This is a genomic window from Nocardia sp. XZ_19_231 (assembly GCF_015355705.1).
Classification (GTDB): domain Bacteria; phylum Actinomycetota; class Actinomycetes; order Mycobacteriales; family Mycobacteriaceae; genus Nocardia; species Nocardia salmonicida.
Genome location: NZ_JACUZI010000001.1, coordinates 576,715 through 634,385, shown reverse-complemented (window position 1 = coordinate 634,385; position 57,671 = coordinate 576,715). Strand labels below are relative to the sequence as shown.

Here is a 57,671-nt window from a genome sequence, read left to right as displayed (position 1 = left end):
CTCGGTGTCACCGCGCATTCCTCGGACCGTTCGCTGATCGGCGAGCACCAGCGCTGGCCGGGCGAGTTGCAGGTGCCGGGTAGCGCGTCGTCGCTGCTCGAGTACCGGATGGCTCAGCACGGCCACGAATCGCTCGGGTTCTCGGTGCACGTGCCGCACTACCTGGCTCAGACCGACTACCCCGAGGCCGCGCAGACGCTGCTGGAGAACTTCGCCGACAACGCGGGCCTCGACCTGCCGCTGTCGGCGCTGGGCGAGGCGGCCGCGCGGGTGCGCGAGCAGGTCGCCGAGCACATCGAGGGCAACGAGGAGGTGGAGACGGTCGTCACCGCGCTGGAACGCCAATACGACAGCTTCGTCACCGCCCAGGAACGCCAGTCCAGCCTGCTGGCCGCCGACGGTGAACTGCCCAGCGGTGAGGAGATCGGGGCCGAGTTCGAGCGCTTCCTGGCCGAGCAGGGTGGTTATGACGACACCGCCGACGACGGTAAGGACTGACCCACCGGACCCACTAGGCGTAGCTGCGCCTTCGCTCCGGCCATGCGCGGCCGACGAGGGCTTCGCCCGCCGCGCAGACTAGGGTTGTCGGAGTGGATCTGACCGACCTACTCGAAATTCCCGGGACCGACGCCGACGCACTCTACGAGTCGTTCTCGGCGTGGGCCGCCGAGCAGGGCACACCACTGTATCCAGCGCAGGACGAGGCGCTGATGGAGTTGGCTTCGGGGTCCAATGTCATCCTGGCGACGCCGACCGGTTCCGGAAAGTCCCTGGTGGCGGTCGGCGCGCACCTGTTCGCCATGGCCAACGGGCAGCGCAGCTACTACACCGCGCCGATCAAGGCACTGGTCAGCGAAAAATTCTTCGCGCTGTGCGAGGTGTTCGGCGCGGAGAACGTCGGCATGGTGACCGGCGACGCGGCGGTCAACGCCGACGCCCCGATCATCTGCGCCACCGCGGAGATCCTGGCGAACCTGGCGCTACGCGAGGGCGCGGCGGCCGAGGTCGGCCAGATCGTGATGGACGAGTTCCACTTCTACGCCGACCCCGACCGCGGCTGGGCGTGGCAGGTGCCGATCATCGAACTCCCCCGCGCCCAATTCCTGCTGATGTCGGCGACGTTGGGCGAGGTGGACTTCTTCGCCACCGATCTCGAAGCGCGCACCGGCCGCTCGACCACGGTGGTCGCGGGCACCGAACGTCCTGTCCCCCTGACGTTCTCGTACGTGCGCACCCCCATCACCGAAACCCTCGAAGAGCTGGTGACCACCCACCAGGCGCCGGTCTACGTCGTGCACTTCACCCAGGCGGCCGCCCTCGAACGCGCGCAGGCACTGACGAGCGTGAACTTCGCCTCCCGCGCCGAGAAGGACGCGATCGCCGCCGCCATCGGCGAGTTCCGGTTCGCCTCGGGCTTCGGCAAGACGCTGTCGCGGCTGATCCGCCACGGCATCGGCGTGCACCACGCGGGCATGCTGCCCAAATATCGCCGCTTGGTGGAAAAGCTCGCCCAGGACGGCCTGCTGAAAGTGGTGTGCGGCACCGACACCCTCGGCGTCGGCATCAACGTCCCGATCCGCACGGTACTGCTCACCGGCCTCACCAAATACGACGGTGTGCGCACCCGCAGGCTCAAAGCCCGTGAGTTCCACCAGATCGCCGGACGCGCCGGACGCGCGGGCTACGACACCATGGGCACCGTGGTGGTGCAGGCACCCGAGCACGAGGTGGAGAACACCCGCCTGATCGCCAAGGCGGGCGACGACCCGAAGAAGCAGCGAAAAGTGGTGCGCCGCAAACCGCCCGAGGGTTTCGTCTCGTGGAGCGAGGAGACCTTCGACCGTCTCATCGCCGCCCCACCCGAGCCGATGGTGTCGCGCTTCGCGGTGACCAACTCGATGCTGCTCAACGTGATCGCCCGCCCGGGCAACTGCTTCTACGCGATGCGTCACCTGCTCGAGGACAACCACGAGCCGCGTCCCGCACAACGCAAGCACATCCTGCGAGCCCTGCGGCTCTACCGTTCGCTGCGCGATGCCGGTGTGGTGCAACAGCTTTCCGAACCCGATGCGAAGGGCCGGATGGCGCGGCTCACCGTCGACCTGCAACGCGATTTCGCGCTCGACCAACCACTGTCGCCGTTCGCGCTGGCCGCGTTCGACCTTCTCGATCGCGAAAGTCCCACCTACACACTCGATGTCGTCTCCCTGATCGAGGCCACCCTCGAAGACCCGCGCCAGCTGCTGATGGCCCAGCAGCACAAGGCCCGTGGTGTCGCCGTCAACGAGATGAAAGCCGACGGTATCGAATACGAGGAGCGGATGGAGCTCCTGGAGGAAGTCACCTGGCCCAAGCCCCTGGCCGAGCTGATCGATCCGATGTTCGAGACCTACCGGGCCGGACACCCCTGGGTCTCGGAATTCGCGCCGTCACCGAAGTCGGTGGTGCGCGACATGATCGAACGCGCGATGACCTTCGCCGAACTGATCTCGCACTACGAACTGACCCGCTCCGAAGGCGTGGTGCTGCGCTACCTCGCCGACGCCTACCGTGCCCTGCGCCGCACCGTGCCCGACGCCGCGCGCACCGAGGATCTCGACGATCTCACCGAATGGCTCGGCGAACTGATCCGTCAGGTCGATTCGAGCCTGCTCGACGAGTGGGAACAGCTCACCAACCCGGGCGCGGAGAACGACGCCCAGCAGGTCGCGTTCGGCGCCGAAACGGTGCGCCCGATCACCGCCAACGAACGCGCCTTCCGAATCATGGTCCGCAACGCGATGTTCCGCCGCGTGGAGCTGGCTTCGCGACGCCGCTGGTACGAACTCGACCAGCTCGGCACCGGCCCCGACTGGGCCGAGGACTTCGCCCCCTATTTCGACGAGTACGCCACGATCGGCACCGGCCCCGACGCACGCGGCCCACAGCTGTTCCAGGTGGAGCAGCGGCCCGGTTTCTGGCACGTTCGCCAGGTGCTCGACGACCCGGCCGGCGATCACGGCTGGGCACTGACGGCGATCGTGGATCTCGAGGAGTCCGACGCCGCGGGCGAGGTCGTGTTCGACGAGGTCACAGTCACGGCAGGCTGAGTAATACCGACTGACTATGACTAATATGACGAATGTTTGACGGATTCGTTGTTGGGTAGGCGCCGCTGATAGTCTCTCCCGGCCGCCGAGGAGAAAGTTCACCGTGCCCGAATCCCCGTACCTTGTCATCGACCCTGAGCGGGTACGTGCCAACTACCGAACCCTCGATGCCGCCGTCTGCGCGGGCACCCGGATCCGGTACGCGGTCAAAGCGGCCCCGGTGGCCGAACTGATCACGCTGCTCGACGACGAGGGCGCCGAATTCGATGTCGCCAGCATCGGCGAGATCGACCAGTGCCTCGAGCTCGGCGTCGCGCCCGAGCGGCTCTGCTACGGCAACCCGATCAAGAAGAGCGCCCATATCGCGCGTGCCTTCGCCCTCGGCGTGCGCCGCTACGCCTTCGACACCGAAGACGACCTCGGCCGCATCGCCGAGCACGCGCCGGGCTCGGAGGTCGAGTGCCGATTCCTGTCCTCGGCGCCCGAATCACGGACCCCGTTCGGCACCAAGTTCGGGTGCGCGCCCGCCGAAGCCCTGCGACTGCTGGTGCGCGCCCGCGATCTGGGCCTGACGGTCGGCGGTCCCTATTTCCACGTCGGCTCCCAGCAACTCGACCCCGCCGCCTGGCGGATCGGTGTCGAGCAGGCCGGTGAGATCGTCAAAGCCTTGGCGGACAAGGACATTCATGTCTCGGCGGTGAATGTGGGTGGCGGTCTGCCGATCTCCTACGCCGACGAGGCCCCCGAACTCGACGCTATCGCGGGCGCCATCACCGGTGCCGCCGCCGAGTTCCTGCCCGCGGCCACCGGCCTGATCGTGGAACCCGGCCGTGCGCTGGTGGGTAACGCGGGCACCGTGCACGCCGAGGTCGTCGGCGTGCGTTTCGCGCCGGACGGTCGGCGCTGGGTGTATCTCGACATCGGCCGATACAACGGTATGGCCGAGACCGAGAACGAGTACATCGCTTACCGTTTCGTCACCGATCGCGACGGCGATCCGGTCGACGAGGCGGTGGTCGCGGGTCCGACCTGCGACGGCGACGATGTACTGTATCAACGCACGAAGGTCCTTCTGCCGACCACGTTGCGAGCCGGTGACCGGATTCAGATCCTGCACACCGGCGCCTATACCGCGAGTTATTCGTCGGTGTCCTTCAATGGTTTTCCGCCCTTGACCGTTCATGTCTCGGGCGCTGAGCGAGAGTGAGTTTGCCCATGACGGCGGAATTCACCGGTTGGCACGTGCTGGCCGAGTTCGGTGGCGTCGACACGGCCCTGTGTGACGATCTCGAACGACTCGAATCGGCGTTGCGTGAGTCTTTGATCGCGGCGGGCGTCACCATCTGCGAAGTCGTACATAAAAAGTTCGATCCGCAGGGGGTGACCGTCCTCGCGCTGTTGTCGGAGTCTCACGCCTCGATTCACACTTATCCGGAGTCCGGCGACATCTTCGTCGACGTCTTCACCTGCGGCAGCATCGGTGCGGGCGCGACGAAAGCAGTCGAACTGCTCCGAGACAAGTTGTCCCCCACCACAGTTCGGATGCAGACGGTCCAGCGTGGCCACGGCGCCGAGAAGATCTACGAACCGGTGGGCGACGGCCTGACCCGGATCTGGGATCTGCACGAGGTGATCGTGGATACCAACACCCCGTTCCAGCACATGGTGATCGCGCGCACCGATCAGGGGATCTCCCTGTTCTCCGACGACGATCGTCAGTCCACCGAGTTCTCCCAGGTCACCTACCACGAGGCCATGATGGTCCCGGCGTTCGTGCTGGCGGAGAAACTCGATCGGGTGCTGATCATCGGTTCCGGTGAGGGTGTGGCCTCGCAGATGTCGGTGGCGGCCGGGGCGACCCTGGTCGACCACGTCGATATCGATCAGCGCGAAGTGGAGCTGTGCGCCGAGCACCTGCCCTACGGCTACACCACCGCCGAGCTCACCGCCGCGGTGAAGCACGAGGGTCGGGTCCACGTGCACTACGCCGACGGCTGGGATTTCCTGGCGAACGCGCAGGCGGCGGGTACCCGCTACGACGTGATCGTCATCGATCTGCCCGACGAGCGCGTCGAGGACGCCCAGCACAACCGCCTCTACGAGTCGGAGTTCCTGTCCCGATGTAAGGCACTGCTCGCCCCCGGCGGCGTGCTGTCGGCCCAGGCCGGTTGCGCCACGATGTGGCGCAACGAGACGCTGAAGCGTTCGTGGGGTCGTTTCCACGAGCAGTTCGCCACCGTGGTCCCCTACGGCAGCGACGAGCACGAGTGGACCTTCCTGTTCGGCCTGAACGAGAAGATCGACGACCCGGTCCGCGGCATGCGCGACCGCCTCGCCCTGCTCCCCTACCGCGCCGAGACCATCGACGCGCGGGCACTGGAGCGCGGCGCGATCGAGCCGTACGCGTTGCGCGACCAGTAGGAATCCGCACCGAGAGCGGGCCGGGACGCGTGCTGCGTCCCGGCCCGCTCTCATGGGTCCGGCGAAACCGGCACCGGCGTGCGCCGCTACTTGGCACCATGCGAAGACCGAGTTTCGACAGAATCGAGTCCGCCCATGAAGCCGACACCGTTGTCCGCGAACGGTCTGATGCCGGTCCGCTACCCGTCCGATCACCGACCCCGCCTCGACGCGCTGTCCGCGGCGGGACTCACCGAATTCCGCAGGTTGTTCGCCACGGCACCCGATGTGACGGTGGCCGACTTCGCGCGGCTCGACGGTGACGTGACGATGCGCTCGTTCCCCGGATCGGGCGAGCGACTGCTGGGGCCGATGATGGCTCGACCGTCGTACTTCTGGGTGGCCAAGTCGTTTCGTCACGTGGACGAGGTGGCCGTCGGCCACAATGTCTTTCGCCTCCTCGGCGGCATGCGGGCGTTGAATTTCGTCGCCACGGTGGGCGATTCCGTGATCGACGGGCGCGCGGCAGTGCTTTTCGACTATGACGATCCCCGCGTCGGCTCCCGGAGACCGGCGCGGCGGATCTACGACGAACTGCGCGAGATCGAACCGGATCTGTGGCTGGGCCCGAGCTACTTCTCGACGAAAAGCAAGCGAATCTCCATGGGCTGGTTCGCACTCGACGCCTCGGTCCCCCTCGACGGACCCGCCTGAGTCGGTGAGCCGGGCGGAATTCCGGCTCACCGATCAACTCAGCCCTTGGCCGCGCGCTTCGCCCGGTACTCGGCGACATTCAGCCCGCCCACACCCCAATCCGTCAGGGGCACTTCGTCGATCACCACGAAGGTGAGGTCGGGATCCTTCCCGAGCACATCGAAGAGCAGATCGGTGACGCCCTTGATGAGCTGCGCCTTCTGCTCGGTGGTGACCCCTTCATCGGTGACCTTGATGTTCACGTACGGCATGATCGTGTCCTTTCGATGGTGTTTCAGGCTGCTCGACCGGAAATGAAGCCGCCGTCGACGGGCAGGATGTGCCCGGTGACGAACTCGGCGTCGGCGAGATACAGCACGGCCGAGGTGGTTTCGGTGACGTCGCCGAGACGGTCGAGGAGGGCGAACCCGCCGAAGACATTCTCGTTACCACTCGCCAACAGCGGCGTGCGCACGAAGCCGGGGGCGACGGCGTTGACGCGAATGCGGTCGGCAGCCAGTTCGGCCGCCAAACTCGTGGTCAACGCGTGGATCGCGCCCTTGCTGGCCAATGGCGCGGAGGCGGGGATATCGGCGATCGCGTGCGTGACGAGCACCGTGCCGATATTGACGATGTTGCCGCCCGTGCCCTGCTCTCGGAGCCGTCGGACCACCGCCTGCGTGGTGAAGTAGGTGCCTTTCAGGTTGCCGTCGAGGTAGCCGGTCAGTTCGTCGGCGGTGACCTCGGTGAACGGCTTCGCCGCGAACGTGCCCGCGTTGTTGACCAGCACATCCACCCCACCGAATCGCTCGACCGCGGCCGCGACCAGCGCCGAACCCGTTGCGGGCGAGCCGATATCGCCGACGACGACCGCCGTGCGCTCGGGCGCGCCCAACTCCTGGGCCACCGCCGCGAGCTTCGCGGCATCGCGCCCGTTGAGCACGACATTGTCACCGCGCTCGACGAAGGCACGGGCGATGTCGCGCCCGATTCCGCTGGAGGATCCGGTCACGATGGCCGTCTTGATGGTGGACATGGTGTCTTCCCTTTCATTCGATACGACCGGTCGTCTTGGAATAAACAAGCGGCAACCAGCCGGTCCGCCCGACCCTGATCAGGGCCGGAAGTAGTCGTCCAGCAGACGTTTCAGGCACTTGTGCAGCGGCTCGACGGTGCGCTGCAGCTTCATCCGGATCACGGCGCCCTCCCACGATTCGAGGAGCAGGTCGGCGAGGTCGACCGCGTCGATATCGCCGCGCACCGAGCCGTCGGCCTGCGCGGCACGCAACGCGGCCGCGACGCTGTCACGCCAGGCCACCCAGGCACTCGACAGTTCTTCCCGCAGCACGTCGCTACCCTCGAGCTCGGCCGCGAGGTTCGCGAGCAGGCATCCGCCGGTGAAGTCGGTGCGCACGAACTCGGCGGTCTGCCGCGCGAAGAAGACGCGCACGCCACCGAGGGGATCAGCGGTGGAGCCGAAGGCGTCGGCGAGATTGCGCTGGATGCACAGTGAATGATGCCCGATCACCGCTCGGGCGAACGTCTCTTTGCTGTCGAAGTAGTTGTAGAACGAGCCTTTCGGCACCCCGACCTTGTCGAGCACCTGCTTGATGCCGGTGCCGTGATAGCCGTTGGCCAGCAGGTCGGCCGCGCCCTCCTCGATGAGGAGCGCTCTCGTGTCGTCGCTACGCCGTGGTCGTGCCATGCGAAGAACTATACGACCGGTCGTCTAGGAATGGCAAGCTGAACGTCCACCCCGCGAGCTCAGTCGTCGTCGACACCGCGTGCGGCCAGCGCTTCACCCATCGCGTCGGCGGTCCGCAATGCCCGCACCAGCACGGGCGTGACCAGTGCGGTCGCCGACCACGACACCCCTCGCGCCCGCCGGGCCTCGCCGACATCGTGGACGATCTGCGCCAGCAACGGAACGCACCGAATCGCCAGCGCGAGAAGCAGACTCACTCGCTCGGGGTTCACTCCGACGCGACGCAGCGGACCCAGCGCGCGAGTCAGCGCGTCGAGCATCGCGGTTACCCGCGTGGTCACCGTGACCAGTGCCGCGAGGGCCACCGACACGAGCAATACCCCACACACCACCACGGCTCGCTGCGGTGAGGTGGTGAGCAACTGGAACACCCCGATGATCGCGGTCATCCACAGCACCGGGCGCACCTGGGCGAAGGCCACCCGCCAGGAGACGCGGGCGAGCGCGAACAGGCAGGCCACCACAGCCACGGCGACCAGCACCCCGAGCGGGCCACGGACGAATACCGTCATCGCCAGGATCGAGACCAGCAACAGCGCCAGCTTCACCCCGGCGGGCATCCGGTGCAGCAGCGAGTCGCCGGGGCAGTACAGCCCGATCATTCGATCAGTTGCCGATACGCGTCGATCGCCGTCACCGGGGGGCCGTCGAAAACCACGGAACCGTTGTCCAGTACTACGACTCGATCGAACCCGTCGAGCAATCCGAGCTGGTGGGTTACCACGATCACCTGCTGGTCGAGGGAGTTCAGCGCCTGTGATACCCGCCGCGCGTTGCGCAGATCGAGCAGCGTGGTCGGTTCGTCGGCAACGATCACCTCGGGCTCGCGGATCAGCGCGGAACCGATGGCCAGCAGCTGTTTCTGCCCGCCGGAGAGCAGGTGTGCCGGATGGTCGGTGTGCGCGGCGAGGCCGAAGCGGTCGAGCATGCGCTGCACGCGGGCCGCGATCTCGGCCTTGCTCAGACCGCTGCGGCGCAGCGAGAACGCGAGGTCCTCGGCGACCGTGGGCATCACGATCTGGGTGTCGGGATCGGTGAACACGAAGCCGACCTTGCGTCGCACCTGCGCGCCCTTGCGGGCGACGTCGAGCCCGTCGACGGTCACCGTGCCGGTGGCCGGCTTCAGCAGTCCGTTGAGCATGCGGGCCAGCGTCGATTTGCCCGACCCGTTGGCGCCGATGAATCCGACCCGGCGTTCGGTGATCCGCAGATCGATATCGCGCAGCACGGTCCGATCACCGAAACGGTGACCCACCGCGTCGACGACGATCTCGCTCACGACGCCCGGCGATCAGGCACGGATCAGCCCGGGATAGGCGCGATGCACGCCCTTCGCGACGACCGTGGCGATCACGACCTTGGCCAGATCGCCGGGCACGAAGGCGAAGTTGGTCGACACCGCCGCCCACGGGCTGAGATCGGTGCGCACGAGCAGGCCCGCGGTGCCGAACAGATAGATGATCACGATGCCGCCGAGGGCGTTGATCAGCAGGCCGAGCACGATCGGATACTTCGGCAGGATCATCGCGGTGAGCAGCCCGATGACCAGCGTCGCCGGAATCCAGCCGATCAGATAGCCGGCCGTCGGCGAAGCCAGCGCGGTGAGGCCGGTGCGGCCACCGGAGAGCAGGGGCAGCCCGATCATGGTCAGCGCGATGAACACCGCCACCGCGGCCGTGCCCTTGCGGGCGCCGAGGATCGCACCGGTGAGGATCACTCCGAGCGTCTGCAGCGTGATCGGGACCCCGCTGAACCCGACGGTGATCGCACCGGGCAGGCCGAGGGCGGCGATCAGGGCCGCGAACACCGCGATCTGCGCCATGTCCCGTGCGGTGAATCCGGTTGCCCGCTTCGGGGATTGTTCGACTTCGGGCACGGCAGACATCCTTCGCTACATCATTGAACGACGTTCAAAATAGCAGGCGACCAGGTCGGTGTCGCACCCGCAGGCACCGAACCGGACCGCCAGGTGGGCCACCTGGTCGAGAGGAAACGCGGTCAGCTATCCCATCGCGCGTCGAGGATCCGGGCGATCTCGGCGATCGCACCCGGTTGGGTCATTTCGAGGTGGGCCGCATCGATGTCGAAATTCGACAGCTGCCCGCGGACCAGCCCCGCCCAGCCCTCGTGACCCGTGGCATCGGATCGCCGTTCGCGGGTCGCGGTGAAATAGAGCATGTCACTGTCCAAGACCGCGGGACGCCACGCGCCGGCTGCCCGGATCGCCAGGTTGTAGGCATCGGTCAGGCGCTGGATCCGCGCGGCGTCGATACCGAGGCTGGCCCCCAGGTGCCGTTCGATCAGGTCGGCGGCCTCCTCGGCAGTCGCGTCGGGGCTGACGAAATCGACGCCCATGACCGGGCCGAGATTGCTGATCAGCTCACCGGCCGTGACGGCGCGCAGCGTCGACTCGTCGACACCGCCCACCTCGGCGTCCAACACTGCCAGCAGCGCGACCTCTTCACCGGCGGCGCGCATCTGGACAGCAATGGTGTGGGCGATCGCACCACCCAGTGACCAGCCGAGGAGGTGATAGGGGCCGTGTGGCTGAACCGTGCGAATCTCGGCGAAGTAGCGTGCGGCCATTTCCTCGATCGATGTCGGACCGGGGATCTCGCCGCCGACCTGTGGCGCTTGGATGCCGTAGATCGGTCGATCGTCGGAGAGGTAGCGGTCGAGTGTGCGGTAACACCACGACAGGCCCAAGGCCGGGTGGATACAGAACAGTGGGGCTCGCTCGCCACCGGTCCGGATCGGCAGCAGCGTGTCGAAGCCGGCATCGGTCCCGTCGACGGCGGGATCGGAGTCGATTCTGGATTCGATCCGCTTTGCCAGGTCGGCGGGGCAGGGATCGGACAACATCCAGCTGATCGGAACCTCGTAGTCGAGTTCCTTGCGCAACTCGCTCACCACTTGCACCGACTTCAGCGAGTTGCCACCCAATGCGTAGAAGTCGTCATCCGCGCCCACCCGCTCCACACCGAGGACCGTTCCGAAGGCCCGTGCGACCTCGCCTTCCAGCCACGACGAGGGCTCCCTGAACTCCGCCGCCGCGAGCACCGGCTCCGGTAGCCGCAACGGGTCCAGCTTGCCCGACGTGTGCAGGGGCACCGTGTCGAGCACCATCATCGTGGCGGGCACCATGTAGTCGGGCAGTTTGGTCGCCGCGTGCGCCGACACCGCCACGGTATCGACCGTGGCGCCCGCGGCGGGCACGACGTAGGCGACGAGGTGTTCCATCACACCGATGGGGCGCACCACCGCGATCGCCCGCGCGATGCTGGGGTGCTCGGCGAGTACTGCCTCGATTTCGCCGAGTTCGATACGCAGGCCGCGCAGCTTCACCTGGAAATCGGTGCGGCCCAGGTACTCCAACTCGCCGGTCCGGCGCCAGCGCACCAAGTCGCCGGTGCGGTAGAGGCGCAGGCCGTCACCGTACGGGTCGGGCACGAACCGTTCCGCGGTGAGGCCAGGACGTGACTGGTAGCCGCGGGCGAGCTGGGTGCCCGCCAAGTACAGCTCCCCGGCGACGCCGGCCGGTACCGGATGTAACCGGTCGTCGAGTACGTATGCCCGCGTGTTCCATACCGGCGAGCCGATCGGCATGTTCCCGCTCTCGGCTTCGGTCACCCGATGCGCGGTCGAGCACACGGTGGCTTCGGTCGGCCCGTACAGATTGTGCAACTCGACCCCGGGCACTATTCGCCGTGCCGCGGCCACCGTCTCGGGGCCGAATGCCTCACCGCCCACCAGCAGCGTCCGCAACGACGCGAGTGATTCCGCGGGCGCCATGTCCGCGAGTACCGCCAGCATCGACGGCACGAGGGCGGCGAACGTGACCCGCTGGGCGGCGATGGTTTCGGCGAGGTAAGCCGGGTCGGTATGCCCGTAGGCTCGCGCGATCACCAGCCGCGCGCCCACCACCGGTGCCGCGAACAGCTCCCACACCGACATGTCGAACGTGGCCGGGGACTTCTGCAGCACGACGTCATTCGGCGTCAGTCCGTAGGTCTCGTTGACCCACCGCACCTGGTTGACCACCGAACAGTGCGATATCGCAACGCCTTTCGGTCGACCGGTCGACCCCGAAGTGAAGATCACGTAGGCGATATTGTGCGATCGCAGCGGTGCGAGCCGATCGGCGTCGGTGACCGGACCGTCTTCGAATCCGGACAGCTCCAGCCCATCGAGGGACGACAGCTCCAGCACCGGTGCGGCGATGGCCAGCATGTAGGCGATGCGATCCGCCGGCAGGTCCGGATCAACCGGCACGTACCCGCCGCCTGCGGCGTGCACCGCGTATATGGCGACGACCTGGTCCAGTGAACGTCGCATCCGCAACGCAACCAACGACTCCGGACCCACCCCGCAGGAGATCAACCACCGCGCCGTCCGATGTACGCGGGACGCGAATTCCGCGTAGGTCAACGTCTGTTCGCCGAATGTCACCGCGGGCCGGTCCGCGTGCGCCCGCACGGAGTGGGCGAAGACGGAGGCGAGCGTCTCGCCCGAATCCAGGCTGCGATCGGTCGAATTCCACTGCGTCAGAATGGTTTCGCGTTCATCGGAGCCGAGCAGATCCACCTCGTACACCAGCTGGGTCGCATCGGTCACCAGCGCGTCGAGCAATCGCAGCAGGCGATCGACGATCGTTGTCGCTGTCGTCGCCTCGAAGAGGTCGCTCGCGTAGATCACCGCGCCGCTGATGCCGGCCGGGTCACCGGCGGAGTCATAGGAATCCGACATCGTGATCAGCAGATCGAACAGTGCGATGTCGGCGTCGGCCGTCATGGCGGACGCCGAGAGCCCCGGAAGTTCGAACTGGGCCCCGGCGACGTTCTGGAATGCCAGCATCACCTGGAACAGGGGATGGTGGGCGTGCGACCGCACCGGGTTCAACTCCTGCACCAGCCGCTCGAACGGAACATCGGCGTGCCCGAACGCGGCCAGATCGGTCCCCCGCTGGTGTTCGAGTAACTGGGTGAACGTCATCCCCGGCGTCAAACGGGTCCGCAGCACCAGGGTGTTGACGAACATCCCGACCAGATCGTCGAGTTCGGGCTCGCCGCGGCCCGCGAACGGAGTGCCGATCGCTATGTCGTCCGTATCGGCCAGCCGGGCCAGCGTGGCCGCCAGCGCCGCGTGGAAGACCATGAACAGCGTCGTGTTGTGTGCTCGCGCGACCTGCTGTAGTCCCGCATGCAGATCGGCGCCGATGGCCATCGGTACGCTCGCGCCCGCATGGGTCTGCACGGGCGGACGCGGTCGGTCGGTCGGCAGCCCCAGCACCACCGGGAGCTGCGCCAATTCGAGTGTCCAGTAGTCGATCTGGGCACGCAGCAGCGACTCCGGATCGTCTTCGGCCCCCAGTACCGTCCGCTGCCAGATCGCGTAGTCGGCGTACTGCACCGGCAGCGGCAGCCAACTCGGCGCCTTCTCGAGCAGGCGAGCCGTGTACGCGGTCATCATGTCCCGTGCCAGCGGGCCGAGCGACGACCCGTCGCAGGCGATGTGGTGCACCACCACGGCCAGGACCCACTCGTTCGGCCCGAGCTCGAACAACCGCACCCGCACCGGCGCCTCGACCGTCACATCGAACGCCGTCGAGACGAACGCCGACAACGACTCGGCCAGTTCCGGTTCCGCGACCGGGGTCACGGTGATCGGCGCACAGGCCTGCGCGGTGGGTAGGACGACCTGCGACGGCTCGCCCTCGGCATACGGGTATACGGTCCGCAGTACTTCGTGCCGATTCAGCACGTCCTCGATCGCCGCGCGCAGCGCGTCGATATCCAGCTGTCCGGACAGTCGGAGCACCATTGGAATGCTGTAGGCGGCCGAGCCGGGCTCGAGCCGGTTCAGGAACCACATCCGCTGCTGTGCCGACGACAGGGGGATTCGCTGCGGCCGCGGTTGCGCGGTCAGCGCTACCCGACCGGTTTCGGCATGCGATTCGGCGCGCGCGGCCAACCTCTCGACCGTCGGCGCTTCGAAGATCATCGACACCGGGATGGTCACGTCGAGCGCGGCACCGATCCGCGCGGCGACCCGGGTGGCCACCAGGCTGTTGCCGCCGAGGTCGAAGAAGTCGTCGTCGGCGCCGACGGGACCGTCGATACCGAGGACGTCGGCGAACACGCCTGCCACTATTTCCTCCGCCGGTGACACCAGGGCCCGGAACCGCTTGGCCTGGACAACGGGTGCGGGCAGGGCCGTGCGGTCGAGCTTTCCGTTCGGCAACAAGGGGATCGCGTCGAGGATCATCACCGCGGCGGGCACCAGGTACGACGGCAGCACCTCGACCAACGCCGTGCGCAACTGTTCGCCTGAGAGGCTCGCCCCGCTTTCGGGCACCGCGTAGGACACCAACTGCGCCGGACCGGTGCCCGCACGCCACGGCACCGTGACCGCGTATGCCACCTCCGCCCGCGCGCTCAGCACCGCGTCGATCTCGCCCAGCTCCACCCGGTACCCACGGATCTTCACCTGGAAATCGTTGCGCCCCAAGAACTCCAGATCACCGTCGGTATTCCAACGCACCACATCACCGGTTCGGTACATGCGGCGTCCCGGTTCCCCGAACGGATGCGCCACGAACCGCGCCGCATCGGTAGCCGCCTTGTTCAGATATCCGCGCGCCAGCGCCGGACCCGCCAGATACAACTCGCCGGCCACCCCCACCGGCACCGGCTGCAGCCGGGCATCCAGGACCAGCGCCTGGATCCCCGGCAACGGGGCACCGATCGTCGGCCGATCATCGGGGTGCAGCGCGCCGGTCGCCGTGGCGAGCATCGTGGCCTCGGTCGGCCCGTACAGCACCTGGAACTGCCGGGCGCCCGCGATGTCGGTGCCCGCCCATCGGCTCACCAGATCCGCCGGGACCTCCTCGCCGCCGGACATCACCAGCCGCAAGTCGTCGAGCCCGGCCGGATCCACCGACGCGAGCGCGGCCGGGGTCATGAAGGCGTGGGTGACCCGTTGCACGCGCAAGAACTCGGCCAGCTCACCGCCGCCGTAGATCCCCGTCGGCGCCACGATCAACGCGCCGGCCCGGCTGACCGCCATCAGGATCTCCATCAGTGCGGCGTCGAACGACGGCGACGCGAAAAGCAACACCCTGGACGTGTGCTGGAGCCCGCGGTCGGCGCGCCGCCCCGAGACGAAGTCGGCGATGCCGGAATGGGTGACTGCCACACCCTTCGGCACTCCGGTGGATCCGGAGGTGAAGACCACGTAGGCGACATCCGAGGCCCGCAGCGGACGTGTCCGCTCGTCGTCGCCGATCGGGCCGCTCGCCGCCGCGTCGATCCGCGCGGCGACGGCCGGGTCGTCGAGCACGATCCAGTCCACCGAATCGGGTAGCTGGGCACGCACCGACGACACCGTAACCCCTAGCGTCGCACGAGAATCCGACACCATCTGCTCGATCCGGCCTTCGGGATAGCGTGGATCCACCGGCACGTACGCCGCACCCGACTGCACCACCGCCCACCACGCGACGATGGACTCCGTCGACCGCGCTGCCGCCACCAGCACCGGATTCTCCGGTCCGGCGCCACGGCGGATCAGCAATCGCGCCAGCCGGCTCGATCGTTCGTCCAGCTGCGTATACGACAACGTGGTATCCCCCGCGACGACGGCGATACCGTCGCCGTTGTCCCGGACGGCCGAGGCCAACACCTCCGGCAGCAATCCGGGCGGTTCCAGCGCCTCCACGGTGCGCGCCCCGACCCGCGACGTGAGCGCCGTACGCTCGTCGGCCTCCAGCCAGTCGATATCCCCGACTACTACGGTCGGATCGTCGGCGACGGCTTCCAGAACCCGTACCAGCCGCCGGACGATCGCCGCTGCGGTCGCCTCGTCGAACAGATCCCGAGCATAGGTCAGCATTCCCGACATACCCTGCGTCACCGCGGTATTGCCGGAGGAATCGGCCAGCACCAGTTGCAGGTCGAACTGGATCGCCCCGGTATCCACATTCGCCCGCGTAACCCGGACGTCGGGCAGCGCCACATCGACCGTCGACACGTTCTGGAACGCCAAGGCCACCTGGAACAACGGATGTCGGGCCGCCGATCGCTCCGGGTTCAACTCCTCCACGACCCGCTCGAAGGGCACGTCGGCGTGCTCGAACGCCAGCAGGTCCGTCTCCCGGGTGTGCATCAGCAACTCGGCGAACGGCTCGCCCGTATCCACCCGGGTCCGCAAGGCCAGCGTGTTCACGAACATCCCCACCAGATCGTCGAGACCGGGCTCGCCGCGCCCCGCGACCGGGGTGCCGATCACGATGTCATCGCTGCCACTGAGCCGCCCCAATACCGTTGCCAGCGCCGCGTGCATCACCATGAACAGCGACGACCCCCGCGACCGCGCCAGCGCGACCAGCCGCTCGTGCAGCCTCGCACCGATCTCCACCGGCACCCGGTCTCCCGACAGCGACGCGACGGCCGGGCGTGGGCGGTCCGCCGGTAGTTCCAGTCGGTCCGGTGCACCCGCGAGGGTCGAGCGCCAGAACTCCACCTGCTGCGACATCAACGACGCCGGATCGTCCGCGGCCCCCAGCATCTGCCGTTGCCACCACGCGAAATCCGCGTACTGCACAGCGAGCGGTTCCCACTCCGGCGCCTGCCCGGCCAGTCGCGCGACATAGGCCACCATCACGTCGCGGGCCAGTGGCCCCATCGACTGACCATCGCCTGCGATGTGATGGACCACGAGCACCAGCAGGAATTCGCCGGTGTCACTGTCGTGCTCGGCGCCCAGCTCGAACAATCCCACGCGCATCGGCACTCGGGCAGTCACATCGAATCCACCCCGCACGAACTCGCCCACCACCTCCGGGACCGAATCCGCGTGCACTCGCACCGGCCGCACCGGCACCGCGGGCTCGTCGAGAACGACCTGCCGGGGCTCACCGGCGACCTCCGGATATATCGTCCGCAGTACTTCGTGGCGCGCGACCACATCGGCGAGCGCGGCGCCCAGCGCGTCGGTGTCGAGCCGTCCGGACAATCGCAGCATCACCGGAATGTTGTGCACCGCGGAGTCCGGCTCGAACCGGTTCAGGAACCACATTCGCTGCTGTGCCAGCGACAGCGGCACGGAGTCGGGGTGCACTCCCGGCAGCAGGGGCAACCGGCCCCCACCGCTGGCCGCCGCGGCCAGCCCGGCCAATCCGCCGACGGTCGGCGCCTCGAAAACCGACCGCACCGGCACGCGCGCGTCCAGGGCCGCGCCGATGCGCGCCACCACCATCGAGGCGCTCAGTGAATCGCCGCCCAGCGCGAAGAAGTCGTCGTCGACTCCCACCTGGTCCACGTCGAGCACCTGCTCGAAGGTCCGCGCGACCAATTCTTCCAATCCTGGCGACGGCGCCCGGAATTCTCGCGTGACGGCAACCGGCTCGGGCAACCGCTCGCGATCCAGCTTCCCGTTGACGGTCAGCGGCACCTCGTCCAGCACCATCACCGCGGACGGCACCGTGTACCGGGGCAACACCTCGGCCAGTGCCGCACGCAACTCCTCTCCCGACACCTCCGTCCCCGGCGCGGGCACGACATAGGACACCAGCACCACCGGGCGCCCGCCGTCGCGGCGCGGCACCGTCACCGCGTACGCCACATCCGCACGCGCGTCGAGCACCGCGTCGATCTCGCCCAGCTCGACCCTGGTGCCGTGCACCTTCACCTGAAAATCGTTGCGCCCCAAGAACTCCATATCGCCATCGGCGCCGCGGCGCACCACGTCACCGGTGCGGTACATGCGCTGACCGGGCTCCGCGAACGGGCACGCGACGAACCGCGCCGCGGTCAACCCCATCCTGGCGGCGTACCCATCGGCCAGACCGGCGCCGAACAGGTACAGCTCGCCCTCGACACCGTGTGGCACGGGCCGCAACCAGGTATCGAGGACGACGACCGCGACGGGGCCGACCGGCCTGCCGATCGTGATCGCGGCGCCGGGCGTCAGCGCATCGCTGGCGGTAGCCCAGATAGTGCTTTCGCTCGGCCCGTAGAGATTGACCATGGTGCGATGCGGCGCCCACCGATCGACCAGTTCCGGCCCGACGGGCTCACCGGCTGTTGCCAGCACGCGCAGCCCGTCGAGACCGTCGCACGAGATGGTCGCCAGCGCCGAGGGTGTGATCACCGCATGCGAAACATGTTCGCGCCCGATGAGATCCGCCAGTTCGGGTCCGGCGTAGACATCGGCAGGCGATACGACCAGTCGACCGCCCGAGCCGTGCGCCATCAACAGCTCGAACACCGAGGCGTCGAAGCTGGGCGAGGCCACCTGCAGTACCACCGACATCGGGTCGACGCCGAGTATCCGCCGCTGTGCCGCGACGATGTCGGCCAGGCCGCGATGGCTGACGAGTACGCCCTTGGGCATCCCGGTCGACCCGGAGGTGTAGCTCACGTACGCGGTCTGATCCCGTCGAATCGGTCCGCCGCGCTCGGCGTCGGTGATCGGCGCAGCGGGAACCGAGTCCCCGGCGGCAAGGATCTGTTCCTGGTCGAGGATCAGGTACTCGACGCTGTCGGGAAGATGGTCCCTGGCAAACGTGTCGGTCAGCCCGAGCGCGGTTTTCGAGTCCGACAGCAGATATTCGATCCGCTCCGATGGCAGGGTCGGATCGATCGGCAGGAATGCGGCACCGGTCTTCGCCACGGCCCACAGGGCGAGGGTCGCCGCCAGGGATCGCGGAAGCACAGCGGCGACGACCTGTCCCCGCCGGACACCGTGTCGCAGCAGGACCCGGGCCAGACGTGCGGATCGCTCGTCGAGCTGCCGGTACGTCATGGCGGTCGCACCGCATCGCACGGCGACCGCATCGGGTTCGGCGGCAGCGCGAGCGGCGAGTATCCGGTCCAGGGTGTCCGGGATCGCCTGTTCCGCACCCGAAACCGGCCACGACGGCCCCTGTTCCTCGTCGAGCGGCAGCTCGCTCAGCCGTACATCGGGGTGTACCGCGATCCGGCCGAGCAACTCGACGAAGCGGTCGAGGATCCGGTGCGCGGCCGCGGTGTCGAATGCGCGGTCGTGGAATCGGAGGGTGATCCGCAGTCCCTGTGCTTCGCCGTGCTCGGACTGTTTCGGTTCCACGACCAGGCTCAGCGGGTACGGCGTCGCGTCGACACCGCTGAGTTCGTCCACCCGCAGGCCCGCCGAATCGATGAGTCGCTGCAGTGCCGTCCGGTCGACGGGGAACGACTGGAAAGTGATGGCGGTATCGAACAGTTCGGGCAGGCCGACGCTGCGGTGAATCTCGGGTAGGCCGATATGGTGATGATCCAGCATGCCGGCGTGCCGCGCCTGAATGCTGGTCAGCAACGCGCGCACCGTCATGGTGGGTTCGAGCGGGACTCGCACGGGAATCGTGGTCAGGAACATGCCGAGCGTCTGATCGACCAGCGGCAGCTCCGGGGGCCGTCCCGACATCGCGGAGCCGAAGATCACATCGGTCTCACCGGTCAGCACGCGCAGATTCAGGGCCCAGGCCGCGGCGACCGCCGTATTGAGGGTGACGGCCGCCTCCGCCGCCACTCGACGGAGTTCGCCGAGACGATCCGCCGTCAGTTCGGCCCGGACCTCGGCGGATACCGAACCCGCCGCGCCCACGTCGCGGGACACCCGGGTGGGTGCGTCGACATCTGAAAAGGCTTGCGCCCATGCCGCTTTGGCTGCGGAACTGTCCTGCCGCCCCAGCCAGGACAGATAATCGCGGTAGGAGGGAGCGGGTCCGGCGGAGTCGATATGGTCGGGAGACCCGTAGTAGTCGAGCAGTTCTCGCATCAGCAGCGGCATCGACCAGCCGTCCAGGATCACATGATGGTTGGTGACGAGCAGCCGGAAGGACCCCGCATCGAGACGGATCAGCGTCAAGCGCAGGAGCGGAGCAGCCGACAGGTCGAATCCCGCCGCCGCGTCCGCTGCGGCAATCGATTCCGGGGACTCCACATCGCCGCCACCGGCGAGATCGATCTCTCGGAACCCGATCTCGGCATGGTCGAGCACGATCTGGCACGGCCCGGCCGCGGTCTCCACGAAGGCAGCCCGCAGGATATCGTGCCGGTCGACCACTGCCTGAGCGGCACGGCGCAGGCGCTCACCGTCGACCGCGCCGGAAAATCCGATCATCGTCTGGACGGTGTAGTTGTCCCCGGCATCCGGGTCGAACGTCGAGTGGAAATGCACGCCGGATTGCATGGGCGACAACGGCCATACGTCGGACAGGCCGTGGTACTGCTGCTCGAGCCGAGCGCGGTCGGGCTGTGTGAGCGCGACGAGCGGCGAGTCCGAGGCGCGATCCATCACCGGCGCCGGATCGCCGCCTGCCATCGCGGCAAGGGCGGCAACTGTCTTGCCTTCGAAGACATCTCGCGGCGTGAAGGTGAGCCCGGCGGATCTCGCCAGCGCCACCAGCCGCATCGAGACGATACTGTCCCCGCCGAGCGCGAAGAAGTTGCTGTCGGCGGACACGGTGTCGAGATGGAGTACCTCGGCGAAGAGTTTCGCCACGACCTGTTCGGCATGCGTCGACGGCGTTCTGCCGCCTGCGGCGTCGGATTCGAACGCCCGCTGCCGCAATGCTTTCCGATCGAGTTTCCCCGTAGGCGTGCGCGGCATCTCCTCGAGCTGCACGATCGCCGCGGGATTCATATAGCGCGGTAGCGTGCCCGAGAGATCGTCGCCGAGTGCCGCCGCATCTACCGCGGTGCCCGAGGCGGAGACGAAGTAGGACACCAGAATCGGTTCGTCGGCAGGCCCCTTCACCACGACGGTGGCCACGCTCGCCACATCCGGGTGTCGAGCCAGGTGGGCATCGATTTCCCCCGGCTCGATCCGCAGGCCGTGAATCTTGACCTGCTGATCGCCCCGGCCCAGATATTCCAGTGCCAAGCCGGCGCGGCCGCGGACCCAGCGCACGGAATCACCGGTGCGGTAGATCCGCTCGCCTCGGGTGGATCGCGGATCGGCGACGAAGCGTGACGCGGTGACGCCCGGTCGCTCGACGTACCCGCGGGCAAGTCCGGGCCCACCGATATAGAGCTCGCCCACGACGCCGACCGGCACCGGCCGCAGCCACGTGTCGAGAACCATCGCGGACGCGCCTCGGATCGGGCCGCCGATCGTCACCGGCTCGCCGGGTACGACCGCATCCGACCCCGTCGCCCAGACCGTGCACTCGGTAGGTCCGTAATGATTCATCAGCCGTCGCCCATGGCCCCACCGATCCATAGTGTCCGACTCGGTCGCTTCGCCGACGACCGCGAGCGATGTCAACGACGGCGTCCGGGACGGATCCATGGTTTTCAGCACCGACGGGGTGATGATCGCGTGCGAAACCTGCTGTGCACGAACCAATTCCTCGAGGTCGGTCCCGGCGTACACCTCCGGCGGCGCCACCACGAGAGCGGCGCCACTGCCGTGTGCCAACAGCAACTCCGACAGGCAGGCGTCGAATCCCGGCGACGCGACCTGCAACACCACCGAATCCGTACTGACACCGAAGGCGTCGACTTGCGCCGCGACGAGGTCGGCCAGTCCTCGATGGCTGAGGTGGACCGCCTTCGGTTTGCCGGTCGACCCGGACGTATAGATCATGTATGCCGCGTTGTCGGCCGATAGCCGGTCGGACCCGGCCGGGAAACCGGACGGACGCGGTAGACCCTGCTGCGCGTCCGAAGCCGAAGCGTCCAGGATCAACCAGTCGACAGTATTCGGAAGCTGTGGCGCGACAGCGCCGGTCGTCACGCCCAGACCGGTCCGGGAGTCCGTCAGCAACTCCTCGATCCGCGCGGCGGGATTGCCGGGATCCAACGGCAAGAAGGCGGCACCTGTCTTCGCCACCGCCCAGATCGCGACCACCAGTTCGGCCGAACGGGGAACGGCCAACGCGACGATCGACTCCGCGCGAGCACCGTGGTCGGCCAGCAGGCGAGCGAACCCGTCGGCGCGACGCTCCAGCTCCTGATAGGTCCACGTGGTGTCACCGCACCGGACAGCCACGGCATCCGGATACTTCCGCGCGGTCCCCCACAGGATGTCGCGCAGCACGAGCTCCGCGGCGGGCTCCTCGCTGCCGACCGAAAGCAGTTCCGTCCGTTCGGAATCCCAGCAGGAGGAGATCGCGGCGACCTTCCGGGCCGGATACCCGACGATCTGCGTGAGAAGGAGCTCGAAGCGTTCGAGCAGCGTGCGGACCTCGTCCGAATCGAATCGGTCGGCGGCGAATTTCAGTGCCACCGTGTAGGTGCCGGGCTGGTCGGCGGCCTCCGGTCGTCCGTCGTGACTCGACCGAGGCGGGGTCACCTGCAAACTCAGCGGATACGGCGTGGCATCGTGTGCGTCGATCTCGACGAACCGCAAACCGGCGTCGGAGAGATTGCGCGCCAACAGTTCCCGGTCGAGCGGATAGGACTCGAGCACCGTCGCGGTGTCGAACATATCGGTGATACCGGTGGCCCGTTGCAGCTCCGCCAAGCCGACGTACTGGTGATCCAGCATGGCGGCCTGCTCGGATTGCACGCGGACGAGCAGCTCGCCGACGGTTTCGTCGGGTTCGAGGCGTACTCGGACGGGCAGCGTGTTGACGAGAAGCCCGACCATGCGCTCGATATCCGGAATCTGTGGCGGGCGGTGCGCGATCGTATTGCCGAACACCACGTCCGACCGTCCGGTCAGCGTGGCCACCAGCAGTGCCCACCCCACCTGCAGGGCCGTGTTGGCGGTGACGCCGTGTGAGCGGCCCAGATCGAGAAGCGCGGCGGTGGTCGCAGCGTCCAGCTTCAGGTCGACCTCACCGACTTGCGCGGTGACGGACCGATCCGGCCCGCCCGTGACCCGCGTCGGACTGTCGATTCCGGCGAGCGTCTCCCGCCACGCGGCGGTTGCGGCGTCGCGATCCTGAGCCTGCAACCACTGCAGATACTCGCGGTACGAACGAGGGGGCGCGAGCTCGCCGGTATCGCCGTCGGAGATGTACAACGAGAGCAACTCGTGGATCAGCAGCGGCATCGACCAGCCGTCCAGCACGAGGTGATGGTTGGTGACCAGCAACTGGAAAGTATCGACACCGGTGCGCACGAGGTGGAACCGCACCAGCGGTGGGCGTGCCGGGTCGAACGGAGCCGCGGCCGCCGTCGCGAGTCGCCGAAGTGCGCGCGCCCGCCGGTCGACATCGATGATGTCGGTGACACTCGACTCGCCCCAATCGACCCCGGTGTCGCGCAAGACGATCTGACGTGGCCCATCGGCACTCTCGACGAAAGCGGTCCGCAGGCTGTCGTGCCGGTCGATGAGCACCTGCGCGGCCCGCCGCATCCGGGCACCGTCCACCTGCCCGGCGAACGTCAGCGCCACCTGCACGATGTAGCCGTCGTCGCCGTCCCGGTCGTAGACCGTGTGGAACAGCAGCCCGGACTGCAAGGCGGTGAGCGGCCACACGTCGATCATCGACGGGTATTCCCCCAGCCAGCGGTCGACATCGTCCTGCGCTACCGCGGTGAGCGGGAAGTCGGAGGGGGTGAAGCCGTATCCGGCATCGGATCGGACGTGCTCGGCGAGCGCGCCCAGGGCGCGAGCCAACAGCCCGGCGAGCTCGTCGACCTCCTCGCTGCCCAGCACCTGCGAGGCGAACTCCCAGGTCACGTCGAGTTCGAGCCCGTCGCGACCTTCCTCGGCGATCGCATTGATATCGAGCACGGCCGGCAGCGCCATCCCCGGATCGCTCGTCGCGGTCAGTGCGGTGAACTCGGTGGTGGGCGCCCAGGGCACCGAGCGTTCACCGACACCCACCCGCCCGAGGTAGTTGAAACTGATCTGCGGTTCGGGCAGGTCCGCGAGCTCGGCGCTGCCCTGGGAATCGAGATGACGCAGCATCTGATAGCCGATGCCGTTGCCCGGCACCGCGCGCAACTGCTCCTTCACCTGTTTTATCGCCGTTCCAGCGCCCATGCCGCCGGCCAGCGCGTCATCGAGGTCGACATCGTCCCACTCGATCCGAACCGGGAAGCGGGTCGTGAACCAGCCCACGGTGCCGCTGAGATCGGCGCCGGGCACGGCTCGCTCCTCGCGGCCGTGTCCCTCCAGCGAGATCAACTCGCCGGCGGTCGCCGCCGTACCGCGCCTGCGCCGCCACTCGCCGAGTGCCAGTACCAGGGCCGCGAGCAGCGGATCGTTGGCGCTGCAGTGGAAGCGGTCCGGAATGGTGGTGAGAACCGCCTCGGTGACCGCTGCCGGGATGCGCTGATGTACCCGGCCTGCCGTGGCCCCGACGTCACGATCCGGAACCAGACGGCGCGACCCGAGTAGCTGATCACCTCGCGCGAGGACGTCTTTCCACCTGTCGAGCTCCGCCGACCGTCTGCCCGGCGCCCGCTCGACCAGGCCGTGTGCCCACCGCCGGAACGAGGTGGTGATCGGGCCGAAGTCCGGTTCGCCGCCGTCGGAAACCTGCGACCAGGCCTGCGCGAGGTCGGCGAGGATGATGCGCCACGACACCACGTCGACGGTGAGATGGTGAATCACCAGCCACATCAGGTCGGGTCCCGAGCCGTTGCGATCCTGCATCCAGACGGCTCGAACGAGCACACCCTTGCCCGGGTCCAATCGATCCGCGGCCTGCTGCAGGTGCCGGTCGACCTCGGCGGCGTCTCGTCGATCGAGCCGCACATCGACGAGCGCGGCGTCCGGGTCGACCGCTGTGCGCTCGAGTACCTCGAGGTACCGATCATCTGAATCGCCGCGCAATACCGCGCGCAGCAGGTCGTGGCGATCCAGCAGCGATCCCAGTGCGCGCACGAGGCCCGCTCGATCGACCCCTTCGGGCAGCTGCACGAGCGCGGCCTGCGCGAATCGGTCGTAATGGCCCCGATCGAGCATCGCGTACATGATCGGCGACAACGGCATCGGGCCGACGCCGCCTCCGGGCAACTCGTCCAACTCCGGGGTATCACGTGCTTGCGTGGCCGTGGCAGTGGCCGCCAAGGCCGCGACCGTCTTGTGCACGAACACATCCTGGGTGGAGAAACTCAGGCCTTCGGCCTTGGCCCGCGCCACCAGTCGGATCGACAGAATGCTGTCGCCGCCCAGGGCGAAGAAGCTGTCGTCCGCCCCGACGAGCGGCACACCGAGCACCTCGGTGAACAGCTGTGCGACCACCTTCTCCCTGGCGGTGGCCGGCGTCCGGCCGACCGGCGCGGTCCCGAATTCCGGCTTCGGCAGAGCGCCGCGATCGAGCTTGCCGAAGGCGTTCACCGGGAGGCTGTCCAACGTGAGGATCACCGCCGGGACCATATGCGGCGCCAGCGAATCGCTGGCGAAGCGCTGGAGTTCGAGCGGTTCGATCCGACGGCCGCTGACCGGGACTACATACGACGCCAGCACGGTCGTGCCCGCGTTGTTGGGCACCGGCACCGTCACGGAAAGATCCACGTCCTCGTGTGTGGTGAGCACGGCGTCGATTTCACCCGGTTCGATCCGGTAGCCACGGATCTTGACCTGGAAGTCGCTGCGCCCCGCCAATTCCAGCGTCATATCGGCGTTGTCGCCGGTCCAGCGCGCGATGTCGCCGGTGCGGTACATCCGCTCGCCGGCGCCGCCGTACGGATCCGCGACGAACCGGGCGGCGGTCGCGACGAACAGATGGCTGTATCCGCGGGCCAGTCCCGGCCCGGCGAGATACAGTTCGCCCGCGGTGCCCTTCGGCACCGGTTGCAGCGTTCGGTCCAGCACCATCGCCGAGACGCCACGAATGGGGCCACCGACCAGGTGGGCGTGGTCGGGTGTCAGCATGGCGCCGACGGCGGTCACGGTGGCTTCGGTGGGACCGTATTCGTTGTACATGGACACCGTCGGCGCCCACCGCTCGATGACGTGCGGTGGACAGACGTCGCCGCCGACCACGACCACTCGCAAGTCGGTCGCCGACTGCGGGTCCACCGTTGCCAGCATCGTGGGCGTCAGCGTCAGGTGGGTCACGTGCTCGTCTGCCAGCAGTCGCGTGAGCGGCTCGCCGCCGGTCACCTCGGGCGGCACGATCACCAGCGTGGACCCGCTCGCGAAGCAGGTCAGAAACTGTTCCATGGCGGCGTCGAAGCTGGGCGAGAGGGCATAGGACACCCGGGAGGTCGTGTCGATTCCGTACGTGGCGGCGCGGTCGGCAACCAGATTCGCGAGGCCGGTGTGGGTGACCTGGACGCCTTTCGGCGCTCCGGTGGAGCCCGAGGTATAGGTGACATAGGCGATATTGGACGGCCGCAGTGGGCGGATACGGTCGCAGTCGGACATCGGCCCGCTCGCGGCGCTCACTTCCCCCAGGCTTGCGGGATCATCGAGAACCACCGAGCGCAGCGCCGGCGGGAGCCGCCCGCGCAAGGCGTCGATCGTGACCGCCACGGCTGCGCCGCTGTCGGCGACCATATGTTCCACCCGCTTGCGCGGGTACTCGGGGTCCACCATGACGAACGCGGCCCCACATTTTGCGACCGCCCACGTCGCCACGACGGATTCGACCGAGCGTCGCAGCATGATCGCCACCGCCGAGTCCGGCCCACAACCCAGAGCTCTCAGATGCCGGGCCAGCTGGGAGGATCTGGTGTCCAACTCGCCGTACGTCATCGTCTGCCCGGCCGAGATGATCGCGCACGCACTAGGATTGCGGCGCGCGCTCTCGGTCAGAATCTCTGGAAGCAACCGTGTTTCGACCCCGCTCGGCCCCCGCACCCGCGGCAGCGCAGACCGCTCCTGCGCGTCGAGCAGCGACAATCTGCTGACCGGACATCCCGCTCCCCCGGCGAGGAATTCGTGCAGAAACATGCGGAAGCGCCGATGGTGACCAGCGAGCTCGTCCTGGCTGTAGACACTCGGATTTCCCTGGAAGTCGATATGTGTACTGTCTTTGCCCGCACCCGGGTAGATATTGACGAAAAGGTCGGCGGTAGGGCCTGAGGTGAGGACGTTCAGGCGGCCTGTCGTGTTGCCGAGCACAACCTCGTTCTCGATCATCATGAGGTTCACAGCAGGCCCGAAGGATGTCGCCTCGTCGCGCGCGATCCCCATATCGTGGAATATGTCCTCCTGGCGGTAGCGCTGGCGCCGAAGTGCGCTCGTCAACTCACTTTGCACAGCGGCGATCAGTTCACCGACGCTGCGGCCGGCGACCCTCACCCGCAGCGGGACCACGTTCGCCACCATCCCCCCGGAACGGCGCAGCACGGCGGAGTGCCGACCCGACACCGGCAGGCTCAGCATTACTTCATCGCTTCCGGTCATCCGCGCGAGGTAGGCGGCGAACGCCGCGACGATGGTCGGCGCCACGCTCTGACCATGTTCGAGCGCGACGCGTTCCATCAGACTCGCGGTGGCGTCGGGCAGCTCAGTGCTGACCAGCGCCGGATGAATGGTGGGCTTGCCGACGCGACCCGCCAGGCTGACGGCGGGCGGCGCGCCTGCCAGGTGCTCCTGCCAGTATCTGCGGTCGTTGTCGAAACGCGTCGAACCCCGGTACGCCAGATCCTGCTCGACGATGACCCCCAGGTCCTGCGCCGCGCACGGTGCCGGTTCCTCGGACTTCACCCAAGCGTTGTACAGCGCGGTCATCCGGTGCAACATCGTTACCGCGGCGAATCCGTCGAGCGCGATATGGTGCGCTCGCTGGTACCACAGGAAATGGTCCTCGCCGACCTGGAACACCGTGCTCGTCACGAGGTGGTCGTTCAGCACGTCCAGCGGAGCGGAATAATCCTGAACCATCATGCTGTGCGCGGTCGCCACCGGATCGGCGTGATGGCGCAGGTCCAACACCGACGACAGAGCTCCATGCTCCGCGTCGACGAACTGACATGGCTCTCCGTCGACCTCGATTAGTCGCATATGCCCGGATTCGAACTCGCGACTGGCGGTTCTGCAGGCCTCGGCAAGCAGTTCGGCGTCCAACTCGCCCATGATCTCGACATATTGGGCCACAGAAATCGGTGACGACTCCGCGAGATGCTGGGCGAACCAGATACCCCGCTGCGCCGCCGTCAGGGGAAAGATATCGAAGGAGGGGTCTGCATTACCGCTGGAGCCAGTGCCGGAACCGTTACCCGAATTCACGTTTCGGGAAGAACGGAATGATCTGATTTCCGGTCGATTCGACCGGTCCGGACTGTCATCGACGCGACTCTTTCGGCCCATTCCGACCTCCGTTGATACCGCTCTCTTCAAGAGGTCGATTATATAGCCGTAAAGTTGCCTGATTCACTGGCCGAAAGCTTGCAACATGGTCACGAAAACAGCATCGGATGATCAGGAAGGCGCAGCCATACTGATCGACACTCGACCTCGCCGACGCATGCTCAGCGGTCTCGCCGGTGGGTCGTCCCAGCCATTCGACCATCATCGGATCACCCCCACGGGAGGGACCAGGTACCGAATTCGGCACGATTCGGAATCTATCCGCAAATATGTCGCATCCTCTTGCCGCGCCGCCGAGATCGCTATAAGGTGTCGTGGGGGTTACGAGAACACGAAGGAGCGGTTCGGATCGGCATGCCAGCAATGAGGTGGCAAATAGATGCCACGACCAGGCATGATCGGTCGGCCGACAGGTCCGCCAACCTATCGTCAGCCTCGAGAGCACGAACTACTGCGTGGCCTGTCTCGAATACTCCAGCACCAAGTGGACATCGAATACAGCGGGAGACCCGGGACTCTCAACTCGTCTAAGGATTCCCCTTACAGAGGAATGCCAATAGTTAACTGAAGTAATGTTCGAACCGGCCGCCGCGGCCGATATATCGCCGCATTGCCGAGTTATTATGAGCCTTTAATCTACGTTGCGAAATTCTCTCTCGCACCAATACAAGGGAACGTCCACCCTGCGAGAGTTTATTGCAACAATGTGTAATTCACTGGCCCGCTGTCACACCGCTGTTATCCACACATAGAGATCCGCTAACATTTTCTCGAAGCTCCAGCTACCCTTTACGGTCCCTCGAGCTCGAATTCGTCATACAGTTCCCGCTTGTGAACACACACCCCGTCGCGGGGATCGTGCCGGGATGCGACACAACGACTTTCGCGACCCCGGCGATCTCATCGAGCGTCGCGGCCACACCACCGCGGGTGGGATCGCGCAGCACATGCGCATCGGCTCCGGTGGCGAGCGTGGCCGCGACCGACCCATTAGCGGCGCGGTGTCGCTGAGCACCGCGACCCCGAATTCGAGCCTGTCCCGACAGTTCGGAACACAGGAGATCAGAAAGGGCGTTTGGCTCGGATGATCGCGGCGAGGTATTCGTAATCCGAGGCCCGCGCGGATGACCCTCGATAGGTGAGCCCGATCGTGCGGCCAGGAGCGGGAGCCGCGAAGCGCGCGGTGTCCAGACTCGCGCGCGCGGTCTCGGCGGCCACGGCCATCTCCGGGATGAGCGTCACGCCGAGCCCGCCCGCCACGCACTGCACGACCGTGGTCAGCGAGGCGGCGCGGGTATCGCCGACCGTCCCGGGTTGCACATCGGCCGAGCGGCACAGGTCAAGGGTCTGATCACGCAGGCAATGACCCTCGTCGAGCAGCAACAGCGGTAGGTCGGCGAGGGCGGGGGCGGCCAGGTCGGTGCGGCCGGCGAGCTCGTGGCCGCGCGGCGTGACCAGCACGAATTCCTCACTGTAGAGCGGGATCTCGACCAAGCCGTTCGCTTCGCTGGGCAACGCGAGCACTGCCACGTCCAGCACGCCGGTGCGCAACCCCTCCAGTAGCCGCGCGGTCTGGTCCTCGACCACCTGGGGCAGCACCCCGGGCAGTTTGCGGCGTAACTCGGGCAACAGTTCGGGCAGCACGTAGGGGGCGACGGTTGGAATGATGCCCACGCGCAGCGTGCCGCCGAGGGTGTCACCGGTCGCCGACGCGACGAATCGGTCGGCGGCTTCCAGGGTGGCCATGGCCTCCGGCAGCAGCCGCATCCCCGCGGCGGTGACCAGTACGCGACGGGTGCTGCGCTCGATCAACTGGAGCCCGAGTCCGTTTTCCAGTGATGCCAGTGCCTGCGATAACGTGGGTTGACTCACAGTCAAACGCGCTGCGGCGGTGCCGAAATGCCGGTATTCGGCGACGGCCACGAACGCACGCAGCTGCGACAGGGTTGGCTGATAAGTCTGATCACTCACACCTATCAGTGTACGACCAGCAATCGGCTTTACCTTTCAGTAGGCTGACCATCAACCACACCACCAATGAGGAGACGAAGCATGGCTCTGCTGACCATCGGCGACCAATTCCCGGCATACAACCTCAAGGCCGTCATCGGAGGCGATCTCTCCAAGGTCGACGCACAGCAGCCCGACGACTACTTCACCCAGATCACCAGCGACGACCACGCGGGCAAGTGGCGCATCGTGTTCTTCTGGCCCAAGGACTTCACCTTCGTGTGCCCCACCGAGATCGCCGCGTTCGGCAAGCTGAACGAGGAGTTCGCCGATCGTGACGCGCAGGTCCTCGGCGCCTCGGTGGACAACGAGTTCGTGCACTTCCAGTGGCGCGCCCAGCACGAGGATCTCAAGACCCTGCCCTTCCCGATCCTGTCCGACCTCAAGCGTGAACTGGCCACCGCCGCCGGTGTTCTCAACGCCGACGGCGTCGCCGACCGCGCCACCTTCATCGTCGACCCGAACAACGAGGTGCAGTTCGTCTCGGTGACCGCCGGTTCGGTCGGTCGCAATGTCGACGAGGTGCTGCGCGTGCTCGACGCCCTGCAGTCCGACGAGCTGTGCGCCTGCAACTGGAAGAAGGGCGACCCGACCATCGACGCGGGCGAGTTGCTCACCGCCAGCGTCTGAACCACTTCCCCACCGAACCACCCTGAAGGAGCCCCACTGTCATGAGCATCGAGAACCTGAAGAACTCTCTTCCCGAGTACGCCAAGGACCTCAAGCTCAATCTGTCCTCGCTGGCCCGCACCACGGTGCTCAACGAGCAGCAGCTGTGGGGCACCCTGCTGGCTTCGGCCGCCGCCACGCGCTCGGCCACCACCCTGCGTGAGGTCGCCGAAGAGGCCGCCGACGTGCTCTCGGCCGAGGCCTACGAGGCCGCGCTCGGCGCCGCGTCGATCATGGGCATGAACAACGTGTTCTACCGGGGTAAGGCATTCCTGGACGGTCGTTACGACGACCTGCGCGCGGGTCTGCGGATGAACATCATCGGCAACCCCGGCGTCGACAAGGCCGATTTCGAGCTGTGGTCGTTCGCGGTCTCCTCGATCAACGGCTGCGCGCATTGCCTCGAGGCGCACGAGAAGACGTTGCGCGAGGCGGGTGTGTCGCGCGAGGTGATCTTCGAGTCGCTGCGGGCGGCGGCGATCGTCGCCGGCGTCGGCCAGGCGGTGGCGTCCACCGAGGCGCTGGCCTCGGCCGCCGTCTGATTCGAGACGTCGGTTTCACGCCTGCTCGTTGAGGCGTCGAGCGGCCCCGATCCGGTTTTCCGGGCGGGGCCGCTGCTGTGTGGAGCGGACACGACCGGGGGCTCGCGGGTCGATCGGCGCCGCCGAGCGGGCCGGTAGGCTCGCGATCATGAACGCACATGATGTGCCCGATTCCCCGGACATCCAGGTCGAGGTCGTCCGAGTGTTCACCGATCCGGCCGGAAGGCTCGGCAATGCGCTCGGCATCGCCCGCGCGGGCGATGTCGTCGCCCTCGACAAGCAGGAGCTGGCGGCGCGGCTGGGGTTCAGCGAGACCACGGTGGTCTCCGATCCTGTCGACGGCGTCGCCGACGTCCGCATCTACACACCCGCCGTCGAGTTGCCCTTCGCCGGGCATCCCACCGTCGGCACCGCGTGGTGGCTCGATGTCCAGCGCACGCCGGTGCACACCTTGCGGGTGCCCGCGGGCCCGGTGGCCGTCAGCCGGGCCGACGGCCTGACCTGGATCACCGCGCGCGCCGAGTGGGCACCGAAATTCGTTTTCCGGCAACTGGATTCGACCGAGGAGCTGGCGGCGTTGTCGCCCGGCGACTTCACCGTCGGCCAGTACTTCTTCTGGGCTTGGACCGACGAGTCGCGTGGCGCGCTGCGGGCCAGGATGTTCGCCCCAGCGATGGGCATCGCCGAGGACGAGGCGACCGGAGCGGCGGCGGTCGCGCTCACCGGACAGTTGCGTCGCGGGCTGATCATCACGCAGGGGCAGGGCTCACAGCTCTACACCGAATGGGACTCCGACGGCTGGGTGCGCCTGGGCGGGCGCGTCGCCGAAGATCACGTGGTGGTGCTCTGACGCCTAGCCCTCCGGTTGACCGCCGAAGCGACGCAGCCAGGGCGGTCTGGCCGTCCAGTGGCCGCGCCGTTGCGGTGCGGTGCCCAGGTCGGCGAGGATGCGGGTTTCGAGATTGCGCGGCGGGGTGTGCTGGTCGTCGGCGGCCAGCAGCGCGAGCACTTCGTGCACGCCACGCACGCGGGTGGCGAACTGCGACAGACTGTTCGCGGTGGTGGCGGTGAGCTTGTTCTCGATGTGGTGGTGCTCGAGTTCGGCGACCGCGTCGAGCGCATAGGCATCGGCCAGTGACAGGACCGAGCCGGGCGGACACCACGACTGCCTGGCCGTCCACCGGTCGATCCGCTGCTCGGCGAGCCGTTCGATGCTCTCCGCCAGCAGTCTCGTGACCATCGGCACGCGCAGGCCGAGTTCGCGGCCGATGGCACGGTAGGTGCGGCCGCCGTAGTAGGCGAGAACGAAGATTTCGCAGTGGCTGTCGAGTGGATCGTCGAAGCCGAGTCTGGCCGCGGCCGCGAGCCACGGCATGTCGTCGCCGCCGCGACGATCCAGTCGCAGCCGCTGGACCGCGAGGCGATGGATCTGGGCAAGTAGCCAGGACTGGTCAGGGGTGAACGCCGGACTGTCGTGGGCGATCTGGGCAGTGGCCGCGTCGGGGCCCGGACGTTCTGTGTCGATGCCGAACTGTCGGGCATCGGGCCAATACGCGCCGAGGTGACCGAAATCCCAGTGGGCTGCGTCGAGCCGGTCCCCATCGGTGGTGCCGTGACCGGACCGACCAGGGCCTGGAGAGACAGCTTCTGGGTGGTCCGCGTCGGGATGACGGGGCCCGCCTCCGTCATCGGCGCCGCCGTGGCGAGCATCCGGATAGTCGGAGTCTGCGCGGTCGATGCCTTCATCGGGCAGGCGGGAACCGTCATGGGTATAGACGACACCGCGGCCGAAGGCGACGTCCATCGAACCCGAGACGTCGGGGCCCAGATCGGATCGCTGTTCGGTTGCGACGAATGCCGAACGGCCCCATGGCGTGCCGAGGTCAGGGCCGGGCTGCGACGGGCCGACCATCGCCTCGTCGGCGGATTCGGCGGACCGGGAATCGGACTCCCGGTCGATGTCGTCCTCGTCGACGATCCATTGCGCCGCTCGCGCACGCCGGTATCCCTCACGGACAACATCTTCGGCCGCACCGCGACGGTGCAGCACCCGAAGTGCCAATCCGAACGCGGCGGGGCCGGTGGCGCGGTAGAGCGCGCGCATCTCCTCGCGATCGTCGGCGCCGGGGACGATCGCGGGGACGCGCGTACCGCCACCGCGGACCCCCGACGGCGGTTGGGGACCGCGCTGCCCGCTCATCGTCGAATTCCTGCCCACACTAAGGCAATTCGCAGCGCGAGCGCTTGTGGATCGGTATTCACCGGCCGATCGCGGCGATCAGCATGAACGCGGTCCCGATATCCATCACCACATGGGGCACCAGCGCCGAGGTCAACGGGTGGGAACCGGCGGGATGGACGAAGCGGTGCCAGCGTGACCGGTGACCGACGGTACCGAGCGCGAGCAGTGCGTCGAGGCCGAACAGCACCGCCAGCACCACCGCGGGCCAGCTCGCCCCACCGGTGCCGTGCACCGCCCCGTGCCCGGCCATCGCGTAGAGCATCGCCGCCGCGGCGACCGTGTGATATCCGAGTGCCAACACGCCGTCGGGTGGCGATCCGGTGCGCCAGCCCATGACGCGTTCGGCGAGCAGGATCGCGAACGCGACGGTGAGCGCGGTGAGCAGCCCGCGCATCGCGTGCGGATCGCTGGCGGCGGGGAACACCAGCATGGTCAGCATCACCAGGCACATGAGCAGGTGCGCGCTGTCGGATGCGGTATCGACACGGTGAGCCAGCGGTGTTCGCCTGGTCAACCGGGTCACCACGATCAGCGACGCCAGCACGAACGCGGCGACCACCGGCCACCGCACGAACGCATACTGCTCCACGAAATCGGCCACACCCCACCACTTTCGAGTCGACACCCGCTCCACCATGCTCGCACCCAGGTCACGGTCCCGGGGTTGTTTCCACGGGCAGGACCCACGGCCGAGGACGTCCCCCCGTTCGCCGAGCACGCACCGGTGGCCGACCCGGATGGCCCGGCGGCTCCCCCGACCCGCAAACTGGACTGATGACCGATAACCCGACTGCCGCGGTCGACCGACTCCGGGTGGTGGCCGACGATCTCTCCGGCGCCGAAGTCCGTGCCCTGCTGGCCGCTCACCACAGGGAAATGGCCGACACCACCCCCGCGTGCAGCATGCACGCCCTCGACCTCACCGCCCTGCGCGATCCCGCGGTCACCGTGTGGAGCGCGTGGTCCGGCGACGACCTCGTCGGGTGCGGCGCCATGAAGGACCTCGATGCCGGGCACGCCGAGATCAAGTCCATGCGCACCGCCGACGGACACACCGGCCGAGGTGTGGCCGCCGCCGTGCTCGCCCACCTGGTCGCGGTAGCCCGAGAACGCGGGTACCGCAGGCTGAGCCTGGGAAACCGGCGCCGAAGACTTCTTCGCCCCGGCGCGGCGCCTCTATCTGCGCCACGGGTTCACCGAGTGCGGTCCGTTCGGCAGCTACTCCGCCGACCCGCTGAGCCGATTCTTCACCCTGTCGCTCGACCCTTCCTGATTCCGACCGGCGACTACCTGCCCGAAACCGCCCCTACGCCACGCAGTCCGCGCCCACCTGCTCGAACTGATCGGCGACCGGCCCGCGAAAGCTACCGCCGCGCAGCACAACTCACCGCCAGTAGGGGTATCGCCGAACCGGTGTACGGATCAGCCCAGGGCGCGGGCGAATCCGTCAGCGAGCTCGGCGACCTGCGCGTCGGTCATGACGAACGAGGGCGAGATCTGCATCGCGCCCGCTCCGGCGGCGCGGCCCGAGATGCCGTGTTCGCGCAGCGTTTTCACCAGGGCGGGGCCTTCGGAGGGGTCGGCTAGTTGGACCGCGGCCACGGCGCCGAGACCGCTGCGGACTTCGGCGACGCGGGGGTGATCGGCCAAGGGCGCCAACGCGGTGTGCAGGGTGGATTCGAGGCGGGCGGCCTCCTCGAGCAGACCTTCGCGTTCGACGATGGCGAGGTTGGCCAGGGCCGCGGCGGCCGCACCGGCGTGGCCGCCGTAGGTGTAGCCGTGACGGAACCAGGTGCCACCGGCATAGAAGGGCTCGGCCACGTGGGGAGCGATGAAGACCGCGCCCATCGGGAGGTAGCCGGAGGTGAGGCCCTTGGCGGTGGTCATCAGATCGGGCTGCAGGTCGAAGCGGGTGGAGGCGAACCAGGAGCCACCGATGCGGCCGAACCCTGTGACGACCTCGTCGGCGACGAACAGGATGTCGTGGTCGCGGCAGATCTGGCGGACCTCGGCCAGGTAGCCCTCGGGCGGCAGGTACACCCCTCCGGCACCGATGATCGGTTCACAGAAGAACGCGGCGATCTGCTCCGCGCCGACCTCTTCGATCAGGGCGAGCAGCGACTTCGCGTCGTCCCATTCGACCGTGCGGGTATCGGCGACCAGCACGCCGTAGCCCTCCTTGTTCGGCGTCAGACCGCCGAGCGCGGTGCTCGCGTAATGCATGCCGTGGTAGGCCAAACGGCGACCGACAAGGATCTTCTTGTCGGCGCGGCCCTGTTCGTGCCAGTAGCGGCGGGCCAGCTTGGCCGCGGTCTCCACCGAATCGGAGCCGCCGGAGGTGAAGAAGATCTTGCTGCCGGGAACGGGCGCGATCGACGAGAGTTTCTCGGCGAGTTCCTGGGTGGGGGCTTCGGTGAGGTCGCCGAAGTTGGAGTAGTGCGCGATGGTGCGCAACTGATCGGCGACGGCGTCGGCGATCTCCCCGCGACCGTGCCCCACATTCGCGAACCACAGACCGGCGGTGGCATCGAGGTAGCGCTTTCCCGCGGTGTCGAAGACGTAAGCGCCCTCGCCGCGGGCGACAACGAACGCACCGTCACGATTGACGGCACCCATATCGGCGAATCCATGCCAGAGCGCATTCATGGGTCCACATTTACCCCACCCGGCGCGGACGTGCGCACCGGGCCCGCCGGTGGGTCAGACTTCGGACTTGCGTTCACGCCACCGAGCGGGCAGGTCTCCCAGCGACGCCATGGCAACCGCGAGCACGACGAACACCACCAGCAACACCGCGAGCCCGATCGTCAGCGACACATATCCCTGGGTGCGTGGGTCGATGAACGGGTAGGGGTACCAGTCCACGATCGGACCACGGATCAGGCTGTAGACGCCGTAGGCCACCGGGAAGATCAGCCACAGGCCGATCAGTTCGGGGCTGGGGCGCAGGCGCGCGGCCATCGCGACGAACAACCAGTCCAGCAGCAGGACCAGCGGCACGATGCGGTGCAGGACATCGTTGATCCACTTGTCGGTGAGCATCACGTCGACATCGGCCAGCAGGACCGCGTAGACGACCATCGTGATGAGCATGTACAGGGTGACCGCGCCGCGAAACGTCTGCCAGCGCGGGCTCTGCGGGGCGAGGGTGCCCCCGACGAGAAGCACGATCACGGTCAAGATGTTGGACTCGATGGTGAAGTAGCTCAGGTAGTTCGTGAGCGAGAAGCTCGCCGAGTCCATGTTCCGCAGCGGAATCCACACCAGGGCCAGGATCCCGAGCAGCCCGAAGGCGATCCGGTAGGCCCTGATCCACCACGCAGTCCGCACCGATGCACTCATGCCACGCCCTCTCCGAATGCTGTGGCGGTCGGCGAGGTCACGAAAACCGTCTCCTGCGCCCATCGACCGCTCGTGCCGGGATCTTCGCATGACGCAACCTCGCTGACCGGGAGCTCGAGCTCGCACGCCCGTCGCGTCGCGCGTGATCAGAGGGACGCGCGGACCGCGACGGGCGGACGTAACGGTGTGTCGTTGGTCTCCGCGAGGGTGCGAGCGGGCAACGCGGGGGAAAACCGGTGGCGGGCTTCGCTAGGCTGGTAGGCGCAATGACCAGGACAGCTAGCACCGGAACCCGCGCGCTGCGCACCCGCCTGGCGGAGGTCTCGCTGCGCGACGAACATCGGCTCCGGCGCAAGCTCGACCGTGCGCGCCCCGACGACCTGCCCGCCATCGAGGCCGAGGTCGCCACCGCCGAAAACCGCGTGGCCAATCGCCGCGCGGCGCTTCCGCAGATCACCTACCCCGAACAACTCCCCGTTTCCGCGCGCCGCGACGACATCGCCGCGGCGATCGCCGCCCATCAGGTCGTGATCGTGGCCGGTGAGACCGGTTCCGGTAAAACCACCCAGATCCCCAAGATCTGCCTCGAACTCGGTCGCGGGATCCGCGGCACCATCGGGCACACCCAGCCGCGCAGGCTCGCCGCGCGCACCGTGGCCGAACGCATCGCCGAGGAACTGGGCACCGAACTGGGCGACGTGGTCGGCTACACGGTCCGGTTCACCGATCAGGCTTCGGATCGCACGCTGGTCAAACTCATGACCGACGGCATCCTGCTCGCCGAGATCCAGCGCGACCGGATGCTGCGCCGCTACGACACGATCATCATCGACGAGGCCCACGAACGCAGCCTCAATATCGACTTCCTGCTCGGCTACCTGAAGCAGTTGCTGCCGCAGCGGCCCGATCTCAAGGTGATCATCACCTCGGCGACCATCGATCCCGAACTGTTCGCCCGCCATTTCGCCGATGCGCAGGGCACTCCCGCGCCGATCGTCGAAGTGTCGGGTCGGTCGTATCCGGTGGAGTTGCGGTACCGGCCACTGTCGCTGGAACTCCCCGGCACCGACGATGACGAGGACACCCGCGTCGTCGACCGCGACCCCACCGACGCCATCGCCGACGGGGTCGTCGAACTGTTCGCCGAGGGCGACGGTGACGTGCTGGTGTTCCTGTCGGGCGAACGCGAGATCCGCGACACCGCCGACGCCCTGCGCGACCTGAAACTCCCGCGCACCGAGATCGTGCCGCTGTACGCGCGGCTCTCGGCCGCCGAACAGCACAAAGTCTTCGCCCCCCATACCGGGCGTCGGGTGGTGCTGGCCACCAATGTCGCCGAGACCTCGCTGACGGTGCCGGGCATCCGCTACGTCATCGACCCCGGTACGGCCCGTATCTCACGCTATTCGATGCGCACCAAGGTGCAGCGGCTGCCGATCGAAGAGGTCTCGCAGGCCTCGGCGCGGCAGCGATCGGGTCGTTGTGGTCGCGTGGCGGACGGTATCTGTATCCGGCTGTATTCCGAGGACGATTTCGAGGCCAGGCCCGCGTTCACCGAGCCGGAGATCCTGCGCACCAACCTCGCGGCGGTCATCCTGCAGATGACGGCGCTGGGGCTCGGCGATATCGAGAGCTTCCCGTTCGTGGAGGCCCCCGATCGGCGCGCCATTCGCGACGGCATCGCGCTGCTCGAAGAACTGGGCGCGTTGGCGCACGGGAGCACGAAATCTGTTGACGGCGAAGCTGATTCGGGCGGACATCTCACCCTCACGCCGATCGGGCGGGAGATGGCCCAGTTGCCGGTGGATCCGCGGATGGCGCGGATGCTCGTCGAAGCGCAGCGCAACGGGTGCCTCGACGAGGTACTGATCATTGTCGCGGCGCTGTCGATTCAGGATGTGCGCGAACGTCCCGCCGAGCATCAGCAGGCGGCCGACACCCAGCATGCGCGCTTCGTCGTCGACGGCTCGGATTTCCTGGCCTACCTGCGGCTGTGGGATTACCTCACCGAGCAGCGGAAATCGCTGTCGTCCAACCAGTTCCGCCGGATGTGCCGCGACGAGTTCCTGCACTACCTGCGCATCAGGGAGTGGCAGGACCTGCACGGCCAGTTGCGCACGATCGCCCGCGGGATGGGTTGGAACGACGCGGGCGCAGGCCGAGACTCCGGTTCGAAGGCCACCTCCGACCGCGCGGGCGCCACGGCCGGCGGCTCGCGCCAGTCGGGCGGACGGTCTCGGCGCGGCGGCGACGGAGCCCCACGTGGACAGCGCACACCTACGAAAGCCATTGCCAGGTCGGCGGATTCGTCCGACGATGACGCGATGCCATGGCCGAGTACGCAGATCCACCAGTCGCTGCTGGCGGGCATGCTCTCGCATATCGGTGTGCGCGAGGCGGAGTCGCGGGAGTTCCTCGGGGCGCGCAATGCGAAGTTCATGATCTTCCCCGGGTCGTCGCTGGCCAAGAAGGCGCCGCGCTGGGTGATGGCGGCCGAATTGGTGGAGACCTCGCGGCTGTGGGGGCGGATCGCGGCGAAGGTGGAGCCGGAGTGGGCCGAACGGCTCGCCGGCGATCTGGTGAAACGTACTTACTCCGAACCACATTGGTCGTCCAAGCGTGGTTCGGCGCGCGCCTACGAGCGGGCGACGCTGTACGGCGTGCCGTTGGTGACCGGGCGGCCGGTGGATTTCGGGCGCGTCGACCCGGAACTCTCGCGCGAACTGTTCCTGCGCCATGCCCTGGTGCAGGGCGAATGGCAGACGCGGCACGGGTTCTTCGCCCGCAATCGGGCCCTGATCGACGATGTCGCCGACCTCGAGCATCGGGCCCGGCGACGCGACATCCTCGTCGACGACGAAGTGCTGTTCGAGTTCTACGACAAGCGCGTGCCCGCCGACATCGTGTCGGTGCGCCATTTCGACAGCTGGTGGCGCAAGACCGAGCGCGAAGATCCCGCGCTGCTGGACTTCTCGACCGACACCGTGGTCAATGCCGGTATCGCCACGCTCGACCCTACCGACTTCCCCGACGCCTGGCGCCAGGGTGAGCTCAGCTTCCCGCTGACCTATCAGTTCGAGCCGGGGCGCGACGACGACGGCGTCACCGCGCGGATCCCGGTGGAACAGCTCGCGCACGTGCGGGCGGTCGGCTTCGACTGGTTGGTCCCCGGCATGCGCGAAGAACTGGCCGCCGCGTTCATCAAGACTCTCCCGAAGACGTTGCGGCGCGCGGTCGTTCCCGCGCCCGACTTCGCGTCGGCGGCCTTGCGCGCGCTGACCCCGCGCGCCGAACCGCTGCGCACCGGGCTCTCACGAGAACTGTCGCGGCTGGGTTCGGTCACCATCACCACCGACGACCTCTCCCCCACCGCGCTGCCGGATCACCTGCGGATGACCTTCGCCGCGGTCGATCAGAGCGGCAAGGTGCTGGCCAAGAACAAGAGTCTGCAACAGCTCAAAGCACAACTGGCCGATCAGGTTTCGGCGTCGGTCGCCCGTGCGACCGCCGGTGCCGAGCGTGCGCCCGCCACGGTGTGGACATCGGAATCGCTCGGTTCGGTCGCGCCGACCGTGAGCCGCGAGGTGGCAGGCCAGACCGTGACCGGGTACCCGGCCCTCGTCCCCGAGGGCGAGGGCGTCGCGGTGCGTGTCCTGAGCTCGCCCGGCGAGCAGGCGGCCGCGATGCGTGCGGGTGTGCGCACCCTGCTGCTCGCCGCGATCCCGACCTCGACGCGCGCGGTCACCGCCGGACTGCCCGCCCGCGATCGGCTGGCGCTGAGCCAGAACCCCGACGGGTCGCTGGACAAACTGGTCGAGGACTGCCGGACCGCCGCCGCCGACGAACTCATCGCCAAGGCGGGCGGCCCGGTTCGCACGCCCGCGGAGTTCGACAAGCTGGTGGCGGCCGTCCGCCCGCAACTGTCCACGGCGGTCGTCGCCCTGATCCGCACCGTCGTGCCGGTCCTGGCGGCTGCCCAGCAGGCGCGAGCGGCCCTGGCCGACACCCTCGAAACCGATATCGCCGATGATGTGCGCCAGCAACTCGACGACCTGCTCTTCCCCGGTTTCGTCGCCGAATGGGGACGGGTGCGGCTGCGTGAGCTCCCGCGCTACCTCCTGGCCGCGGCCCAGCGCCTGGAATCGCTGCCGGGCTCGGCGGTGCGCGACCGTCAGGCCATGGTCGAGGTGGACCGGATGCTTGTCGCCTACGACAAGCTCGTCCGCGCGCTGGCGCCCGGGCGCAAGAATGCCCGTGAGGTCACCGAGATCTGGTGGATGATCGAGGAACTGCGGGTGAGTCTCTTCGCTCAGAAGTTGGGCACGCCGTACCCGGTATCGGCGAAGCGCATCGAGAAGGCGATCAGCACGATCCGTCGCTGAAACCGGTGTGGGCGTTGCGCGGATCAGTCGGTCGCGGCGACGGCGGCGGCCGCGCGGGCCGCGCGCATCTCGGTGATCTCACGTTCGAAATCGGCCGCGCTGGTGAAGGATCGGTACACCGAGGCGAAGCGTAGATACGCCACTTCGTCGAGGTCGCGCAGCGGGCCGAGGATGGCCAGACCCACCTCGTGGCTCGGCACCTCGGGAGAGCCCTTGGCGCGCACCGCGTCTTCGACCTGCTGGGCGAGCAGGTTCAGGGCGTCGTCATCGACTTCGCGACCCTGGCAGGCGCGACGCACACCGACGATCACCTTCTCGCGGCTGAACGGCTCGGTGACGCCACTGCGCTTGACCACCGACAGGATCGCCGTCTCGACCGTGGTGAATCGGCGCCCACAGCTCGGGCAGGATCGACGGCGACGGATCGCGGTACCCTCCTCGGCTTCCCGCGAGTCGACGACGCGCGAGTCGGGGTGTCGGCAATACGGGCAATGCATCCGAGGGTTCCTTCGTCGATGCGCATTTTCTATTCCATGGCTCTTGACAGGATACCGGTCAGGATGGCACAACCTGCCACTGCGTGGTCAGGTCCGCGATGATGTCAGGTAACCGGGCCAGCATCCGGCCCCGGTCGAGCTTGACCGCGAACGGCTCGCGATACACCGTCGCCGCGGCTGCCGCGTCGGTCGCGAGGGCGAGGTGGCGTGGCAGCAGGTCGGCGGCGATGTAGTCCCAGCGGGTCTCGCGGTCGGCCCAGTTGAACGCGGGCAGCGGCGTCCGCAGACCCAGCGGCCGCCCCGCGGCGATCGGCGACCACACCGTGACCGGGGCGTACACGCCGGGAGCACGGGTGCCGGGGACGGCGGGCTTGCCCGCGACGGTGGTGACATAGGTGAGTACCCGCCCCATACCGTCGCGGCCACGCGCGGTCACATCCCACTGGTCGGCGACGATCTGGTTCTGTTCCCGGTCGGCCATGGCGACCAGCGCGTCGGCGCGACCCGCTTCGGTGCCGCCATCGATCCCGGTCCAGGCCACCCGCATGCCGTCGTCGAGCAGACCGGCCGCGAACATCTCGTCGATACCCGCCATCCCGTCGGCCAGGTAGGCCTCGTGCATCGGGACCAGGTCGATGAAGATGTGTTTCTGCATGATCGTCAGTCGGGTCTGATACCAGGCGAGGTCGGCGAAGGTCAGCCGCGGACCGAGGACGGCCAGGTCGGTGATGTCGGCCGGTACCCCGGTGAGCAGTTCCGGCGGAGTGGCACGGAGCAGACCGGCCACAGCGTTACCGAGGTCGTGGATCCCGCCGACGGAGACGACGTCGGCGACGTCGCCGACGTCGAAGAAGCCCGCGGCGAAGGACGCGCCCGCGATGCCGGCCATGCCCGCCCAGTAGAGATCGGAGCGGGCGGCGGCGATGCGGAAGTAGTTGACATACACCTGGCTGAAGGTGGCGGAATTGGCCGCGACACCACGCTCGGGCGCCCAGGCCTCGAGGTCGATCGCGGCGTTGTCGGTGGCTACGACGAGCCAATACTGGTGCAGCAAGGTCGCGTACCGCGTCGGGTCGATGCCGTCGGCCCGCGCCTGCGTCAGCGCTTCCCGCAGAGGTGGCTGCGCCGACGGGAGCGCGGGGTGCAGCCCGCCACCGTATTCGCCGTCACCGTTGAGAGCGGGCAGATCGAGGTATGTGGTGTAGATGGGAACCGCGTGCGCGGCGGGTGCCAGCAACGCGCCGAGCACCACAGTGAGCAGTAGAGCGACCGAGCAGCGGCGCACCGAGACCTCGCATCCGGGTTCGACCGAGGCCCCGGCCTCGATTCAGGATGCCCGTCACCGTAGCAACGTGTTCTAGTTTCAGGATGCGATTCGTCGATACCGACGATCTCGCAGGCTGCCGAAACCTCCCAGAAAACGTTTCCGCGCAGCTGTTTCCACTCATCGGCCCGGCTCGAATCGCGCGCCGGACCCGAAGCCCGCCTGCTCCGAGGTTCCGGGAATCGTCGAGTCGACGTGGTCGACGAAACTGCCGGCCCGTACGTGCGCCAGCCCGAGGAAAGCCACGACGATAAGCGCGGTCACCAATGCCGTGACAGCCAGCGCGGCGAAGCCCACCTTGGCCTGCTCGACCCGATGCAGCGGATGCATGCCCTCGGCACGGCCGGTCCGCACCCGACCGCGGGCGTAGAGCGACAGTTCGCTGCGCGGCGCGCGCAGCTGTGGGCCGCGATCGACCGACGGGCGAACAACCGCACGGCGTTGCGGTGCACTGCGGGGCACGGTAGCGAAGGCGAGATCGAGTTCGGCGTCGGTGAGTGCGATGCGCCGAGCGGGACGGACGATATCGGCCGGTTCGGCGGTAGGCAGGTTGTTCGCGGGCACGCTCAACACGCCGAATCGGACGATACTGCGCGCGACGTTCGTGGGCGCCGTCGCGACTCGAGGGGTCGAGACAGCGTCGGCGAGCACCGTGGTCGACGGCGCTTCACCCGCGTGCGGTTCGGCGCCGGCCGGCTGCGGCATCGCCGGTCGGACCAAGGCGAAAGGTCGTGGGGTGCGGGCGGTCCGGCGGCGGCGGAGCATCGGCTCCGGGGCGGCGGTGGGGTCTGAGGAACGCAGGGCGCTGGTTGCTGTGCTCATCGGAAGAACCTCCGGGGTGGTGTGCTCCGCTGCTGCGAGAAAGTACTGGTGAGGCGGCGATGCCTCCCGCTGTTCGAACATGTGTGCGACGAACTGATGTTCGATTTCTACCAGATCCCAGCGCCCCTGTCAGCACGAAACGCCCGACATGCTCGAACAGATGTTTGATTGTTCGGCGTGGCCCGACTAGCCTCGAGATGGCGAATTCGACTACTCAGAAGGGCGGGACACGGTGACCCACACAGACGACACGGGTGACGAAAGCGGCACCGGCACCGTCACATCGGGATCCGGAACGGATCTCACCGTGCGTCAACGCACGGTCCTCGATGTCATCCGCTCCTCGGTGACCGAACGGGGCTATCCGCCCAGCATCCGAGAGATCGGTGACGCGGTCGGTCTCACCTCCACCTCGTCGGTGGCCCATCAGCTGCGCGCCCTCGAACGTAAGGGCTATCTACGCCGCGACCCGAATCGGCCGCGCGCGGTGAATGTTCGCGGGCTCGACGAGGCGGTCCGCTCGGTCACCACGCTGCCCCAGCAGACCGACGAGGTCGATCCGAGTCGCCCGACTCCGACGTTCGTCCCGGTCCTGGGCCGGATCGCCGCCGGTGGCCCGATCCTGGCCGAGCAGGCCGTGGAAGACGTTTTCCCCTTGCCGCGCGAACTCGTCGGCGAGGGTTCGCTGTTCCTGCTCAAGGTGGTCGGCCAGTCGATGATCGACGCGGCGATCTGCGACGGCGACTTCGTCGTGGTGCGTCAGCAGAATGTCGCCGAGGGTGGCGACATCGTCGCCGCGATGATCGACGGCGAGGCCACCGTGAAGACCTTCAAGCGCAGCGGCAAGGACGTGTGGCTGATGCCGCACAACCCGCACTTCGAACCGATCCCCGGAAACGACGCGCAAATTCTGGGCAAGGTCGTCACCGTCATCCGCAAGGTCTAGCGGCGCGCGGTCGCGGTCATCTCCCAGATCAGCAACTCGGCGGCGGTCACCGCGGTAACGCGGTGGCCGCCCGTCGCTGTCAGGCGTACGACGTCGCCCTGGTGCAAGGTGCCGTAGCCCTCGTAGTCGACGGTGCCACGGGCGAGGAAGACGTGCCCGTAGGGCGCGTCGGGGACCGTGATCGCCTCACCGGGGTCGAGGCGCGCGACATGGAAGGCAGCATGACGGTTGCCGATGCCGATCGCCGCCTCGCCGCGATGGCGCGCCATACCGGACGCCACCGGCACGAGCGTGTTGCGGGCGAGCTCACCCTCGATGTCGAGTTCCTGATAGCTCGGGGCGACGCCGGTCTCATCCGGCGGGATCCACATCTGTACGACGTGCAGGCGCTGCTTCTCCCGGTAGCCCGCCCCGTTGCGCTCCGAATGCAGGATGCCCGCACCCGCGCTCATCCGCTGCGCGAGCCCGGGACGGATCATGCCCGAGTGCCCGGTGGAATCCTGGTGCACCACGGTGCCTTCCAATACCCAGGTGAGGATTTCGGTATCGCGGTGCTGATGGGTATCGAACCCCTCGCCCGGGTCGACGATGTCCTCGTTGTGCACGAGAAGTAGACCGTGGGCGTAGTCCTCGAGGACGAAATTGCCGGTGACCGGGAACGACTGCCGTGAGTCGAGCCATTCGTTGCGCCAGCGCCTGCGGTCGGCGCCGGGCACGACCTCGACCTGCTCCGTCACGATCATCGTCACCCTTTCGACATCCGGACCCTGGTCCGTATAACTGGGTAACGAGATCGGCGCCGCGGGCATTCCACGCCGTCTGCGTGCGTCTGCCTCGCGGCGCCGATCCGGCTTGTCAGGCGGTTGCGGTCACCAGGGCAGCGCGTTGCGCAGGCGACCGACCAGGGTCCGGCCGGTATCGCGTTCTCGCTCGTTGAACAGGAACTGCAACTCTTCTTCGAGCCCCTTGCGCACTACATCGCGCAGATCGGCGGCCGCACCGTCGAGGTCGTCGGCTTCCAACCACGGCGCCGGGTCGATGGGGGCGCCCGCGGAGAAGTAGAACCGCTCCGGGCGGGGCAGCGGCATCGGGCCGACACCCTTGACCAGGGGCGGATTCAGTTCGGTATTGATGCCGAGGAGCCGGCAGGTCCAGCGCAGCGGAGCCATCACCGCATGCTGACCGTCGAAAACGATGTCGTAGGCGTCGTCGACGCCGATCATCGCCAGCGGCACGATCGGCACCCCTGCCTGAATCGCCATCCGCGCGAAACCGGTGCGTCCCTCCCACTTGAGCACGTACTTCTCGCCCTTGCGACGGATCGCCTCGCGACCGCCACCGGGGAACACCACCACCGCTTCCCCGCGCTCGAGCAGCGCCAGGCAGTTCGAGCGGGTCCCTCGGACGGTGCCGAAATGGTGCAGGAAATCCCGCACCCCGGGCACCATCAACACGTGTTCGGCCAGGCCCCGCACCAACCTGCCGCGCTCCCGCAGGATTTCCGGCATGATCAGCGGCGCGTCGATCAAGCCGAGCAGATTGTGGTTGGCCACGATCAGCACCGGCCCTTCGGCCGGAATGTTGTCCAGACCGTAGAACTTAGGGCTGGTCCACGCCCGCAGCGGCGCGAGCACCGCTTCGAAGGCGCGCATATCCCATTCACTCGGCATCGGGGCGAGCGGCGCCCCATCCGAGAGGACAGGGTCGCCCACCGCAACCCTGTCCTGCGTCACATTTCCCATACTTTGATGGTCGTTCGACATAACACCCTCCTGCTGTCGATATTCGACCATAGCGTCCGAAAATGCCGGTGTCGCATCGGCATTTGTCCGCAACCAGCAGGCAAATCAGCGAAAAAGATCAGCTGAGAGCTGGTTCGGCCGGACCCGAATGGGCGTACTCGGACAGGGCCGCGGCCAAGGCGTGCGGCACACGCGCGCGCACCCGAGTACCGCCCTCTTCGTGGTCGGCGGTGACGATTCTACCGTCGGCATGGATGCGGGCGAGCAGGTCCCCTCGGCTGTAGGGCAGCAGCACACTGATGTCGACATCGAGTCCGCCGAGCACCTCGGAGAGCCGCTCACGCAACTCCTCCACACCCGCGCCGGTCTGCGCCGAGACGAAGGCCGCCTGCGGCAACATGCCGCGCAACCGGGTGAGCTCGTTCGGATCGGCGGCGTCGATCTTGTTGACCACCACCAGTTCCGGCGGCGCCGGTGTGCCCTGCTCCCTGATCACATCGGTGATCACCTCGCGCACCGCCCTGATCTGCTCGAGCGGCAGCGGGTCGGCGCCGTCGACGACGTGCAGCAGCAGATCGGCGCCGGTGACCTCTTCCAGCGTCGAGCGGAAAGCCTCGATCAGCTGGGTCGGCAGGTGGCGAACGAAGCCGACGGTGTCGGTGAACACCATCTCGCGACCGTCGTCGAGCGCGGCCCGGCGAGTGGTCGGGTCGAGGGTGGCGAACAGCGCGTCCTGCACGAGCAGGCCCGCGCCGGTGAGCGAGTTCATCAGGCTGGACTTGCCCGCGTTGGTGTAGCCGACGATCGCGATCGAAGGGACGCCGCTCTCGCTGCGGCGCGCGCGCATGGTGTCGCGTGCGGTCTTCATCTCCCGGATCTCGCGGCGGAGTTTGGCCATCCGCTCCCGGATCCGACGACGATCGGTTTCGATCTTGGTCTCACCGGGACCGCGGGTGCCCACGCCACCGCTGGCGCCGCCCGCCCGGCCACCGGCCTGACGCGACATCGACTCACCCCAGCCGCGCAGGCGGGGCAGCATGTACTCCATCTGCGCCAGCGCGACCTGGGCCTTGCCCTCGCGGGAGGTGGCGTGCTGGGCGAAGATGTCGAGGATCAGCGCGGTGCGGTCGATGACCTTCACCTTGACGACCTTCTCCAGCGCGGTGAGCTGGGCGGGCGTGAGTTCACCGTCGCAGATCACCGTGTCGGCGCCGGTGTCGAGGACGACGGTGCGCAACTCCTCGGCCTTGCCGGAGCCGATGTAGGTGGCCGGGTCGGGCTTGTCGCGGCGCTGGATCAGCGCCTCGAGGACCTCCGAGCCCGCGGTCTCGGCGAGCGCGGCCAACTCGACCATGCTCGCGTCGGCCTGGGCGACACTGCCGGTGGTCCAGACACCGACCAGCACGACGCGCTCGAGGCGCAGCTGGCGGTATTCGACCTCGGTGATGTCGGTGAGTTCGGTGGACAGCCCGGCGACGCGGCGCAACGAGGTGCGCTCGTCGAGCTGCATCTCGCCGACCGTCGGATCGCTCGCCCAACCGGGTTGTTTCATGCGGGCCGCGTGGCGGGCCAACGCATCATCGACGTCCCCGCGGTCGGCGGCGACGTCGGGATCGGCCGCGGTGGTGTGCTCGGCCGATGTGGATTCTGTGGGTTCTACTGGTTTCGTCATACGTTCTCCATGCTGCCACGTCCGGGTGACAGCGTGCACGCGGTTATCGGTCCTCCTGCGCGTCCCACCAGGACTGCGACAGCGTTCCCGAGGCCAGCAGGACCGAGGGACCGCGCAACCAGGCGCGTGCTTCGGCGATGCCGACGCGTACCTGTCCGCCGGGAACCCGCACCGTGACCTCGCCGGATTCGGTGCCGATCGACACCCCGGCGGCGGTCAACGCGGCGGCGGCCGCGGCCACCGTCCCGGTTCCACAGGAACGGGTTTCGCCGACTCCGCGTTCGTAGACGCGCATGTCCACGGCGTTGTCGGCGTCGAGCGCGGTGAGGATTTCGACGTTCACTCCGTGCGGGAACAGGTCGGGGTCGAAGCCCGGCGACACGCTCAGGTCGAGTTTGGCGAGCGCGTCGACGGTCATGCTGTCGTCGACGCAGGCCAGGTGCGGATTGCCGACATCGATGCCGATCCCGGCCAGCGCCCAGCCGGCCAGCGTGGCGGTGGAAGGGCCGAGCTCACGGACAACGCCCATGTCCACGGTGACCTCACCGTCGGTCGGGCCTGCCTCGTGCACGACCACGGGACGGGCGCCCGCACGACTGCCGACGACGTACTCGGTGCGCTGTTCCAGCCGGGTGGCGTTGAGGTAGTGCGCGAAGACCCGCACCCCGTTGCCGCACATCTCGGCGATCGACCCGTCGCCGTTGCGGTAATCCATGAACCAGTCGTCCGCGCCGACCCCCTCCGGCAGGGCTTCCAGGACCCCGGCGGCGAGCAGCGCACCGGCCTTCGCCACGCGCAGCACACCGTCGGCGCCGAGGCCTCGCTGCCGGTCGCACAGCGCGGCGACGCGGTCGACGGTCAGGTCGAGGCGCACCTCGAGGTCGGGCAGCACCACGAAGTCGTTCTGGGTGCCGTGGCCCTTGCTGAATTCGATGTCGGACACGTCCCTCATTCTCCTCTGCGCCGCGGTGGGGTGTATTACCGGGCGAACGTGCGTCGCTGCCGGGCGATCTCGTAGAGGCTGATCGCCCCCGCCGAGGGCGCGCCGAGCGAGCTGGCGGTGCCGCCCATCGGGATGGTGACCAGGTCGTCGCAGGCGTCGGCCCACGCCGAGCTCATGCCGGTGGTCTCGTTGCCGACGACCAGGATCGTCGCCCCGGTGAAGTCGTAGTCGTAAATCGTGCTCGGCGCGCCCTCATCGGTGCCGACGATGCGGGTGGGGATGCCGCGAGCCTGTTGGCGGTCACGGAATTCGAGCACCTGCCCGGGGCCCGCCGCGCGCAGCACCGGCATCGCGAACAGCGAACCGGTCGAGGCGCGCACGGCTTGCGGGTCGAACTGGTCGGCGCCGTGGCCGGTGACGATCACCCCGGACGCGCCGAAAGCATCCGCCGAGCGGATCAGGGTGCCGAGGTTGCCGGGCGAGTTCGGGCGATCGAACACGACCACGACCGGGGCGTCCTCCCCCGGTTCACCGGGTGCGTAGTCAGCCAGGTCCGGATGCCGCGACACCGCGACCGCCACGATCTCGGGCGCGGTCGCCGCCTTCTCTCCCAGCTCGGCCATGAGTTCGGGAACCAGGCCCACCTGCGGCACGTCGGCGGTGTCGAGGATCTCGCGCGCCCAACTCGACAGCTCGGGGCCGCCGAGCCGGTAGAGCAATGTTTCCAGCGGCCAGTCGTTGTCGAGTGCCTGGGTGATCGGGCGCACGCCTTGCACGAGGAACCGGCCGTCACGATGACGTTTTGTCCGGTTGTTGAGGTAGGCCTGCCACACCTGCACCGAGGCGTTGCGGGTACTCACTCGTCGCGTCACTGCGCTGTCCGTCCTATCGGGTCGGTGTTCGAATGTCGTCAGAGCAGGGCCAGCGCGGTCGCGGCGAGCTCGGGATCCGCGCCGTCCACCCAGGAGACCCTGGGGTCGCGCCGGAACCACGATCGCTGCCTGCGCACGTATCGGCGGGTGCCGATCAGCGTGCGCTCGCGGGCGTGGTCGAGATCGTATTCGCCGTCGAGGTAGGCCAGCACCTGGGCGTAGCCGATGGCGCGGCGAGCGGTCTGCCCCTCGCGCAGGCCCGCGTCGAGCAGTCCGCGAACCTCGTCGACCAGGCCCGAATCGAACATCAGGGCGGTGCGGGTCTCGATGCGGGCGTCGAGGGCGGCGGTCTCCCGGTCGACGCCGAGAATCGCGGTGTTCCAGCGCGGGACGCCGATGGTCGGGGCCGAGGCGGCGAACGGGCGACCGGTCAGTTCCACGACCTCGAGCGCGCGCACCATGCGTCGGCCGTCGGTGGGCAGGATGGTGGCCGCAGCGACCGGGTCGGCCTGCCGCAGCGCCGCGTGCAGCGCCTGTACCCCACTCTCGTCGAGAAGCGCTTCCCAGCGGGCGCGGACCTCGGGATCGGTGGCCGGGAAGTCCCACTCGTCGAGCAGGGCTTGCACGTACATCATCGACCCGCCCACGATGACCGGGGTTCTTCCGCGCGCCATGATGTCCTCGACGACGGCGCGGGCCGCGCTCTGGTACGCGGCGACGGTCGCGGTCTCGGTGACGTCGAGAACGTCGAGCAGATGGTGCGGGATCCCGCGTCGCTGGTCGGGCGGCAGTTTCGCGGTGCCGACGTCCATACCGCGATAGAGCTGCATGGCGTCGATGTTGACGATCTCGCCGCCGAGTTCGGTGGCGAGATCGAGTGCGAGGTCGGATTTCCCGGTAGCGGTGGGGCCGACGACCGCGATCGGTCTGCTCGTCACTCGTCGGTACCTTTCTGCCCATTCGGTTGCCACACGCTCACGTCGTAGCCGACGCCATAGGGTGCGCCCTGATAGAGCGTACGCACCCGCGGATCGGCCGAATCGGCGGCGAAAAGACCGCCGAGTACCTGGTAGGCGGCGCGTCCGTCGATGAGCAGCGCCGCGCACAGTTCCGGCTCGAGCGCGGCCAACCCGGCGCGCGAACCCGTGCGCAAGGCGGCGTCGAGGTCGTGCTGCACCGCGTGGGCTCGCTCGTCGAGATAGCCGGGTGACTTGACCGTCAAGGTCGCGGCACCGTCGGCGACCACGAGCACCGCGTACGGGTCCGGCTCGCTGTCGAGCTCGGCGCGAAGCGCGGCGCCCGCCTCGGCACACCTCGCGGGCGAGGCGTCGGCGGCGAAGACCCGAGCTCGCACCGAAATCCGCGGCGCAGCCTGCTCCCGCAACCATCCGGCGACCAGTACCGGAAGGGGAAGCTGGGAGTCTGCTGGACCGGGCTCCTCGCCCGCCGGACCGAGTCCGACGACGACATCGGCGCCGAACCCACGAAACGTTCCCCGGGTCGACGAACCGTAGATCCGGTCATGGCTGTCGACCCCGATCACGATCCACCGGTCGGCGGCCGCGGCGAGGGCGGCCGCGGCGTCCAGGGCGGCCGCGCGCAGCACCACGATCGGATCGTCGGGATCGCTGCCGGACACCGGGACTCGCCCACACAGTTCGGGCACCAGCATCGGCGGCGACGGGACCAGGGCCGCTATCGAGAACACGCGGTAACCGTAGCCGCAGCGCGCACGGGGGCCCGCATCCGGCGCGGTGCGCACGTGCGACGGTCTGCGAGTGTCCGGCGTAGGGATGCCCGCCGAGATTGCTAGTGTTTTCAGGTGCGACTACCCACGTCGTCCGGGACGAAAACCCAGGAAATCCGCTATTCGATCCTCCGGATCGATGGTTTCCGCGGCTCGAACCGGGTTCAATGGGATGTGCTAGGGCGTAACCAGGCAGCCGTGACGCGCGGCAGGGACGGAGAGCAATGACCGACAGCAACGGAACCGCGAAGCCCACCCCAGGTCCGGCCCCGCGACCGTCCGGTACCCCCAAGCCCGGCGGGACTGCTCCGCGTCCGCCGAAACCGCACGCCGTGAAACCGGCGCCGGGCCCCGATCAACCGCATCCGCACGCGGTGATCGTGCCGAGCGCCACCGACCCGAGCAAGTGGGGTCGCGTCGACGAAGACGGCACCGCCTGGGTGCAGACCGCCGAGGGCGAACGGATCGTCGGCTCCTGGCAGGCGGGCGATGTCACCGAGGGCCTTGCCCACTTCGGCCGCCGCTTCGACGATCTCGCCACCGAGGTCGCGCTGCTCGAGGCCAGGCTGGCCGCGGGCGCCGACGCTCGCAAGACCAAAACCGCCGCGCTGGCGCTGGCCGAGACGCTGCCGACCGCGGCCGTCATCGGCGACATCGACGGCCTCGCGGCCCGGCTGCAGGTCATCACCGAACACTCCGAGGAAGCCGCCGCGCACGCCAAGGAGGAGAAGGACCGCGCCCGCCACGAGCACACCGAGCGCAAGGAAGCCCTCGCCGCCGAGGCCGAGCAGATCGCCGCCGACTCCACCCAGTGGAAGGCCGCGGGCGACCGGCTGCGCGAGATCCTCGACGAGTGGAAGTCGATCCGCGGTGTCGATCGCAAAGTCGACGACGCACTGTGGAAGCGCTACTCCAAGGCCCGCGAGGCGTTCAACCGCCGACGCGGCGCCCACTTCGCCGATCTCGATCGCGAACGCGCCACCGCCAAGACGCGCAAGGAAGAGCTGTGCGTGCGCGCCGAGGAACTGGCCGACTCCACCGACTGGACCGGCACCGCCGCGGTGTTCCGCGACCTGCTCTCCGAATGGAAGGCCGCGGGCCGGGCACCGCGCGAAGCCGACGAGTCGCTGTGGCGGCGGTTCAAGAGCGCCCAGGACGTGTTCTTCGCCGCCCGCAACGCGGCGGTCTCCGAGCGCGACGCCGAATTCGACCACAACGCCGCCGCCAAGCTGGAACTGCTGGCCGCCTACGAGCACATCGACCCGGCCAACGGCGTGGACGCCGCCCGCAACTCGCTGCGCGAGCTGCAGGACAAGTGGGACGCCATCGGCAAGGTTCCCCGCGAGCGCATGCAGGAGCTGGAAGCCAAGCTGCGCGCCATCGAGAAGCGGGTGCGCGACGCCGCCGATCAGCAGTGGCGTCGCTCCGACCCCGAGGCTGTCGCGCGCGCCGCGCAGTTCCGTGAGCGGGTCGCGCAGTACGAGGAGCAGGCCGCCAAGGCCACCGCGGCGGGCAAGAAGCGTGATGCGGAGAAGGCACTCGAGCAGGCCAAGCAGTGGCGCGAATGGGCCGAAGCCGCCGAGGGCGCCGTCAGCAATCTGTGAGTGAGACAGAAAGAAACCCCCGACCGATGCGGTCGGGGGTTTTCTTGTCTCGCAGGACTATTCGCCGGTGAGGCGCTTGCGGTCGCGATCCTCGGCTTCGCGAGCCACGTTGCGACGCTGCTCTTCCGCGGCGAGTTGCACGGCCGTGCGACTCCAGACCACGCGGATCCAGTGGAAGGTGAGCACCATGATCGCGATGGTGCCGAGGATCAGGCCGATACCGGGGCCCGCGCCCTCGTAGTTGCCGAGGCCCGGGGTCTGGCGGTGCCAGATCGAGAGCACGCCGAACACGCTGCCCACCGCCGAGCCCGCGCACGCAATCCAGGCCAGCACCCAGCGGCGGGTGGTCAACGCCAGCAGCGAGAAGCCCACACCGAAGACGATGACCAGCCAGACGAAGATTCGTGACGGCAGGCCGATGTGCTCGACGCCCGCGGCGTCGGTGTTCAGCAGCACGTCGAAGCCGAGCGCGGTGCCCGCCGTCGGCAACAGAAGAGAGATCAGCAGCGCGAAGACCGCACCCGCCACCACCAGCGCCCGCGCGCCGGGGTCGATCTCACCGGCGATGCGGCGCTCGACCGCGTCGAGCTCACCACGGAATTGTTCGAAGTCCTCGTCGTTGCGCGCCGGGTTCACCGCGTGTCCGCTCCTGTCCAGAGGCTGATCGTTGGCGGGTCCCACTGTGCCATCACCGGACGCACCGTTCGCATCCGACCCACTACGACCGGTAGTAGATTCGTCGTCGCTCACGATGTGCAGCCCGTCGAACAGCCGCTCTCGACCGCCTCCACCACCGGTGCGCCGATGCGGGGCAACCCGAGCCCGACGCCGATCGGGGCGGTCTTCGGGGTGATGCCGCGTTCGTGCGCGTCACCGGCGGTGGTCCGCCGATGCGACTTCACCGCGCTGTCGGCGATGAGGTGGTGCGGGGCCGCCTCGGTGATGTCGACGGTGACGATGTCGCCCGGTCGAATACCCGACACGTCACCGGGACGGAAGTGCACCAGCCTGCCGTCGCGCGCACGTCCGCTCATCCGCGCGGTCACCGCGTTCTTCTTGCCCGCGCCGTCGGCGACGAGCAGTTCCACCTCGGTGCCGATGAGTGCCTGGTTGTTCTCCCAGGAGATCTGGTCCTGCAACGCGATCAACCGTTCGAAGCGTTCCTGCACGACCTGCTTGGGCAGCTGATCGGGCAGTTCGGCGGCCGGGGTGCCGGGACGCTTGGAGTACTGGAAGGTGTAAGCGCTGGTGAAGCGGGCGCGACGGACCACGTCGAGGGTCTCGAGGAAATCCTCCTCGGTCTCGCCGGGGAAGCCGACGATGATGTCGGTGGTGATCGACGCGTGCGGCATCGCGGCGCGCACCTTGTCGATGATGCCGAGGAAGCGTTCCTTGCGGTAGGAGCGGCGCATCGCCTTGAGTACCCGGTCCGAGCCCGATTGCAGCGGCATGTGCAGCTGCGGGCAGACGTTGGGGGTGGCCGCCATCGCCTCGATGACGTCGTCGGTGAACTCCGCGGGGTGCGGGGAGGTGAACCGCACGCGTTCCAGGCCCTCGATCTGTCCGGTCGCGCGCAGCAGCTGCGCGAACGCGCCCCGGTCGCGCGGCTGATCGGGATCGACGAAGTTCACGCCGTAGGAGTTCACGTTCTGACCGAGCAGCGTCACTTCGAGCACGCCCTGGTCGACCAGCGCCTGTACCTCGGCGAGCACGTCACCGGGGCGACGGTCCACTTCCTTACCGCGCAGGGCAGGCACGATGCAGAACGTGCAGGTGTTGTTGCAGCCCACCGAGATCGACACCCAGCCCGCGTAGGCCGACTCCCGCTTGGCGGGCAGCGTCGACGGGAACGCCTCGAGCGATTCGAGGATCTCCACCTGGGCCTGCTCGTTGTGGCGGGCCCGCTCGAGCAGCACCGGCAGCGAGCCGATGTTGTGGGTGCCGAACACCACGTCGACCCACGGCGCCTTGCGCACCACGGTCTCGCGGTCCTTCTGCGCCAGGCAGCCGCCGACGGCGATCTGCATGCCGGGCCGACCCTGCTTGACTGGGACCAGCTGACCGAGCGTGCCGTAGAGCTTGTTGTCGGCGTTCTCGCGCACCGCGCAGGTGTTGAACACCATCAGATCGGGCGTCTCCCCGCTGGCGGCTTTCGTATAGCCCGCGTCCTCGAGCAGCCCGGACAAGCGTTCGGAGTCGTGCACGTTCATCTGGCAGCCGAATGTGCGAACCTCATAGCTGCGTGTAGGCGCGCTCTCAGTCGCGTTCTGAACCGTCGAATCCACCTGTCCAGGGTACGGGCAGCCCATACTGTGACGCACATCACGTCGGTCATCGCGGGATAATACGCAAAGGTAACGGGCAGTCAGCGGGTTACCAGCAGGTGTCGTCTCGGCGTGCCGTCACGGCATGTCTTCGAAAGCCGGGCAATTCTCCAGAATGGACATAAGGTTTCTGACCATGACCGACGACGCCGCACCCGCGACCGGGAACGCCGACGCCGCAGCCACTACCGCTGCTCCGCCGATGATCTCGATGCGCAACGTGGACAAACACTTCGGTGAGCTCCATGTCCTGCGCGATATCCACCTCGAAGTGCCCCGTGGGCAGGTCGTGATCGTCCTGGGCCCGTCGGGTTCGGGTAAATCGACCCTGTGCCGCACCATCAATCGCCTCGAACCGATCGACTCCGGCGACATCGCCATCGACGGCGTCGCACTGCCCGACGAGGGCAAAGCTCTTGCCGCGCTGCGTGCCGAGGTGGGCATGGTGTTCCAGTCGTTCAACCTGTTCGCGCACAAGACCATCGTCGAGAACGTCATGCTGGCGCCGACGAAGGTCCGCGGAAAGAAGAAGGACGAGGCACGCAAGCACGCGATGGCCTTGCTCGAGCGGGTCGGCATCGCCAACCAGGCCGACAAGTACCCGGCTCAGCTCTCCGGCGGTCAGCAGCAGCGCGTCGCCATCGCCCGCTCGCTCGCGATGGACCCCAAGGTCATGCTCTTCGACGAACCGACCTCGGCACTGGACCCCGAGATGGTCAACGAGGTGCTCGACGTGATGGTCGCCCTCGCCAAGGAAGGCATGACCATGCTCGTGGTCACCCACGAGATGGGTTTCGCGCGCAGGGCGGGCGACCGCGTGCTGTTCATGGCCGACGGTGAGATCGTCGAAGACTCCCCGCCCGAAGCTTTCTTCACCGCACCGAAATCCGAACGCGCCAGGGACTTCCTCGGCAAAATTCTCAGTCACTGACTCGCAGCACCATTGTCACAAGGAGAAGGAAACCCATGAGGATCAATCGTGCGACGCGCGTCGGAATCGGCGCAGCGGCACTGGTATTGGCAGCCACCGTCACCGCAGCCTGTGGTGGCGGTGACGACAAGTCGGCCCTGGACAACGCCAAGGACGGCAAGCTGACCATCGGCATCAAGTTCGACCAGCCGGGTCTTGGCCTGCGCAATACCGACGGCACCTACAGCGGCTTCGACGTCGACGTGGCCAAGTCCGTCGCCGACAAGCTCGGTGTGAAGCCGGAGAACGTCACCTTCAAGGAAGCGCCGTCGGCGCAGCGCGAGACCCTGATCGAGAACGGCCAGGTCGACCTCGTCGTCGCCACCTACTCGATCAACGACAAGCGCAAGGAGAAGGTCGATTTCGGCGGCCCGTACTACATCGCGGGCCAGGACCTGCTGGTGCCCGCCGCCAACACCGACATCACCGGCCCCGACTCCCTCGCGGGCAAGAAGGTCTGCTCGGTGAAGGGCTCCACCCCGGCCCAGAACATCGAGAAGAACTACCCCCAGGCGCAGTTGCAGACCTACGACACCTACTCGCTGTGCATCGAGGCGATGCGTAGCGGTGCGATCGACGCGGTCACCACCGACAACGTGATCCTCGCCGGCTACGCCGCGCAGTCGCCGGGCACCTTCAAGCTGGTGAACAAGCCCTTCACCACCGAGAAGTACGGCATCGGCCTGAAGAAGGGCGACACCGAACTGCGCGGCAAGGTCAACGACGCCATCCAGGCGATGATCGATGACGGTTCGTGGAAGGCCGCGCAGGAGAAGAACTTCGCGGGTACCGGTATCGCGGTGCCAGCACCGCCGACCGTCGACCGCTACTGATCAACCACTGATCATCGGTGACCCGGGGTTTCCCGGGTCACCGATGCGGTGTTGTCC

37 protein-coding genes and 2 pseudogenes (1 of these 39 running past the window's edge) are annotated in these 57,671 nt (G+C 67.8%); 14 read left to right on the top strand and 25 right to left on the bottom strand.

Annotated features, from left to right (window positions below; genetic code table 11):
* The 5 genes from IBJ82_RS02700 to IBJ82_RS02680 all read left to right on the top strand — a co-directional run.
* Nucleotides 1-498 carry the 3' portion of a proteasome assembly chaperone family protein gene (locus IBJ82_RS02700; RefSeq protein ID WP_194824341.1) on the top strand. 447 nt of this gene lie to the left of the window's left edge, so 498 of the gene's 945 nt are visible here — the last part of the coding sequence; its start codon lies beyond the left edge, outside the window; the stop codon is at nt 496-498.
* A 92-nt stretch (nt 499-590) separates the two neighbouring features.
* Entirely contained in the window at nt 591-3,089 is a 2,499-nt protein-coding gene (locus IBJ82_RS02695; protein ID WP_194824340.1) for a DEAD/DEAH box helicase, read from the top strand.
* 103 nt (nt 3,090-3,192) lie between these two features.
* Entirely contained in the window at nt 3,193-4,296 is a 1,104-nt protein-coding gene (locus IBJ82_RS02690; RefSeq protein ID WP_194824339.1) for a type III PLP-dependent enzyme, read from the top strand.
* A gap of 8 nt (nt 4,297-4,304) precedes the next feature.
* A complete protein-coding gene (gene speD / locus IBJ82_RS02685; RefSeq protein WP_194824338.1) occupies nt 4,305-5,510 on the top strand; it encodes an adenosylmethionine decarboxylase in 1,206 nt (401 codons plus the stop codon).
* Nucleotides 5,511-5,645: 135 nt separating this feature from the next.
* Entirely contained in the window at nt 5,646-6,203 is a 558-nt protein-coding gene (locus IBJ82_RS02680) for a hypothetical protein (RefSeq protein WP_194824337.1), read from the top strand.
* A gap of 38 nt (nt 6,204-6,241) precedes the next feature.
* On the opposite strand, the gene IBJ82_RS02675 is transcribed toward IBJ82_RS02680, so the two are convergent.
* The 9 genes and pseudogenes from IBJ82_RS02675 to IBJ82_RS02640 form a co-directional block, all read right to left on the bottom strand.
* The gene (locus tag IBJ82_RS02675; protein WP_228536599.1) at nt 6,242-6,481 is read right to left on the bottom strand and encodes a 4-oxalocrotonate tautomerase family protein; all 240 of its coding nucleotides are present in this window, start codon (nt 6,479-6,481) and stop codon (nt 6,242-6,244) included.
* Entirely contained in the window at nt 6,478-7,218 is a 741-nt protein-coding gene (locus IBJ82_RS02670) for an SDR family NAD(P)-dependent oxidoreductase (RefSeq protein WP_194824335.1), read from the bottom strand. The genes IBJ82_RS02675 and IBJ82_RS02670 overlap by 4 nt, the downstream gene beginning before the upstream one ends.
* Before the next feature lie 78 nt (nt 7,219-7,296).
* The gene (locus IBJ82_RS02665; protein WP_194824334.1) at nt 7,297-7,887 is read right to left on the bottom strand and encodes a TetR/AcrR family transcriptional regulator; all 591 of its coding nucleotides are present in this window, start codon (nt 7,885-7,887) and stop codon (nt 7,297-7,299) included.
* A 59-nt stretch (nt 7,888-7,946) separates the two neighbouring features.
* Nucleotides 7,947-8,549, bottom strand: coding sequence for an energy-coupling factor transporter transmembrane protein EcfT (locus IBJ82_RS02660; protein WP_194824333.1), 603 nt, complete (start codon nt 8,547-8,549; stop codon nt 7,947-7,949).
* Nucleotides 8,546-9,226, bottom strand: coding sequence for an ABC transporter ATP-binding protein (locus tag IBJ82_RS02655; protein WP_194824332.1), 681 nt, complete (start codon nt 9,224-9,226; stop codon nt 8,546-8,548). The genes IBJ82_RS02660 and IBJ82_RS02655 overlap by 4 nt, the downstream gene beginning before the upstream one ends.
* Before the next feature lie 12 nt (nt 9,227-9,238).
* Nucleotides 9,239-9,832 (bottom strand): biotin transporter BioY, encoded by a 594-nt coding sequence (locus IBJ82_RS02650; protein ID WP_228536401.1) that lies wholly within the window; start codon nt 9,830-9,832, stop codon nt 9,239-9,241.
* Nucleotides 9,833-9,945: 113 nt separating this feature from the next.
* Nucleotides 9,946-28,131, bottom strand: coding sequence for an amino acid adenylation domain-containing protein (locus IBJ82_RS02645; protein WP_194824331.1), 18,186 nt, complete (start codon nt 28,129-28,131; stop codon nt 9,946-9,948).
* Between the two features lie 869 nt (nt 28,132-29,000).
* Nucleotides 29,001-29,185: pseudogene (locus IBJ82_RS34450) on the bottom strand (hydrogenase expression/formation protein HypE); the annotation flags it as partial.
* Nucleotides 29,186-29,193: 8 nt separating this feature from the next.
* Nucleotides 29,194-30,102 (bottom strand): hydrogen peroxide-inducible genes activator, encoded by a 909-nt coding sequence (locus tag IBJ82_RS02640; RefSeq protein WP_194824330.1) that lies wholly within the window; start codon nt 30,100-30,102, stop codon nt 29,194-29,196.
* Nucleotides 30,103-30,183: 81 nt separating this feature from the next.
* Here IBJ82_RS02640 and IBJ82_RS02635 point away from each other — a divergent pair, with 81 nt between their 5' ends.
* From IBJ82_RS02635 to IBJ82_RS02625, 3 genes are all read left to right on the top strand, one after another.
* On the top strand, nt 30,184-30,771 hold the full coding sequence (locus tag IBJ82_RS02635; RefSeq protein ID WP_194824329.1) for a peroxiredoxin: 588 nt from the start codon (nt 30,184-30,186) through the stop codon (nt 30,769-30,771).
* 41 nt (nt 30,772-30,812) lie between these two features.
* Nucleotides 30,813-31,352 (top strand): carboxymuconolactone decarboxylase family protein, encoded by a 540-nt coding sequence (locus IBJ82_RS02630; protein WP_056811333.1) that lies wholly within the window; start codon nt 30,813-30,815, stop codon nt 31,350-31,352.
* A 148-nt stretch (nt 31,353-31,500) separates the two neighbouring features.
* Nucleotides 31,501-32,202, top strand: coding sequence for a PhzF family phenazine biosynthesis protein (locus tag IBJ82_RS02625; protein WP_194824328.1), 702 nt, complete (start codon nt 31,501-31,503; stop codon nt 32,200-32,202).
* A 3-nt stretch (nt 32,203-32,205) separates the two neighbouring features.
* On the opposite strand, the gene IBJ82_RS02620 is transcribed toward IBJ82_RS02625, so the two are convergent.
* Nucleotides 32,206-33,552: a hypothetical protein gene (locus tag IBJ82_RS02620; RefSeq protein ID WP_194824327.1), complete on the bottom strand. Its 1,347-nt coding sequence runs from the start codon at nt 33,550-33,552 to the stop codon at nt 32,206-32,208.
* A 58-nt stretch (nt 33,553-33,610) separates the two neighbouring features.
* Nucleotides 33,611-34,219 carry a DUF5134 domain-containing protein gene (locus tag IBJ82_RS02615; RefSeq protein ID WP_194824326.1) on the bottom strand — a complete coding sequence of 203 codons (609 nt, stop codon included), beginning with the start codon at nt 34,217-34,219 and terminating at the stop codon, nt 33,611-33,613.
* A 149-nt stretch (nt 34,220-34,368) separates the two neighbouring features.
* Here IBJ82_RS02615 and IBJ82_RS35260 point away from each other — a divergent pair.
* Nucleotides 34,369-34,668: pseudogene (locus IBJ82_RS35260) on the top strand (GNAT family N-acetyltransferase); the annotation flags it as partial.
* Between the two features lie 348 nt (nt 34,669-35,016).
* On the opposite strand, the gene IBJ82_RS02605 reads toward IBJ82_RS35260, so the two are convergent.
* Nucleotides 35,017-36,240, bottom strand: coding sequence for an aspartate aminotransferase family protein (locus IBJ82_RS02605; RefSeq protein ID WP_194824325.1), 1,224 nt, complete (start codon nt 36,238-36,240; stop codon nt 35,017-35,019).
* A gap of 54 nt (nt 36,241-36,294) precedes the next feature.
* Nucleotides 36,295-36,936, bottom strand: coding sequence for a Pr6Pr family membrane protein (locus IBJ82_RS02600; RefSeq protein WP_056811356.1), 642 nt, complete (start codon nt 36,934-36,936; stop codon nt 36,295-36,297).
* Nucleotides 36,937-37,202: 266 nt separating this feature from the next.
* Between IBJ82_RS02600 and hrpA the strand changes: the two genes are divergently transcribed.
* Nucleotides 37,203-41,318, top strand: a complete 4,116-nt coding sequence (gene hrpA / locus IBJ82_RS02595; RefSeq protein WP_194824324.1) for an ATP-dependent RNA helicase HrpA — start codon at nt 37,203-37,205, stop codon at nt 41,316-41,318.
* Nucleotides 41,319-41,341: 23 nt separating this feature from the next.
* Here hrpA and nrdR read toward each other — a convergent pair whose 3' ends face one another.
* The 3 genes from nrdR to IBJ82_RS02580 all read right to left on the bottom strand — a co-directional run bounded on the left by nrdR (nt 41,342) and on the right by IBJ82_RS02580 (nt 43,961).
* The gene (gene nrdR / locus IBJ82_RS02590; RefSeq protein ID WP_101466624.1) at nt 41,342-41,815 is read right to left on the bottom strand and encodes a transcriptional regulator NrdR; all 474 of its coding nucleotides are present in this window, start codon (nt 41,813-41,815) and stop codon (nt 41,342-41,344) included.
* A gap of 58 nt (nt 41,816-41,873) precedes the next feature.
* Complete coding sequence (locus tag IBJ82_RS02585) at nt 41,874-43,100, bottom strand: hypothetical protein (RefSeq protein WP_194824323.1); 1,227 nt, start codon at nt 43,098-43,100, stop codon at nt 41,874-41,876.
* Between the two features lie 159 nt (nt 43,101-43,259).
* Entirely contained in the window at nt 43,260-43,961 is a 702-nt protein-coding gene (locus IBJ82_RS02580) for a hypothetical protein (RefSeq protein ID WP_194824322.1), read from the bottom strand.
* A 307-nt stretch (nt 43,962-44,268) separates the two neighbouring features.
* On the opposite strand from IBJ82_RS02580, the gene lexA reads away from it, so the two are divergent.
* Nucleotides 44,269-44,907 carry a transcriptional repressor LexA gene (lexA, locus tag IBJ82_RS02575; RefSeq protein ID WP_235569435.1) on the top strand — a complete coding sequence of 213 codons (639 nt, stop codon included), beginning with the start codon at nt 44,269-44,271 and terminating at the stop codon, nt 44,905-44,907.
* On the opposite strand, the gene IBJ82_RS02570 is transcribed toward lexA, so the two are convergent.
* From IBJ82_RS02570 to IBJ82_RS02540, 7 genes are all read right to left on the bottom strand, one after another.
* Nucleotides 44,904-45,650: a pirin family protein gene (locus IBJ82_RS02570; protein WP_194824321.1), complete on the bottom strand. Its 747-nt coding sequence runs from the start codon at nt 45,648-45,650 to the stop codon at nt 44,904-44,906. The genes lexA and IBJ82_RS02570 overlap by 4 nt on opposite strands.
* Before the next feature lie 126 nt (nt 45,651-45,776).
* On the bottom strand, nt 45,777-46,649 hold the full coding sequence (locus tag IBJ82_RS02565; protein WP_228536399.1) for a lysophospholipid acyltransferase family protein: 873 nt from the start codon (nt 46,647-46,649) through the stop codon (nt 45,777-45,779).
* Nucleotides 46,650-46,767: 118 nt separating this feature from the next.
* Entirely contained in the window at nt 46,768-48,201 is a 1,434-nt protein-coding gene (gene hflX, locus IBJ82_RS02560) for a GTPase HflX (RefSeq protein WP_194825136.1), read from the bottom strand.
* Nucleotides 48,202-48,364: 163 nt separating this feature from the next.
* Nucleotides 48,365-49,255, bottom strand: coding sequence for a diaminopimelate epimerase (gene dapF / locus IBJ82_RS02555; RefSeq protein WP_194825135.1), 891 nt, complete (start codon nt 49,253-49,255; stop codon nt 48,365-48,367).
* Nucleotides 49,256-49,299: 44 nt separating this feature from the next.
* Nucleotides 49,300-50,136, bottom strand: coding sequence for a TrmH family RNA methyltransferase (locus IBJ82_RS02550; protein ID WP_194824319.1), 837 nt, complete (start codon nt 50,134-50,136; stop codon nt 49,300-49,302).
* 38 nt (nt 50,137-50,174) lie between these two features.
* Complete coding sequence (miaA, locus tag IBJ82_RS02545; RefSeq protein WP_194824318.1) at nt 50,175-51,074, bottom strand: tRNA (adenosine(37)-N6)-dimethylallyltransferase MiaA; 900 nt, start codon at nt 51,072-51,074, stop codon at nt 50,175-50,177.
* A complete protein-coding gene (locus IBJ82_RS02540) occupies nt 51,071-51,844 on the bottom strand; it encodes a hypothetical protein (RefSeq protein WP_194824317.1) in 774 nt (257 codons plus the stop codon). The genes miaA and IBJ82_RS02540 overlap by 4 nt, the downstream gene beginning before the upstream one ends.
* Nucleotides 51,845-52,107: 263 nt before the next feature.
* Here IBJ82_RS02540 and IBJ82_RS02535 point away from each other — a divergent pair, with 263 nt between their 5' ends.
* The gene (locus IBJ82_RS02535; RefSeq protein ID WP_194824316.1) at nt 52,108-53,487 is read left to right on the top strand and encodes a DUF349 domain-containing protein; all 1,380 of its coding nucleotides are present in this window, start codon (nt 52,108-52,110) and stop codon (nt 53,485-53,487) included.
* A gap of 57 nt (nt 53,488-53,544) precedes the next feature.
* Here the strand turns inward: IBJ82_RS02535 and IBJ82_RS02530 are convergent, their stop codons facing one another.
* Nucleotides 53,545-54,123: a hypothetical protein gene (locus IBJ82_RS02530; protein WP_194824315.1), complete on the bottom strand. Its 579-nt coding sequence runs from the start codon at nt 54,121-54,123 to the stop codon at nt 53,545-53,547.
* Between the two features lie 110 nt (nt 54,124-54,233).
* Nucleotides 54,234-55,796, bottom strand: coding sequence for a tRNA (N6-isopentenyl adenosine(37)-C2)-methylthiotransferase MiaB (gene miaB, locus IBJ82_RS02525; protein WP_228536593.1), 1,563 nt, complete (start codon nt 55,794-55,796; stop codon nt 54,234-54,236).
* A 217-nt stretch (nt 55,797-56,013) separates the two neighbouring features.
* Here miaB and IBJ82_RS02520 point away from each other — a divergent pair, with 217 nt between their 5' ends.
* Together IBJ82_RS02520 and IBJ82_RS02515 are read left to right on the top strand one after the other, a co-directional pair.
* Entirely contained in the window at nt 56,014-56,742 is a 729-nt protein-coding gene (locus tag IBJ82_RS02520) for an amino acid ABC transporter ATP-binding protein (RefSeq protein WP_194825134.1), read from the top strand.
* A 35-nt stretch (nt 56,743-56,777) separates the two neighbouring features.
* On the top strand, nt 56,778-57,614 hold the full coding sequence (locus IBJ82_RS02515) for a glutamate ABC transporter substrate-binding protein (RefSeq protein WP_194824313.1): 837 nt from the start codon (nt 56,778-56,780) through the stop codon (nt 57,612-57,614).
* The last annotated feature ends 57 nt before the right edge of the window (nt 57,615-57,671 follow it).

Coding starts and splice junctions, on each gene's coding strand:
- speD (WP_194824338.1), top strand. CDS start 4,305: ATGACGGCGGAATTCACCGGTTGGCACGTGCTGGCCGAGTTCGGTGGC.
- IBJ82_RS02680 (WP_194824337.1), top strand. CDS start 5,646: ATGAAGCCGACACCGTTGTCCGCGAACGGTCTGATGCCGGTCCGCTAC.
- IBJ82_RS02670 (WP_194824335.1), bottom strand. CDS start 7,218: ATGTCCACCATCAAGACGGCCATCGTGACCGGATCCTCCAGCGGAATC.
- IBJ82_RS02665 (WP_194824334.1), bottom strand. CDS start 7,887: ATGGCACGACCACGGCGTAGCGACGACACGAGAGCGCTCCTCATCGAG.
- IBJ82_RS02660 (WP_194824333.1), bottom strand. CDS start 8,549: ATGATCGGGCTGTACTGCCCCGGCGACTCGCTGCTGCACCGGATGCCC.
- IBJ82_RS02650 (WP_228536401.1), bottom strand. CDS start 9,832: ATGTCTGCCGTGCCCGAAGTCGAACAATCCCCGAAGCGGGCAACCGGA.
- IBJ82_RS02645 (WP_194824331.1), bottom strand. CDS start 28,131: ATGGGCCGAAAGAGTCGCGTCGATGACAGTCCGGACCGGTCGAATCGA.
- IBJ82_RS02635 (WP_194824329.1), top strand. CDS start 30,184: ATGGCTCTGCTGACCATCGGCGACCAATTCCCGGCATACAACCTCAAG.
- IBJ82_RS02630 (WP_056811333.1), top strand. CDS start 30,813: ATGAGCATCGAGAACCTGAAGAACTCTCTTCCCGAGTACGCCAAGGAC.
- IBJ82_RS02625 (WP_194824328.1), top strand. CDS start 31,501: ATGAACGCACATGATGTGCCCGATTCCCCGGACATCCAGGTCGAGGTC.
- IBJ82_RS02620 (WP_194824327.1), bottom strand. CDS start 33,552: ATGAGCGGGCAGCGCGGTCCCCAACCGCCGTCGGGGGTCCGCGGTGGC.
- IBJ82_RS02605 (WP_194824325.1), bottom strand. CDS start 36,240: ATGAATGCGCTCTGGCATGGATTCGCCGATATGGGTGCCGTCAATCGT.
- IBJ82_RS02600 (WP_056811356.1), bottom strand. CDS start 36,936: ATGAGTGCATCGGTGCGGACTGCGTGGTGGATCAGGGCCTACCGGATC.
- hrpA (WP_194824324.1), top strand. CDS start 37,203: ATGACCAGGACAGCTAGCACCGGAACCCGCGCGCTGCGCACCCGCCTG.
- nrdR (WP_101466624.1), bottom strand. CDS start 41,815: ATGCATTGCCCGTATTGCCGACACCCCGACTCGCGCGTCGTCGACTCG.
- IBJ82_RS02580 (WP_194824322.1), bottom strand. CDS start 43,961: ATGAGCACAGCAACCAGCGCCCTGCGTTCCTCAGACCCCACCGCCGCC.
- IBJ82_RS02570 (WP_194824321.1), bottom strand. CDS start 45,650: ATGATCGTGACGGAGCAGGTCGAGGTCGTGCCCGGCGCCGACCGCAGG.
- IBJ82_RS02565 (WP_228536399.1), bottom strand. CDS start 46,649: ATGGGAAATGTGACGCAGGACAGGGTTGCGGTGGGCGACCCTGTCCTC.
- hflX (WP_194825136.1), bottom strand. CDS start 48,201: ATGAAACAACCCGGTTGGGCGAGCGATCCGACGGTCGGCGAGATGCAG.
- IBJ82_RS02535 (WP_194824316.1), top strand. CDS start 52,108: ATGACCGACAGCAACGGAACCGCGAAGCCCACCCCAGGTCCGGCCCCG.
- miaB (WP_228536593.1), bottom strand. CDS start 55,796: ATGGGCTGCCCGTACCCTGGACAGGTGGATTCGACGGTTCAGAACGCG.
- IBJ82_RS02520 (WP_194825134.1), top strand. CDS start 56,014: ATGATCTCGATGCGCAACGTGGACAAACACTTCGGTGAGCTCCATGTC.
- IBJ82_RS02515 (WP_194824313.1), top strand. CDS start 56,778: ATGAGGATCAATCGTGCGACGCGCGTCGGAATCGGCGCAGCGGCACTG.